Here is a 57,671-nt window from a genome sequence, read left to right as displayed (position 1 = left end):
GGGCCTCCTGGACATCTGGATCGCCGTCGGCCAGACCATCCCGAGCCTCTGTTGGGTGATCGTCGCGTTCATCATGTTCGGGCTCAACGACACCGCCACCGTCGTGGCGATCACGCTGACCTCGTTCCCGATCATCGCGATCAACATGTGGACCGGGGTGAAGGCGATCGATCCCCGGCTCGGTCAGATGGCCCGGACCCTCAAGGCCTCGCGCGGCCTGCGGACCCGGGAGGTGACCCTGCCGCAGGTGCTGCCGGCGGTGATGGCGTCGGCCCGCTTCGGGTTCGGCATCGTCTGGAAGGTCGTGGTGATCGCCGAGTTGCTCGGGCGTACCGACGGCATCGGCTACCGGTTGAACTACTGGTTCCAGCTGTTCCGGATGGAGCAGGTCTTCGCGCTCACGCTGTTCTTCTCGATCCTGATGGTGGTGCTCGAACTGGCCGTGTTCAAGCCGATCGAGGCGAAGCTGTTCCGCTGGCGTCCGGAGGGAGCCCGATGAGCACCGACGACCGGATCGTCATCAAGGACCTGGTGAAGGGCTTCCACACCCGGCACGGCTTCACCACGGTCATCGACGGGATGGACCTCACCATCGCCGACGGGGAGTTCGTCGCACTGGTCGGTCCCTCCGGGTGCGGCAAGTCCACGGTGCTGAACATGCTCAGTGGGCTGGACACGGACTTCACCGGCACCGCCGAGATCCGTACTCGGGCGCCCGGGGTGCACTTCAGCTACGTGTTCCAGGAGCCGAGGCTGCTGCCCTGGAAGACGGTGCGGCAGAACGTCGAGTTCGCCCTCAAGGCCACCGGGGTGGACCGGTCCCAGTGGGCCGACCGGGTGCTGCCGGTGCTGCGCCGGGTGGGGTTGGCCGGGTTCGAGAACCACTACCCGCACCAGATCTCCGGCGGCATGCAGCAGCGCACCGCACTGGCCCGCGCGTTCGTGCTGGACGCGCCGGTGATGCTGATGGACGAGCCGTTCAGCGGGTTGGACGAGTTCACCGCCCGTAGTCTGCGCCAGCTCCTGCTGGAGCTGCGGAGCCAGGAGGAGAGCAAGGCGTTCGTCTTCGTCACGCACAACGTGTTCGAGGCCGCCGTGCTCTCCGACCGGGTGGTGCTGATGTCCAACCGACCGTCGACGATCCGCCGGGTGGTCAAGGTGGAGGTGCCGCTGCCGCGCAGCTACGACGACCCCCGCCTCTTCGACGTCAGCCGTGAGCTGACCCACGAGATCATCTCCTCGATGGTCAGCACCGACGACGGTGGTCTGGTGGTCGGCGAGGAGCACACGCGGCTGGCCGGCCCGCAGGCGGCGCGATGAGCGCGCCCGTGGCCGGTCCGCCGCTGACCCCCCGGCTGCCGACCGCGTTCGCGGCCGGCGCGGTACTGCTGACCCCGGCCCGGACCCTGACCGACGGCGACTTCGCCGCGATCGTCAATGTCTCGTGGGAGAACGGGCCGCTGCACACCGATGTCGAGTACATGCGCCGGACCGGCTTCGGTCGCCCGATCCTCGGCGGTCCGTGCCTGATCGCGATCGCCGCCGGGCTCACCTCCACCACGATGTACGCCGCCTGGAACGCCGCCGGGGTGGACTGTCACGCCGCGCTCGGCATCGACGAGATCCGCTACCTGGCTCCGGTGTACGTCGGGGACACGCTGCGGGTACGGATCGAGGTGTCCCGCTTCGAACCGACCCGGGGCGGCCGTATGTACGTCGGCGCGGTCCACGACGACGTCCGCAACCAGCGCGACGAGACGGTGCTGCGGATGACCCGGTCGTACCTGCTGAGCCCGTTGCCGGCGGCCGACGCGGGCGGACCGGCATGAGCGGACTGCCCCGGACCACCACGCTCGGTCTGGCCCGCCACGACCGGGTGCTGCTGGTCACCCTGGACCGGCCGCACCGGCTCAACGCGTACGACCGGACGATGGTCGACGAGCTGCGTCGGACCTGGCAGGCGTTCGGGGCCGACGACGGGCTGCACGCGGCCGTGGTCACCGGTGCCGGCGAGCGCGGCTTCTGCACCGGCTTCGACGTCGACGACACCCTCGACGCCGAGGTCACCAGCCCGTCGCTGGACCACGCCGGGCGGGTCGCGTTGACCGCCCGCGACATGGGGGTGTTCAAGCCGGTGGTGGCCGCGGTGAACGGGCACTGCTGTGCCGGCGGCTGGCACTTCGTCAACGACGCGGACGTGGTGCTCTGCGCCGCGCACGCCACGTTCTTCGACACCCACCACGACGTCGGTCTGGCGAACCCGGTCGAGGCGGTGGGCGCGTTGAGTCGGTTGCCGCTCGGCGAGGTGATGCGCATGGTGCTCACCGGGCGCAGCTACCGGATCGACGCCCGCCGGGCGCACGAACTCGGTCTGGTCACCGAGGTGACCTCGGCGGAGGAGCTGACCGGGCGGGCGTTGGCGATCGCCGCGGACATCGCCCGGCACCCGCTCGACGTGTTGACCACCACCGTGGAGACGGTCTGGACGGCGGTGCAGGCGCAGCGGGGCGCCGCCGAGGCGTTCGGGCTGGCGATGCTGGCCCGGTCGGACGCCTCGGCGCAGCACCGGGGAGCGACGATGCGGGAGTTCCGGCACGGTGACGGGGGAGGCCGTTGATGGAGTACGGGATCTTCAGCCACATCGAGGAGATCGACGAGATCGAGGAGCTGCTGCACGGTGCGGAGGCCGACGGGATCGCCAGTGTCTGGCTGACCCAGGGGTTCGGGCACGACGCGTTGACCGTCATCGGGGCGGTCGGGCGCGGTCTGTCGCGGCTGCGGATCGGGACCGCCGTGGTGCCGGTGTACCCGCGCCACGCGATGGCGCTGGCCCAGCAGGCGCTCACCACCAACATGCTGATCGGCGGGCGGCTGGTGCTCGGCGTCGGCCCGTCGCATCCGCAGGTGGTAGAGCCCTGCTGGGGCATGTCGTACGCCCGCCCGGCCCGGTACATGCGGGAGTACCTGACGGCGCTCAACGGGGCGTTGACGCAGCGGGTCCGGTTCTCCGGCGAGGTGGTCACCGCCCGGGGTGACCTGACCATCGCCGGGGACCCGCCGGTGCCGACGGTGATGGTCTCCGCGCTCGGTCCGAAGATGCTGGAACTCACCGGCGAACTGGCTTCCGGCACGGTGACCTGGATGGTCGGTCCGCGTACGCTCGCGGAGCTGACCGTGCCGACGATCACCGCGGCGGCGGACGGGGCGGGTCGACCGACGCCCGAGGTGGTGGTGACCGCGGCGGTCTGCGTGACCGACGATCCCGGTCGCGTCCGTGCCGCCATCGACCCGGTGCTCGGCTGGTACGACGACAAGCCGTCGTACCGTGCGATGCTCGACCGGGAGGGTTTCGCGCGGGCCAACCAGATGGCGATTGTCGGCGACGCCGCCGAGGTGCGGGCGGAGATCGGCCGGTACGAGGCGGCCGGGGCGACGACGTTCGCGGCACAGCTCTACGGCACGCCGCAGGAGCGGGCGGCGACTCGTGCCCTGGTCGGCGAGCTGGCCACGGCGTCGGCGTCGGCGGGCGCCACGGGCGCGGACTTTTGAGGTACCGGAGTCGGCCATGGGTGACGCTGCGCCGAGCATCGGATGCCCTACCGTGGTTGTTCGCGACGAAGCCGCCCCTCAGAGTGCGGGGCCGAGGGGATGCGGAGCCGGAGTGACCATGGCCAAGGACGTGACGGGGGCCCAGACTGCCCGGCCGGAGCAGGTGATCCCGGGTGGCCGCAAGGGTCCCGAGGTGCTCGGGGTCACCCGGGTGCGCCCGGCCTACCAGCAGGTGGCCGACCAGCTCCGGGAGCGGATCCTGGACGGTTCGTTGACGGCGGGTGACCGGCTGCCCACCGAGATCGAGCTGTCCGAGATCTTCGGGGTCAGCCGGAGCACGATCCGGGAGGCGCTGCGGGTGCTGGCCTCCAAGGACCTGATCCGGACCACCCGGGGCACCACCGGCGGGACGTTCGTGGCGCGGGTCCAGTTCGACCAGGTCAGCGAGTATCTGGAGATGAGTCTCGGGCTGATGTCCGGGGCGCGCGACATCACGCTGGACAATCTGCTGGAGGCGCGGGAGAGCCTGGAGGTGCCGGCTGCGGGGCTGGCCGCGCTGCGCCACGCCGACGAGCATCTGACGTTGATGCGCCAGGCGGTGGAGCGGGAGAAGCTGACCCGCGCCCGGGGCCGCAAGTTCCGGGAGCACGTGACGTTCCACGGGGTGCTGGTCGAGGCGACCGGCAACCAACTGCTCGGGGTGATGGTCGAGCCGGTGTTCCGGGTGTTGCAGGCGCGGACGGCGGATCGGGACATGCCGGCGGAGTACTGGAGCCAGATCGACGCCGAGCACACCGAGATCTGCGGGTACGTGCAGGCCCGGGACGAGGCCGGTGCGCGCGAGGCGATGCGGGCCCATCTCGGCACGGTGCGGCGGGCGTACGAGCAGCGGTGAAAGGAAAGTCACCCTAAAGTTCTGAGGTTTCATCAAGGCGTCCTGTCGAACGGCGACAGGCGCCTTTTCGTGTGCCTGTATTTGCAGTCCAGATCGCTTACGGAGCCTTGACACGTAAAAAGTCAGACAAATAAACTAGCGGCAGTTCAGGGCTGTCGAAAGGATCGACCGATGACGGTGCGCCAAGGATGGACCGGACGTTTCTTCGAGGACTTCCAGGTCGGTGACGTCTACCAGCACCCGCTCGGGCGCACCGTCACCGAGACCGACAACACCTGGTTCACCCTGCTGACGATGAACACCAGTCAGATGCACTTCAACGCCGAGTACGCCGCCCGGTCCGAGTTCGGCAGACCGCTCGTCGTCTCGACCCTGACGCTGGCCATCGCGGTCGGGCAGAGCGTCACCGACCTCACCCAGAACGCCTTCGCCAACCTGGGCTGGGACGACATCAGCCTGCCGCACCCGGTGTTCGCCGGAGACACGCTCTACAGCGAGTCCCTGGTGCTGGAGAAGCGCGAGTCGGGCTCCCGGCCGCACGCCGGCATCGTCACCGTCCGCACCCGCACGCTCAACCAGGACGGCAAGCAGGTGTGCGCCTTCAAACGCACCTTCTACGTCTACAAGCGAGGCGCCGAACAGGTCGAGGGGATCTTCCCGGTCGCCGCCACGCCACTGTCCCTTCCGGACGGGGCGGGCGCATGACGCTGCGTCTGACGTACCAGCCGTGGGGCGAGACGCTCGCCGAGGTGGCCGACGCCGGCCGGCGGGCCGAGCGGGCCGGCGCCGAGGTGCTCTGGGTCTCCGAGCTGCACCGTAGTGCCACCGGCACGGCCGCGGCGCTGGCCGCCGCCACCGAGACCGCCCGGATCGGCACGTGCATCGCGCTCGCCTTCACCCGCAGCCCGATGATCACCGCTCTGGAGGCGCTCGACCTGGACGAACTCTCCGGTGGACGGTTCGTGCTGGGCCTCGGCTCGGGCGTCAAGCGTCTCAACGAGGACTGGCACAACGTGGTGTTCGGCAAGCCCGTGCCGCACATGCGGGAGAGCGTCCGCAACATCCGGCACTTCTGGCGGCACTGCACCAGTGGCGAGCCGATGCTGCTCGACGGCGAGTACGAGCCGATGCGGATCCGGGGCTACGAGCGCCCCTTCGCGGTGCCGGCCGAGGCGATCCCGGTCTACCTGGCCGCGATGGGACCGCTGATGACCCGCCTGGCCGGTGAGATCGGTGACGGGTGGATCAGCCACGAACTCTGCTCGCCCCGCTACCTCGCCGAGCAGATCCTGCCCGACCTGACGGTCGGCATCGACCGCGCCGACAGCCGGACCCGGGCCGACCTCGACATCGTCGTCTCGGCGTGCTGCTCGATCGCCGACGACCGCCAGGTGGCCCGTCGCCGCGCCGCCGGCCTGGTCGGCTTCTACGCCACCGTCCGCACCTACGCCGACTTCTTCGCCTTCCACGACCTCGCCGACGACCAGCAGCAGGTCGTCGACGCGTTCCGGGCCGGAGCCGGTGCCGACTACCTCGCCGATGCCGTCAGTGACCGGATGGTCGACGCGCTCACCCTGACCGGGACCCGCGCCGACGTCGCCGACCGGATCACCGCGTACGACGGGATCGCCGACTCGGTCAAGCTGAGCCCGCCCACCCACGGGCTGCCGGCCGCCGACACCCGAGCCGCCCAGGACGAGATCATCGCCCTGATCGCCGAGATGACCGGAGCCGCCACATGAGACCCCTGGCCGACATCCGCATCATCGCGATCGAGCAGTACGGCGCCGGACCGTTCGGCACCGTGCACCTTGCCGACCTCGGTGCCGAGGTCATCAAGATCGAGGACCCGCGCGCCGGTGGCGACGTGGGCCGGTACGTCCCGCCGTACGCGCAGGACGAGGACTCGCTCTTCTTCGAGACGTTCAACCGCAACAAGCGCAGTCTCTCGTTGGACCTGAGCACCGACGCCGGCCGGGAGGTGTTCGAGAAACTGGTCGCCGTCTCCGACGTGGTCTACTCCAACCTGCGTGGCGACGTACCGGCGAAGATGCGCATCCGCTACGACGACCTCAAGCACCTCAACCCCCGGATCGTCTGTGTCTCGCTGACCGGCTTCGGGATGACCGGGCCCCGCCACGCCGAGCCCGGCTACGACTACATCCTCCAGGGACTGGCCGGCTGGATGGAGCTGACCGGCGAGCCCGACGGCCCGCCGACCAAGTCCGGGCTGTCGCTGGTCGACTTCTCCGGCGGGTTCGTCGCGGCGATCTCGCTGCTTGCCGGGGTGCACGCCGCACGCCGCGACGGCGTCGGCATGGACTGCGACGTCAGCCTCTACGACACCGCGATCTCGCTGCTCACCTACCCGGCCACCTGGCACCTCAACGCCGGGTTCGCGCCGGTGCGCACCCATCACTCGGCCCACCCGTCCCTGGTGCCCTTCCAGGTCTTCGAGGCCAAGGACGGCTGGATGGTGGTCGGCTGCGCCAAGGAGAAGTTCTGGGCCCGGCTGGCCACGCTCGTCGGCCACCCGGAGTGGGCCGAAGACGGGTCGCCGTACGCGAACTTCGGTGCCCGGCGGGAGAACCGCGAGGAGTTGCTCGCCGCGCTGGCGGACATCTTCCGGCAACGGACCGTCGACGAGTGGCTGCCCGAGCTGTACGCCGCCGCGATCCCGTGCGGCCCGATCAACGACGTGGGCGCCGCGCTGACCGAGGAGCACACCGCGGCCCGCGACCTGATCGTCACCACCGACCATCCCCGCTTCGGCACCGTGCAGCAGCTCGCCAGCCCCGTCCGGGTCGGCGACGAGCCGCCCGCGTACCGGCGGGCTCCGCTGCGCAATGAGGACTTCGCCACCGTCACCGGTGAGCTGCTCGGCCTCGACCCGCAGGCGGTTGCCGTCCTCGCCGAGGCGGGCGCGTTCGGACCGGACGGCGACGGTGGCGCGACCAGCGACGGCCCGCCGCCGCGTACCGCCGATCCCGGCACGGAGGCGGCCAGCCGATGATCGCGTCCGACCTGGCCGAGTGGGCGACCGGCACCGTCGAGCTGCCGGAGCCGGTGCGGCACGCCGCGCGGCGACACCTGCTCGACGGCCTGGGCACCGCACTGGCCGGGCGGCGCGCGGGCGTGGTCGATCCGGTGCTGGTGGTCGCCCGTGACCTCGGCGGCCCGGCGGAGGCCACGCCGCTCGGCGGCCGTGCCCGGATCGGTGCCCCGGCCGCCGCGCTGGCCAGCGGTGCCCTGGTGCACGCGTTGGACTTCGACGACACGCACGCCGCCGGTCTGGTGCACGCCACCGCCGTGGTGCTGCCCGCCGCGTTCGCCGTCGGCGAGCAGGTGGGCGCCACCGGTCGGCAGGTGCTCACCGCCGCCGTGGTCGGCTACGAGACGGTGTGCCGGGTGGCCGCCGCCGCCCCGCACGGCTTCCACTCCCGTGGCCTGCACGCCACCATGGTCGCCGGGGTCTTCTCGTCCGCGCTGGTCACCGCGCGGCTGCTAGGTCTCGATGCGGCCCGGGCCACCGACGCCCTCGGCATCGCCGGCAGCCAGGCCGGTGGCCTGCTCGCCTTCCTGCACACCGGTGCGTCGACCAAGCAACTGCACCCCGGCTTCGCCTCACACGCCGGGGTGCTCGCCGCCCGGCTCGCCGCCGCCGGTGCCTCCGGGCCGGCGAACGTCCTCGACGGCCCGCACGGCGTCTTCGACGCCCTGGCCGCCGGTCCGGTGGAACCCGCGTCGATCGTGGACAGGCTCGGCACCCGCTGGGAGACCACCCGGATCGGCATCAAGCCCTATCCGGCCTGCCAGCTCTCCCACGCCGCGATCGACGCCGCCCGGGACGCCCGTCGGCAACCCGGATTCCCCGCCGACCCGGCCGCCGTCACCCGCGTCGATGTCGACGTGCATCCCGACTCGGCACCCACCGTCTGCGGACCCGGCCGGGACCTGGCCCGACCGGCCACCCCGTACGCGGCGAAGTTCTCGCTGCCGTGGAGTGTCGCCGCGACGCTGCTCGACGGTGACCTGACGACCGCCAGCTACCGACCCGACTCGATCGCCCGCGCCGACGTGGCGGCCCTCGCCGACCGGGTGCGCTGGCGGATCGTCGACACCGGTGGGCACGCCGCTGACGCCCCCGGCGCCGTCGTGCTCACCCTCGCCGACGGCACGACCGTACGCGGCACGGTGCCCCGCAGCGGCGGTGGGCCGGACGCCCCACTCGGCGACGACGAGTTGACCGCCAAGTTCCTCGGCAACGCCGGTGACGTCGGTACGCCCGTCGTCGACCTGGTGCGCCGCCTCGACGACCTCGACAGCCTCGACCCGATCGTGGCGGCTCTGGCCGCCGCCGGTGACTGACCCGGGAGACCCACGTGCCGCTGTCCGCGATCCGCCCCGCCCACTTCCCCTGGTTCCCCTACGACGGGTTCACCTTCTGCCTCGGCCTGGCCGACGGTGACGCGGCCTGGACCTCAGGCCACACCGCCGCCGCGCTCGACCCCGCGTTGGGTCGGATGACCGTCGGCGGTGACATGGCCAGTCAGGCCCGCACCGCGTACCGGAAGGTGCTGGCCATCCTGGAGGCCGCCGGGCACGGTCCGGCCGACGTCACCCGCGTCACCGAGAACATCACCGTCGCCGGCCTCGACGAGTACGCCGTCGCGGCGGCCGTCCGCGCCGAGGTCTTCGGCGACCACCAGCCGGTGGTCCGCACCGTGGTGGTGGAGCGGTTGGTACGCCGGGCCGCGCTGATCGAGGTGGAGCTGCACGCGGTGGCCGGTGGCGGGCAGACGCTCGCGGCCAGCGAACCCCGCGCCGCCGGGACCTGGGTGCCCTCGCCGGTGCGCGACGGCCACGACGGCGCGGTCTACCTGCCGACCATGCTGCCGCTGGACGCCTCCGGTGAGGTGGTCCACCCCGGCGACTTCGTCAGCCAGTACGCGTACTGCCTGGACCGGGCACAGGACCTGCTGACCGCCGTCGGGCTCTCCCTGGACGCCGCCGTCACCACCTACGACTACTCCACTCCGGCGACCCGTGACGTGTACCGCAAGACCCACCGGGTCCGCCGCGAACGCCTCGGCGGCGCCGGTGTCTATCCAGGGGCCGGCGGCATCCTGATGAGTCGGCTGCACCACCCCGACGTGCTGGTGGCCATCGACGTCACCGCCTCGCGGCACCCACTCGAACTGGTCAACCCGGGCTGGTCGCGCTACGACTCGCTGACCTACGCGCCCGGGGTACGCGCCGGCCGGACGTTGTACATGTCCGGGTTCGCCGCCCTGGACATGCAGACCCAGCAGGCGTTGCACCCCGACGACATCGGCGCGCAGGCCGAGGTGACCTACGGCGCGATCCGGCACCTGCTGGAGCACGCCGGGCTGGGCCCGCAGGACCTGGTGGAGACCACCGAGTACTGCGTGGCGTCGGCGATCGGCGACTACCGGGCCGTGGCCGGGGTACGCGAGCGGCTGCTCGGCCCGCCCTGGCCGGCGTCGACCGGGGCGGTCTGCGCCGCGCTGCTGCGCCCGGAGTTCCTGCTGGAGGTCTTCCCGACCGCCGTCTACCCCGAGCCCACCGAGCCTGCCGAGAACGCCGGGGGGAGCCGATGAGCCTGCTGACCGACGAGGTGCGGGCGCTGCTGGGCAGCCGCCGGGTGTACACCGCGCCGGAAGCCCTCGGTGCCGCCGCCTGCCGCTACTTCGCCCAGGCGATCGGCGACGACAACCCGATCTACCGGGACGGCGCGTACGCCCGCGCGCAGGGGCTGCCCGGGGTGACCGCGCCGCCGACGCTGATCTGCGAGACCGGGCAGTACACCGGTCTGCCGATGGACCGGGACGGCTACGCCGGGCACTCCTGGCACCTGAACGTGCCGGGCACCCGGCAGGTTCGCGGCGGCAACGCGTACACCTTCCACCGGAGGGTCCGGCCGTCCGACGTGATCACCGCGACGTGGGAGATCCACGACCTGACCGAGAAGCGCACCCGCGACGGCAAGGACATGTTGATCGTCGGTTCCCGGGCCACCTACACCAACCAGGACGGCGACCTGCTCGCCGTCAACGAGGAGACGATCATCCTGGTCGCGTTGGACGGTGAGGCCGGATGAGCCCCCGGGTCGGCGACACCCTGCCGGAACTGCGCCGCACCATCGACCTGGTCGACATGGTGGCCTACGCCGGTGCCACCTGGGACTGGTACCGCCTGCACTACGACCCGGAGTTCGTGGCCGCCGCCCGGGTGCCCGGCCCGGTGGTCGACGGGCAGGTCTTCGGCGCTCTCTTCGTGGAGCTGATCCAGGACACCTTCGGCCCGGCATGCTTCGTGCGGCAGCTCTCCTTCACCTTCCGCAACCTGATGTTCGCCGGGGAGACGGTGCGGTGCACCGGCACCGTGGTCGGAGTCGCCGACGACCGGATCGAGGTCGAGCTGGCCGCCACCATCCTCGCCAGCGACTACGGCCCCGAGCGTCCGGCGGCCCGGCCGGCCCGGGCGACCGTGCTGCTCGGCACCGCCGACGGGCCGGGCGCGTCGGCTGCCGTACCCGTGCCGGAGGGGACGACGTGACCGGGCGCGACCGTGCGTCGGTGGCCGTCGTCGGCGCCGCCGAGTCCGACCTCGGCGTCACCACCGCCAGCACGCTGACGTTGCAGACGCAGGCGATCACCCGGGCCCTCGCCGACGCCGGACTGGCGCTCGCGGACGTCGACGGGCTCGCCACCACCGGCATCTCCCGCTTCTCCACCACCTCGCTGGCCGAACATCTCGGAGTACGTCCCCGCTGGGTCGACGCCAGCTTCGTCGGCGGCAGCGCGGCGGAGATGATGGTCGCCCGCGCGGTGCAGGCGATCGGCGCCGGTCAGGCCGACGTCGTGGTGGTCAGCTTCGCGTCCAACCAGCGGTCCGCGCGTTCCCGCAGCCTCGCCGGGGTGGTCGAGCAGCACACCCCGGAGGCGCAGTTCGAGACACCGTACGCGCCGCTCTACCCGATCTCGTACTACGCGATGGCGGCGCAGGCGTACCTGCACCGGTACGGCGGCACCCCGGAGCAGCTCGCCGAGATCGCCGTCGCGGCGCGCGAGTGGGCCCGGCTCAACCCGGCCGCGTACCGCCACGACGCGCCCCCGCTGACCGTCGACGAGGTCCGCGCCGCGCCGATGGTCTCCACCCCGTTGACCGTCGCGGACTGCTGCCTCGTCACCGACGGCGGCGGTGCGATCGTGCTGACCAGTGCCGAACGGGCCCGCGACCTGCGGCAGACCCCGGTCGCGGTGCTCGGCTACGGGGAACGCTCCACCACCGCCTCGATGACCGGCGCCGACGACATCCTCGACACCGGGGCCCGGCAGGCCGCCGCCGAGGCGTACGCGCGCGCCGGGATCACCCCGGCCGACGTGGACGTGGTGCAGGTGTACGACTCGTTCACGATCACCGCCGCGCTGAGCGTGGAGGCGCTCGGCTTCTGCGGTGAGGGCGAAGTGCTCGACTTCATCGCCGACGGCCGGATCCGGCCGGGCGGTGCCCTGCCGCTGGACACCTCCGGCGGCGGCCTGTCCTACTGCCACCCGGGCCAGTTCGGGGTGCTGCTGCTGGTGGAGGCGGTACGCCAGCTGCGCGGTGAGGCCGGTGCCCGGCAGGTGCCGGACGCCCGGATCGCGGTCGCGCACGGCACCGGCGCGATCCTGTCCACCCACGCCACCGTCGTGCTGGGGGTGCGCTGATGAACCCGCCACCCGAGGTGCCGCCCGCCGACGACCTCACCGAGGGCTGGTGGCAGGCGACCCGCGAGCATCGTCTGGTGGTGCAGGAATGCACCGGCTGCGGGCACCGCCAGCTTCCGCCCCGCGCGGTCTGCACCCGCTGCGGGGCGACCACCGGTCTGGGCTTCACCGAGACCGGCGGCGACGGGCAGGTCGACACGTACACGCATGTGCACCGTCCGCCCCGGCGGGACCTGGCCGCGCCGTACACCGTCGCCCGGGTCCGGCTCGCCGAGGGCCCGCTGCTGCTCACCCGGCTCGTCGCCGACGGCCCGGACGACCTCGACGGCTGGCGGATCGGCGACCGGGTCCGGGTCGACTGGGTCGACCTGCCCGACGGCCGCGCCCTGCCGATCTTCCGCCGCGCACCCCGCTGACGTCACCCCCAGGAGGCACCGATGGACTTCACCCTCACCGAGGAGCAACGCGAGTTCCAGCAGTTGCTGCGTTCCTTCGTGAACCGGGAGATCATCCCGGTGGCGCGGGAGTGGGAACAGACCGGCCGCTACCCGACGGAGATCGTGCGGGGAATGGCTGACATGGGGCTGTTCGGCATCACCGTCCCCGAGTCGTACGGCGGCCTCGATCTCGACCCGGTGTCGTTCGCCCTGGTTTTCGAGGAGATCTCGCGCGGCTGGATGGGTGTGGCCGGCATCCTCGGCAGCCACTCGCTGGCCTGCCGCATGATCGCCATGCACGGCACCGAGGAGCAGAAGCAGACGTACCTGCCGGGGTTGGCGACCGGTGAGCGCCGCACCGGCATCGGGCTGACCGAGCCGGACGCCGGCACCGACCTCCAGGGCATCCGCACCACCGCCCGCCGCGACGGCGACCACTACGTGGTCAACGGCACCAAGATGTGGATCACCAACGCCCGGTACGCCGACCCGCTGCCGGTGCTGGTGAAGACCGATCCGACGGCCGTGCCGGCGCACCGGGGCATGAGCGTCCTCCTGGTCGACGCCGACCTGCCCGGCTTCACCGTCACCCGGGACATCCCGAAGCTCGGCTACAAGGGCACCGAGTCCTGCGAGGTGCTGCTCGACGACGTACGGGTGCCCGCCGATCGGCTGCTCGGCGGAGTCGAGGGCACCGGACTCAAGCAGGCGCTCTCCGCCCTGGAGTGGGGCCGGGTCAACATCGCCGCCCGGTCGGTCGGCATCGCCCAGCGCGCCCACGAGGAGGCGCTCGGCTACGCCGGCCAGCGCAAGGCGTTCGGTAGGCACATCGCCGACTTCCAGGCCGTCCAGCTCCAGCTCGCCACCATCGCCACCCAGGTCCAGGCAGCCCGGCTGATGGCGTACTGGTCGGCCGATGCGGTCCGCCGGGGACGCGCCGACGCGCAGACCGGCATGGCGAAGATCTTCTGCTCGGAGGTGGCCCTGGAGGCCGCGATCGAGGCGATGAAGATCCACGGCGGGTACGGCTACTCCACCGAGTTCGAGGTCGAGCGGCTCTATCGGGACGCGATCCTGATGAGCATCGGCGAGGGCACCAACGACGTGCTGCGTACCGTCGTCGCCAAGGCCCTGGTGCGGGGCGAGGTGACGATCTGATGGGTGTGCCCCCTCCACCCCGCTCCTACCTGTACGTGCCCGGCAACGCCGCCGACAAGCTGGCCAAGGCGCCGGAGCGGGGAGCCGACGCGCTCATCGTCGACCTGGAGGACGCGGTGCCGATGGCCGGCAAGGCCGCCGCCCGCGACGCCGTGACGGCCTGGCTCGCCGGCCGCCCGACCGACCTGCCGATCTGGGTACGCGTCAACTCCGGTCCCCTCGCCGAGGCGGACCTGCGGGCACTCGCCGGAGCGCCGGCCCTGACCGGAGTGGTGCTGGCCAAGGTGGACACCTCGGCCGACGTGGCCGCCGCGGCCGAACTGCTCGCCGCCGCCGGTGACCACGACACCCTGCTGATGCCGCTGGTGGAGACTGCCGCCGCCCTGCTCGACGTCCCCGCCCTGGCCCGGCAGGCGCGGGTCTACCAGCTCCAGATCGGCGAGGTCGACCTCGCGGGCGAACTCGGCCTCGAACCCGGTGCCGACGACGCCGAACTGGCCCCGATCCGCAGCCAGGTGGTGGTGGCCAGCGCCGCCGCCGGCCTGCATCCGCCGGTCGGGCCGGTGTCCACGATCACCGCCGACCCGGTGGCGTTGGCCGACTCGACGCGTCGGCTGCGCCGGCAGGGCTTCGCCGGCCGTGCCTGCATCCACCCCCGCCAGATCCCGGTGGTGCACGAGGTCCACACCCCGACGGTGGCGGAGGTGCAGGCGGCCCGTGCCGTCATCGCCCTGCTCGACCGGGCCACCGCCGCCGGCAGCGGAGTGGTCCTCGACGAGTCGGGTCGACTCGTCGACGCGGCGGTGCTGCGCTCGGCCCACCGCACGCTGGCCCTGGCCGACCGGGCGGGTGTCGAATGAGCGGCACCGGCCCCGCCGGGGCCGCCGTCGGTCGTGGCCGGGCGCCCCGGCCCGAGCAGGTCGACCTGACCGCCGCCCACCATCCGTGGCGGGAGGTGCCGATGCCCGGCGCGAACCTCGGCTTCCACCTCACCCGACTCGCCTCCCGGTCGGGCGCGTTCGTGGTGCACGGCCACTTCCCGGCCGGGTTCGCCCGCGACGTGCCCGGCGGATACCTGGTCGACGAGGAGTTCGTGGTGCTCGACGGCGAGCTGCTGCTCGGCGACGCCACCTACCGCCGGGGCGACCTGACCTTCATTCCGGCCGGCGCGGTCCGGACCAGGATGAGCGCCCCCGGCGGTGCCACCGTGCTCGCCTGGTTCGGCGGTCCGGCGGAGTTCCACCCCGCCGACCGGCTGCCGGACCCCGCGCTGCCGCTGGCCGACACCGTCCACCTCGGACCGGACGCCTCCTTGCCGGACCTGCCCGGCGGACGCTGGCGGCGGGGCACCTCGGTGCCGCCCGGTGCCACCGGTGACGTGCTGGCCGCCGACCTGTCCGGCTGGCGACGGCTCGGCACGGGCGCGGCACCGGGACCGCAGGACTTCGTCCGGTGGGAGAGGTAGCCGATGGGCTCGCCGGTCTTCGCCCAACGATGGCTCGGGATGCAGGGCATCTTCGGCGGGTTCGTGCTCGGCCGGATCGTGGACGCCGCCGACAGCGTCGACGGCTTCGCCCCGCAGGCCGTGACCATGCACTTCGTGGCGGGGGTACGCCCCGGGCCGGTGCAGGTGACCACCGAGACGCTGCACCGGGGACGGGCCACCGCCAGCCTGCGGATCACGCTCAGCCAGCAGGACCGGGCGCGGGTGCACGCGATGGCCTCGCTGGTGCCGGTCGGTCAGCGGTTCCGTTGGCGTCGCCGCGAGGACCCGGCGGCCTGGGGCGACCCGGAGACGCTGCCCGCGTACGTGCCCCGGCACCGGCCGCTGGCCTACAGCGCCCAGCTCGACGTACGCACCGGCAGCGCGGCGAGCCTGGCCGACGGCACCTCCGCCTGGGTACGGATCGCCCCCGAGGCCGAGCTGGGGGAGGCACTCGGGCCGCACGCCGTCGCCTCGATCTTTCTCGACGCGCTGCCGCCCGGCCTGTTCACCCTCGCCCCGCCACCGCACTTCGTGCCCTCGGTGGACTTCACCGTCCACTTTGCGCCCGACGTCGGCGACGTCGCGGGTGCCTGGCACCACGTGGTCAACCGGACGGTCTGGTCGACGGAGGACTTCTGCGTCGACGAGTCGACGCTGCACGACCGGGCCGGTAACCCGATCGCGCAACTGCGCCAGGGCCGGGCGATCCAGTGGCACGACCAGACCCGCACGCCCGCCACCGCCGGACCCGGGGCCGGGTGAGCGGTCGATGTCGGGTGACAACGGCGTCCTCGCCGCTCTCGACCTGGACCGGACGTTCCTCGCCGAGGAACACCGGTCCCTGCGCGACCTGCTCCGGCTGGTGGTCGCCCGAGACGTGGTACCCGCCGCGCCCGAGTGGGAGCGGCAGCGGCGGGTACCACCGGGCGCGTTCACCCGCCTCGGCGACCTCGGGCTGCTCGGCCTGTCGTTCCCGACCCGCCTCGGCGGCGGCGAGGCGGGCGTCCGGGGCGCGGTCGTGTTCCACGAGGAACTGGCCCGCTCCACCTTCGGCGGGGTGGCCAGCTCGGTCGGCACCCACACCGACTTCTCCGCGCTGCACCTGGCCCGGGCCGGCAGTGCCGCGCAGGTCGACCGGTGGCTGCCGGCGATCCTCGCCGGGCGGACCGTCGCCGCGCTCGCGGTGACCGAACCCGAGGCGAGTTCCGACCTCACCCGGCTCGGCCTGCGGGCCCGCCGTGACGGTGACGCGTACGTCCTGAACGGCACCAAGACCTTCATCACCAACGCCAACCTCGCCGACCTCTTCTTCGTGGTGGCCCGCACCGGCGACACGGGTCGGCACGGGCTGTCGTTGTTCGCCGTCGAGCGGAGCGCGCCCGGCCTGGCCAACGGCCGCACCTTCGACAAGTCCGGCTGGCACTGCGCCGACACCGGGGAACTCGTCCTCACCGACTGCCGGATCCCGGTGGCGCACCGAATCGGTCCGGAAGGTGCGGGGTTCGGGTTGCTGATGCGCGGCCTCGACCACGAGCGGCTCTGCCTGGCGGCGCAGGCGGTCGGGCTGGCCGAGGCGGCGCTGGACGCCACCGTCGGCTGGGCGCGTACCCGGCCCGCGTACGGCGGGGTGCTCTGGGACAAGCAGGCGGTCCGGCACCGGATCGCGGACCTGGTGGGACGGCTCGCCGCCGGCAAGACGCTGCTGTACCACGCCGCCGCGCAGCTCGACCGGGGCGCCGACGGCCGGGTGTTCGCGGCGCTGCTCAAGGCGCAGTTGCCGGAGCTGGCCAACGAGATCGCCTACGCGGCGGTGCAGTTCCACGGCGGGGCCGGGTTCGTCCGGGAGGGCCCGGTGGAACGGATCAGTCGGGACGCCCGCTTCCTCGCCATCGGCGGTGGCGCCACCGAGGTCATGCGCGACGAGGTCGCCCGCCTGATCTGAGTCCGTGACGGACCGGCCATGGCCCCGACGACGATGTTCGCGGAAACTGTTATCTCGTCCCGGGCCTGCCGTCTCCTGTGGGGAGGCATCGGCCGGATGTCCCGTCCGCCCGGAGTGCGGTGGCGGTGCGAACACGTGGAGGAGTGGCGGGTATGCGGGTCGGAGACCGGGGTGGCGCGGACGCGAGTCTGGTGATCGCCGCCCGCGCCGGTGAACCACAGGCGCTCGACGCCCTGCTCGCGGCCTCCCTGCCGCTGGTCTACAACGTGGTCGGCCGGGCGTTGCGCGGGCACGCCGACGTCGACGACGTGGTCCAGGAGACGCTGCTGCGCGTCGTGCGGTACCTGACCGAGTTGCGGGACCCGACCGCCTACCGGTCGTGGCTGATCGCCATCGCGGTCCGGCAGGTCCGTGATCGCGAACAGCGGCGCCGTGCCGCGCAGGAGCACACCTCGGACCTCGACGTCGCGTACGGGGTGCCGGATCCGGCGGCGGACTTCGCCGGCCTGACGATCCTCCGGCTCGGCCTGACCGACCAGCGGCGGGAGGTCGCCGAGGCGACCCGCTGGCTGGATCCCGACGACCAGACGTTGCTGGCGCTCTGGTGGCTGGAGTCGACCGGCGACCTGGACCGCACCGAGCTGGCCGCCGCCCTCGGCCTCACACCCGCCCACGCGGCGGTGCGGGTGCAGCGGATGAAGGAGCAGTTGGAGGTGGCCCGGAGCGTGGTCCACGCGCTGCGGACCGCCGACTGCGCCGGGATGCAGGAGCTGACCCGGGGCTGGGACGGCCGGCCCCACCCGCTGTGGCGCAAGCGCCTGGCCCGCCACGTCCGCGAGTGCGGCCGGTGCGGCGGGTCCGGCGGCGAGCTGTTCCCGGTCGACCGGCTGCTCGCCGGGCTCCCGCTGCTGCCCGTCCCGCCCGGCACCGCCGAGAACGCGCTGGCCCACCTGTCGATGTCACCCACCCTGACCTCGAACGTCGCGTCGGTCACCCCACGGGCCGACGTGGTGAGCCCCCACGCCCCGACCTCGGACCCGACGGTCGAGGCGTTCGGGCGCACCGCCGTCGTGCAGACCGACGGCGGTGCGCCCGGGGGTGCGCACGCGGCCCGCCCGCGTGGGCTGGCCGGCCTCCTGCCGGCCGGAGCGGCAAAGGTCGCCGGGCCGGTCGCCGCCGCCGTCGCGGTGGCGGTCCTCGCGGTCGGGGCGATCGTGGTCGCGCAGCGGACCGGCCCCACGCCCGCACCGGCGGCGCCACCGCCGCCGGTGGCGGCACCGGCGTTCGAGGCGTCCTCGCCGCCACCCTCCCCGGATTCGACGGTCACGCCCTCCGCGACACCGACCACTCCGGGCGCCGGCACGTCACCGTCGGCGAGCCCGTCGTCGCGGCCGACACCCACGGCGGTACGCCCGGCCGCGCCGCCGCCCGCCGCCACCTCGACGAAGAAGGGCGTCGGCGTCTGGACCTTCGACGGGGTCGACCGGGCGCTCGCCGACTCCGGGGCGAGTTGGTACTACACCTGGAACGTCGCGCACCCCGGCGTCACCACCCCGCGCGGCAGCGAGTTCGTGCCGATGATCTGGGGCGCGGACAGCGTCACCGCCGCCAACCTGCGGCAGGCCAGGCAGAACGGGAAGTACCTGCTCGGGTTCAACGAGCCGGACCTGAACGGCCAGGCGAACATGAGCGTGGAGCGGGCGCTGGACCTGTGGCCGCAGTTGGAGGCGACCGGCCTGCCGCTGGGTAGCCCGGCGGTGGCCTGGGGCGGGGACCGGCCGGGGGAGTGGCTCGACCGTTTCATGGCCGGCGTGAAGGAACGCGGGCTGCGGGTCGACTTCATCGCCCTGCACTGGTACGGCGGCGACTTCCGCACCGCCAACGCGGTGGGCCAGCTCCGCTCCTACCTCCAGGCGGTGCACGACCGGTACGGGCTGCCGATCTGGCTCACCGAGTTCGCGCTGATCGACTTCTCGAACGGGGTCCGCTTCCCGACCCAGGCGCAGCAGGCGGCGTTCCTTACGGAGGCGACCCGGATGTTGCGTGGACTGCCCTGGCTGCACCGGTACGCCTGGTTCGGGCTGCCCGCCAGCGACAAGGACCAGACCGGCCTGTTCCGTCCCGGCGGCCAGACCACCGAGGTCGGGCGCGCCTTCCGGGCCGCCCGCTGACCGGGTCGGCCCGAGCCGGGTGTCACCGGGCGGTCAGCGCAGGACGAAGTCGAGTGTGGTGACCGCGCCGGCCGTGACGGTGGCGGTCTGCGGCTCGCTCGTCCGCTCGCCGGTGTCCACGACGATCTCGTACCGGCCGGGCGGGAGCCGCCACTCGTACCGCCCGGTGTCGCCGGTGAGGACGCCGATCTCGGGGATCGCCGGTGCCGGGTCGTCGAGCGACTCGACCAGGACGGCGGCACCCTGCACCGGATCACCGGTGGCGGTGGCGGCGGCGCCGGTCACGATGCCGGTGGTCGCACTGCGGGGTGGAGGTGCTGCCGGGCCGTCGTCCGAAACCGACCGGTCGCCGTGCCACGCCAGCAGGCCGGCCCCGATCAGCAACGGCGCGGCCACCAGCAGTGCGAGCGCCCCGAGCCGCCCCCTGGTCATGCCGGAACCCCGCTTCGCTCGCCCATAACTGCTCCCTCGCTTCTCGTGACGGACAGTTGTTGAGACGTGCCGCAGTGGCCGGCGGTTCCGTGGGGTGGGGGCGGTTCACCCCCACCCCACGTCCGATTCCGGTCAGCCGTTTCGCCAGGTGACCAGGTTGTTGGCGACGGACTCGGTGATCCGGGTCCCGTGGTTGTTGGTCGAGTGCGGTGCGGAGCCGTGCACGCCGTACGCGTGGATGGCCATCACGCACTCGCCGGCGCAGAACGAGCTGCCGGCTGGGCGGGTCTGGTAGACCGGGCTGCCGCTCTGGCAGCCGAAGGTGTCGTTCTGGTAGAAGACCTGCCGGTCGTGGGTGACCTGGATGGTCTGCCCGGCGTGCCGCCACTGCTGCCCGAAGGTCTTGTCGCACGGGTAGCCGCTGACCGTGCTGGCGGTGCCGGTCAACGTGGCGCTCTGCCACCAGAAACCGAACCAGCCGGTGGTGTTGCCGGCGGCGCAGTTGAGCCGGATCGCGCCGTAGTCGTTGGTCTCGCTGCCGTCCTGGGTCCAGCCGGTGACCGAGAGCAGTTGGGTCGCGGTGCAGGTGCCGTACGGCGTCGACGCCCCGTTCCGGCCGGGGATGATCTGGAAGTCGCCGCGCGGGTAGAAGCCGTTGCCGCCGCCGCCGTTGGCACCACCACCCGGGTGGACGCAGTGCCCGGCGGTGGCCACGATGCTGGGCCCGTACAGCCAGCCGGTGCAACCCCAGGTGGAGCCGCCGGTGGTCCGGACGATCTGCACGATGGCCCGGGACGGGAAGACCGTGGTCGGGTCGACGCGGACCCGGTTGTCGGTGCCGATCACGCTGAAGACGCCGGCCGAGGCGCCGCCCGCCTTCAGTGCCTGGCCGCCGGCGTCGAACCGGAGCCCGCCGGGCTGGACCGCGCCGCTGCCGGCGGCGCCGGTGACACCGCCGCCCCGGGAGCCGTCGACGCCGCGCTGCACGCTGGCGGAGAGGGTGGAACTGGGTACGGACCCGGAGTCCGCGACGGCGGCGTGCGCGCCGGACCGGGCGGTGGTGGTAGGTGCCGCGGTGGCCGGCGCGTCGGCGACCGCCGACGCCAGCACGGCGCTCAGACCGACGGCGAGCATGATCCGCAGTCGGGCGGTGATGGGCGGTGTGCGGGTCACGTGGGCCCTCCTCATCGAACGGTGACGCTGTCGATGGGGAAGCTATATCGGCCCGGATGATCCAGGCTCGTCTCTGTCTGTCCGTCGACACCGCTACGTTCGGTTTCGGACAGATCGCACACCGTGTCGGCGTGTCGGGCGACGCGCCGACACGGTGTGTCGTCGAGATCGGGCGCTACCGGGCCGGGGTGCCCGCCGGTTCCAGGTCCGGCGCGTGCGGCGGCGCGGTGTCCCGGCCGCTGGGCATCGGGTAGAGCAGTTGCAGCAGCGGCCCGGCCATCGCGGTCGTCACCAGGGCCATCACCACCATCGAGGAGTAGAGCTGGCCGTCGAGCATGCCGAGCTCCAGACCGACGGCGAGGATGATCAGCTCGGTCAGGCCACGCGTGTTCATCAGGACCGCGAGTGCGCCCGCCGGTCGCGGGGCCACCCCGCTGAGGCGGGCGGCGGCGAAGGCGCCGACGAACTTGCCGCCCACCGCGACCGTCAGGATGAGCCCCAGCTCGATCGCGTCACCGACGTCCATGGTGGACAGGTCGACCTTCAGGCCGGCGACCACGAAGAAGATCGGCAGCAGCAACATGCTGTTCAGGTGCGTGATGCGCTCGCTGACCAGGGCCGTGACGCCCTGTTCGGGCAGGACGGAGCGGGGCATCACCACGCCGAACAGGAAGGCGCCGAAGATGAAGTGCAGCCCGATCCAGTCGGTGAACGCCGCCGACAGCAGCAGCCCGACCAATGTGATCACCAACGCCGCCGGCCGGGGCGGACCGCCCTCGGTGCGTTCGGCCAGCAGCCGGGCCACCAGCGGTCGGACGACCAGGAACATGGCCAGCACGTACGGCACGAAGAGCAGCACCCAGACGGATCCGGCACCGGCCCCGGCAACCGCGACCACGACGGCGAGCAGCGTCCAGGCGAGCACGTCGTCGATGGCGGCACAGGCCAGCGCCACGCTGCCCAGCCAGGTGCGGCTCAGGCCCCGGTCGATGAGGATGCGGGCCAGCACCGGGAACGCGGTCACCGACATGGCCGCCCCCATGAACAGCACGAAGCCCAGCTTGCTGTCGGTGGGGTGCCGGGGGAACAGGTAGACGGCCAGTAGCGCGCCGAGCCCGAACGGCACGGCGATGGAGCCGGCGGCGACCGTGCCGGCCACCATCCGTCGTCCCCGCAGCAGGCCGGCGTTCAGCTCCGTCCCGACGGTGAACATGAACAGCACGACGCCGATCGTGGCCAGGGCGGTCAGGATCGGCCGGATGTCGGTCGGGAAGAGCGTGTCGGAGACGAGGCCGTTGAACAGCGTCGGGCCGAGCAGGATGCCCACCAGCACCTCACCGATCACGGGAGGTTGCCGCAACCGTCGGGCCACCGCGCCCGCCCCGAAGGCGAGCAGCGAGATCAGGGCCAGCGCGAGGAGGAGTGTCGGGACCTGATGCGAAGACATGGGCGTCTGTCTCCTGGTGAGAACGGCGGGTTGTCAGGCGCCGGGAGGAGGCGGTCCGGGCGGGAGCGGCGGGCGGTGCCTAGCGGTCCGAGGTCGGCGTCACGACCGGCTTGGCGGCGGCGGCCAGTACGTCGCCGGCCGGCACGTCGGTGAGCTGCGCGCCGTCGGGCTGCGTGTCGCCGGCCTGCGCGTCGGTGAGCTGCTCGTCGGAATCGGTGGGCTGCGCGGGCCGGGTGACCAGGTAGACGGCGGAGACGGTGACGGCGGCGGCCACGATGCCCAGCAGCAGCCGGTAGTCGAGCAGGGCGATGAGGGCCGCGCCGACGGCGATCGACAGGGTCTGCGGCACGGTCACCGCGAACTCGAAGGCCGCCGACGCGCGGCCGAGCAGGTGCTCCGGCGTACGGCGTTGCAGGGCGGTGGTGGCGCCGACGACGAGCCACGGGATGCAGAGGCCGAGCAGGGCCATCGCGGCGACCACCAGCGGCGTCACCTGGATCATCAGCAGCATGCTGGAGACGGCGACCATCGCCAGGCCGATGATCACGGTCATGCTCTCACTGGTCCGGCGCAGGACCGCACCCGCCGAGACCCCGCCGATGATGGTCCCGACCGCCTGCGCCGCGCCGAGTACGCCGAGGAACGTCGGCTCGCGGTCCAGCCCGGCGGTGACCACGGCCAGCCCGATCGCCTCGAAGAAGCCCAGCACGAGCATGGCCAGTCCACAGGAGACGACGAGCTGGCGCAGCGTCACGGTGCGGCCGATGAAGCGCAGCCCGGCGGTGATCTCGGTGCGCCAGGGTTCGCCGGACGGGACCGGCTTCGCCTCGTCCACCTTGATCGCGAGCAGGGCTCCGGCGGCCAGGACGAACAGTGCGGCGTCGATGAGGATGACCGCCTCCGGGCCGAACCAGGCGAACAGACCCGCGCCGACCACCGGTGCGAAGACCCGGATCAGGCCACGGACCGACTGGATGAGTCCGTTGGCGTCGCCCAGCAGGTCCTTCGACACGAGGGAGGGCAGCAGGGCGAGCTGGGCGGGACCGGTCACGCTGCCCAGCGCGCCGTAGGTGAACATCACCACGTAGACGAGCCAGACGTGGTGGGCGCCGCCGACCAGGAGCAGCAGCAGGACGACGGCGGCGAGGGCGAGGTTCGCGCCGATGAGCAGGGGGCGTCGGCGTACCCGGTCGGAGAGCAGCCCGGCGGCGGGCAGCAGAAGGCTGCCGGCGGCGAAGGAGAACATCACCAGGGCGGCGGCCGAGGTGCTGCCACTTATCGTCTTGACCCAGATCGTCATGGCGAGGAACAGCGCGAAGTCGCCGAGGTTCGACGCCGTGTCCGCCAATACGAAAAGCCGCATCCGTCGCGTGGCAAGAATCCGTGACATGTCCTTCTCCTTGATAAAGGGCGCGCCGACGCGGGTGCGGCCTAAAGGCTGCCCCCCAAGGGTCACACAAAAGACCTGCTGAAGGGGCGGATCCGTTTCCACTTGGCACAGTTCTGCCAGCGTGCCGCCGGCTGCTTCGTTGGCGGGTGCGCTCCGGAACTAGGCAAAAACGGCCCTAAGATGACGAGGTCCTCGGGGTATCTGACCCAATCTTCCATGGCATGTCCGATTGGTTCCCCCGGTCTCTGGCCGTTGACACCCCGATCCGGTCACTCCTAGCGTGCTGCCTCGTAACCCGGCGGGACCTGATCCAATTGCCGGACACGGACAGTAATTCAAGGATCACTCGTCCAGCACGAATGGGGTGGACGGCGGCGCGATGAATTGCTTTTCTCTGCCCCCGCCGGTATTAGGGAGTGCGCGATGACGCGATCGCTGGTGGCTTCGGGAAACGCCGCTGGGGCGAATGCGTCGGTCAATGTCGAGACGGTGGCGGCCAGTCTGCTGGTGCTCGCGCACGCCGGTGCCGCGCCGACCGTCACCGGTGAGCTGACCGACCCGGCGACCGGGCGGTCGGTGACCGTGTCGGCGCCGTGGCGCGCCCGCCGGTCCGTCCTCGAAGCACTCGTCGGAAAGCAGATCGCGCAGATCGGCAGCGACACCGCGATCCGGGTCGACCACGGCGACGGGCCGCACATCCTGGTCACCGGAGCGGACCTCACACCCTCGGCCGACGCGGCGCTGCTGGCCGGGCGCGTCGACCGGGTCCTCGCCACGGCGGACGACGTACCGGTCGGGGCCATCGACCTCTGCGGCGAGGAGGACCTGCGGATCGTCGCCGCCGCCCACCGTCCGGGCCGCGGCCCCGGCGACAGCGTGCCGGCCCTCGTCCGCGCCCAGGCGCTCGCGCACCCGACGGCCATCGCGATCGAGGACGCCGGCCGCAGCGTCACCTACACCGACCTCGTCGCGGCGGCCGACCGGTACGCGGGCGTCCTGCGTACGGCGGGCGTGGCCCCCGGCGACGTGGTCGCGGTCGGGCTGCCCCGCCGGGCCGAGCTGGTGGTCACCCTGCTGGCCGTCTGGTCGCTGAGGGCCGCGTTCCTGCCGGTCGACCCGAAGCATCCGCAGGCTCGGCTGGACACCCTGCTCGACACCGCGGACGCGCGGTTCGCCGTGCTGGCCGATCCGCAGACGACCCGCCCGGACTGCCGGGTCGTGGCGCCACCGGCCGGTGACCCGCTCCCGGCTGCGGCCCCGCTTCCCGCCGGCGACCCGCCGACCGGCGACGACCTCGCGTACGCGATGTCGACCTCCGGCTCGACCGGTCGGCCCAAGGTGGTCGGGGTGTCGCACGCGGCGCTGGCGCACTGCGTCGTCACCTTCGCCGACCTGCTGGCCCCCGGCACCCCGACGGTGGCCGGCACGACGGCGCTGACCTTCGACATCTCGCTGCTCGAACTCTTCCTGCCGCTGGCGACCGGTGGCCGGCTGCTGCTGGTCGACGACGCGACGCGGCGGGACCCGGCCCGACTGGGCGGGTACCTCTCCGCCGCCCGGCCCGACCTGATCCAGGCCACGCCGTCGGGCTGGCGGCTGATCCTGCCGCACCTCTCGGGCGACCTGGCCGGGCGGACGCTCCTCTGCGGCGGCGAGGCGGTCACCGCCGACCTGGCGGCCCGCCTGGTGGACACCGGTGCCACCGTGTGGAACGTCTACGGCCCGACCGAGGCCACCATCTGGTGCACCGCCCACCGGCTCGGCCCTCCGGTGCCCGACCCGGTGCCGATCGGCGCACCGCTGCCGGGCACCGTCGCCGTCGTCCGGGGCCGGGACGGGCGGCCGGTCCCGGTGGGCCAGGTCGGTGAGCTGCACGTCGGCGGTCCGCAGCTCGCCGTCGGGTACCTCGGCGACCCCGAGCGCACCGCCGTGGTGTTCCGGGACGACGAGTACCGCACCGGTGACCTGTGTGCCTGGCGTCCGGACGGCACGTTGTCGTACCACGGGCGCGCCGACAACCAGGTCAAGATCCGGGGACACCGGATCGAGCTCGAAGAGATCGAGACGTACGCCGAGCGCCATCCGGCGGTGATCCAGGCGGCGGCGGTGGTCGTCACCGCGGCCGAGGACGACCAGCGGCTCGTGCTGTACGTGCGGACCGGCGGGGACGGTCCGGCCGTCACCGACGTGGCGCTCCGCGAGCACCTGGCGGCGTCGCTGCCCACCGCGTTGCTGCCGCAACGGATCGTCGCGCTACCGGAGCTGCCCCTCACGCCCAGCCAGAAGGTCGACCGGCGGGCGTTGCGGGAGGCGGCGACGGCACACATCCACCGTCGGGCCGGCTCCGAGGAGACGCCATCATGAAGGTTCTGGGCATCAGCGGGCTGCACAACAGCGTCGACTTCAAACGCCGCGAGCTGCCGGACCTCAGTGCCCGCGAGTACCGGGTGGTGCAGGGCCTGGACTCGGCGGCGGCACTCGTGGTGGACGGTGTGGTGCGGGCCGCGGCGGCCGAGGAGCGGTACACCGCCGAGAAGGCGACTGGCAGCTTCCCGGCGCACGCGATCCGCGACGCGCTCCGGCGTACCGGCGTCACCCCCGACGAGATCGACGTCGTCGCGCACGGTTTCGCCCACCGGTCCGCCGACCTGGACCTGTCCGATCCCTACCTGGCCGCCCGGTACGCCGAGGTCTACGACCCCGACGTGCAGCTGACCTGGCTGCGGCGGGAGTTCCCGAGCGTGGACTGGGCCGCCAAGCTGGTGCCGGTCCCGCACCACCTCGCCCACGCCGCGAGCGCCTACTACCCCAGCGGGTACGACGAGGCGCTGGTCCTGGTCGCGGACGGGATGGGGGAGACGGAGAGCCTGACCGTGGCCGCCGGCACCGGCGGCAAGCTGGAGGTCCTGCACCGCATTCCCGCGCTGCACTCGATCGGCACGCTCTACGGCGTCTTCACCATGTACCTCGGCTTCGACATGATGATGGACGAGTACAAGGTGATGGGCCTGGCCGCCTTCGGGGACCGACGGGTCCACTACGCCGAGATGTCGAAGCTGGTCAAGCTGCTCGACGGCGGCACGTTCACGGTGTCCGCGCTCGCCGCCGACCGGAACCTGCGGGAGCGGGAGACGCACCGGGGCGTGCTGGCCCTGCTCGCCGAGCGCTTCGGCCCGCCCCGCCAGCCGGGTACGCCGATCGAGCAGCGGCACCGGGACGTCGCCGCCGCCCTCCAGGCGGTGGTGGAACTCTGCCTGGTGCACGTGCTGCGGCACTTCCGGCGGGAGACCGGGCTGCGGGACCTGTGCTACGCCGGTGGTGTCGCCCTGAACTGCTCCGCCAACGGGGTGATCGCCCGCAGCCGACTCTTCGAGCGCATCTTCATCCCGCCGGGCGCGGGCGACGACGGCTCGGCTGTCGGCGCGGCCCTCTACGTGCAGGCCCAGCAGGAACCGTCGACGCGGATCCCGGCGATGTCCATGCCGTACTGGGGCACCTCGTACACCGACGAGGAGATCGGCGCGGCCATCGGGAGCCGGACCGACGTGGTGGTGCGGCACGTACCGGAGCGGGCGCGGCTGCTCGCCGAGACCGCCGAGGCGCTGGAGGCCGGCGAGGTCGTCTCGTGGTTCCAGGGCGGGATGGAGTTCGGCCCCCGGGCGCTGGGCAACCGCAGCATCCTCGCCGATCCCCGCGAGGCGCGGATGCGCGACCACATCAACGCGTTGATCAAGCGCCGGGAGGACTTCCGTCCGTTCGCGCCGGTGGTCACCGAAGAGGCGGCGTCCACGTACTTCGAGATCGAGCCGGGGGACGAGGAGCGCTTCCGGCACATGCTGTTCACCACCCGCACCAGGTCGGAACACCGGGACTCGCTGGGCGCGGTCACCCACTTCGACGGCACCGCCCGGGTGCAGGTCGTCACCCGCGAGGGCAACCCGCTGCTCTGGGAGCTGCTCACGGCGTTCGCCGACCGCACCGGCATCCCGGTCCTGCTGAACACCTCCTTCAACCTGCGCGGACAGCCCATCGTGCGGACCCCGGAGATCGCCGTCGACACGCTGCTGCGCGGCGGCCTGTCCCGCCTGGTCATCGGGGCGTACACGGTCACGCCGCCGGATGCCGGCGGGGACCGGCCATGACCGTCGAGGTCAGCCGGGACCCGCTGGTGGCCGCGACGCTGGCCGCCGACGACGAGGTGATGCCCGGCCTGTCGTTCCGTCGTGGTGAGGTCACCCGAGCGCTCGCCGTCGGCGAGGCGGACCTGACCGCCCTCGCCGACGACCTCGGCACCACGACGGCGGCGGTGCTGACCGCCGCGACGCAGGCCCTGGTGGCCGGCGACCGGGGCCGGACGGCCGCGACGACGGCGGTGGTCGGCGTGATCGTCGCCGACGCCACCGACGGCGTCTCCCTGCGCGCGGTGCACTGCGCGGTCGAACCGGAGCTGCCGCTGCGGCGGCTGGCCGAGCGCGCCGCCACGGCGCTGCCGGCGGCGCGTCCGGCGGGCGACGGCGAGGTACGGATCGCCGTGGTCCCGCTCGGCGCGCTCGGCGGCGGACTCGACCCCGGTGACGTGGCCGCCCTCGAACACGAGATCGTCTGGTGCGACGCCGTCCTGGAGGTCACCGCCCGCGACGGCGGGCTGGTGGTGCGCTGCGACCACGACGAGGACCGGTACGGCCCGGTGAGCGTCGCCGCCCACCTGGACCGTCTCGACGGGATCCTGAACGGCCTGGTGGCCGGCACCGGACGGCTGCCCGGCGCGGGTGCGGCGGACGCCGTGGCGGCGGCCGTGGAGAGCCTGCCCGCCGGTGAGCCGATCGAGCCCGCCACCCCGACCGAACGCCTGCTCGCCGCCGTCTGGGCCGACGTCCTGCACCTGGACCGGGTCGGCGCCGACGACAACTTCTTCGCCCTCGGCGGGCACTCCCTGCTGGCCGCCAAGGTCGTCGCCCGGACGGCGGCCGAGCGCGGGGTGGCCCTCACCGTGGACCAGCTCTTCGCCCATCCGGTCCTCACCGACTTCGCCGCGCTGGTCGACGCCGGTGAGCCGGCGCCCGCGCTGCCCGCCCTCACCGCGCACGGTGGCGAGCCGGTGGTGTCGTTCGGGCAGGAGCGGTTGTGGTACCTGGACCGGCTGCGGGACGGCTCGGCCCTCTACAACGTCCCGGTGCTGGTGCGGCTGACCGGCACGGTCGACCCCGGACGGCTCCACGACGCCGTCCGGGCGGTGGTGGCCGCCCATCCGGCGCTCCGGACGGCGCTGGTGACCGTCGACGGTCGTCCGGTCGCCCGCATCGCCGACCGTACGGAGATCGACTGGACCGTGTCGGACGCCCGCGCCGGAGGTGAGCGGGAGGGGCGACGACTGGCCGCCGCCGGTGTCGCCCGCCCCTTCGACCTGTCACAGGCACCGCTGCTGCGGGGCGGAGTGGTCCGGGTCGCCGACGACGAGTGGCTGCTCTGGCTCTCCGTCCACCACGCCGCCTGCGACGGCTGGTCGCTGGACATCCTGCTCGCCGAGATCCTCACCGGCCGGCCCTCGGGTAAGGAAGGGCCCCCTGCTAACGCCTCGTGTCGTACAGGGGACCCCTCCTTGCTCGCGCCGACGTACGCCGACTTCGCCGCCTGGCAGCGCGAGGTCCTCACCCCGCAGGTGATCGCCGACGAGGTCGCCTGGTGGCGGCAGCGGCTGGCCGGGGCACCGCGCCTGCTGGAACTGCCCGCCGACCGCCGTCGCCCGCCGGTCGCGAGTCACGCCGGTGCGACTCTGCGGCATCGCCTGCACCCCTCGACGGTGTCGGCGCTGCGGGCCGCCGCGAGGACCCACTCGGTCACCGTCTTCGACCTGCTGATGACCGCGTACCTGCTGCTGGTCGGCCGCTGGTCGGGCCGGACCGACGTGGTGGTGGCGACTCCGGCCGCCGGGCGTCCGCTGCCCGAACTCGACGACCTGGTCGGGTTCTTCGTCAACACCGTCGTGCTCCGGGCCGACCTGGGTGGCACGCCCACCTTCGTGGAACTGGTCGAGCGGGTACGCGCCGTCTCGGCCGCCGCCCAGGCCCACCAGCAGATCCCGTTCGCGTCCCTGGTGGACGCGCTCGACCCGGACCGTGACCAGAGCCGGGCCCCGCTCGCTCAGGTGGCCTTCGGGATGAACCAGCACGCCCGGGGCCGCTGGGAGTCCGACGGCCTGGTCGCCGAGCTGGACTCGGTGGACACCGGCACCGCGAAGTTCGACCTCACCCTGGCGGTGGTCGACACCGGCGGCCCGGACCTCGGCGTCGAGGTCGAGTACGCGACCGACCTCTTCGACGAGTCGACCGCCGACCGTTTCGCCACCCAGTGGACGGTGCTGCTGGAGCGGCTGCTCGCCGACGTCGACGCCCCGGTCACGTCGGTGTCCGCGCTGCCCGCCGAGGAGGAGCGGCGGCTCCTGGACTGGGCCGGGCAGCCCCGCGACTACCCCGCCGAGTCGACCGTGGACGCGCTGGTGGCCGGGTGGGCCCGGACGTCACCGGACGCGGTGGCGGTGGTGGACGGCGAGATGTCGCTGTCGTACGGGTCGCTGGTGGCCCGGGCCGACGCGGTGGCGGCGCGGTTGACCGGACTGGGGGTGGGTCGGGGTTCCCTGGTGGGTCTCTGTTGTCGGCGGTCGGCCGATCTCGTGGTGGGGATGTTGGGGGTGTTGCGGGCCGGTGGCGCGTACGTGCCGTTGGACCCGGACTATCCGCCGCAGCGGTTGGCTTTCATGCTGGCCGACACGGCCGCGCGGGTGGTGGTCGGGCATCGGGATCTGCTCGACCAACTCCCGCTCGGCGACCGGCACGCCGTCACCCTGCCCGAGGCGACCGGTGCGGTGACCCCGACCGGTGCCGCCCCGGACCGGTCGGCGTGCGGCGGGGACGACGCCGCCTACGTCATCTACACCTCCGGCTCGACCGGCGACCCGAAGGGCGTGGTGGTGCCGCATCGCGGCATCACCCGCCTGGTGGGTGGAGCCGACTACGTCGAGCTGACCCCACGGACCGTCCTCGCCCAGCTCGCCAACGCCAGCTTCGACGCCATCACCTTCGAGGTGTGGGGCGCGCTCGCCAACGGCGGGCAGGTGGTGATCGTGCCCACCGAGACGGTGCTCTCCCCGCCGGGCCTCGCCGCCCTGCTGCGTACCCGGGCGGTGACCACGGTCTTCATCACCACCGCGTTGTTCAACGCCACCGTCAACACGGTGCCCGACGCCTTCGCCGGGGTGGACCAGCTCTACTTCGGCGGCGAGAGCCTCGACCCGGGGACGGTGGGCCGGGTCGTCGAGGGCGGACAGGGTCCGGCGCGGCTGCACAACATCTACGGCCCGACCGAGGTGACCACCTTCGCCACCTACACCCGTTTGACGGCGCGACCCACCAGCACCGGAGGCATCGGTACGGCGATCGCGAACACCTGGGCGTACGTGGTGGACGACGCGGGTCGCCTGGCCGGCGTCGGCATCCCCGGCGAACTGTGGCTGGGCGGCCCGGGAGTGGCCTGGGGGTACTGGGACCGGTCGGGGCTGACCGCCGACCGGTTCGTACCGGACGGCTTCTCCGGCGTGCCGGGTGCCCGGCTGTACCGGACCGGCGACGTGGTGTTCCGCCGGCCGGACGGGTCGCTGGAGTTCGTCGGCCGCGCCGACCACCAGGTGAAGGTCCGGGGTTTCCGGGTCGAGCTGGGCGAGGTCGAGTCGGCGCTGCTGGGGTATCCGGCGGTGGCGTCGGCGGTGGTGGTCGCGGCGCGGTCGGAGGGCGCGCCGGTACGCCTGGTCGGCTACGTGGAGCCGGTGGCGGGTGCCCCGGTCAGCGTGGCGGAGCTGCGGGAGTTCCTGGCCGAACGGCTGCCGGAGCACGCGGTGCCGTCGGCGTTCGTGGTGATGGACACGCTTCCGCTGACTCCGAACGGCAAGATCGACCGGGCGGCGCTGCCCGACCCGGACACCGACCAACGGGCCGACCAGGCCGCCTTCCGGGCGCCGGCCGACCCGCTCGAACAGATCATCGCCGAGGTCTGGGGCGAGGTGCTCGACGTCGCCGGGATCGGTCTCGACGACAACTTCTTCGGCCTCGGCGGGCACTCCCTGCACGCGGTGCAGGTCTGTGGCCGACTGGAACGCACGCTGCGTACCCCGGTCTCCGTGCGCCACCTCGTCGAACAACCCACCGTCGTCGACCTGGCCCGACGCCTGCGCGCCGAGGGACCCGACGCCGGCCGGCTCGACCGGATCGCCGCCGTCGTCATGCAGGTCCGCCGACTCAGCCCCACCGAACGCGCCGCACGACTCGGCACCGCGTCCGCAACGAAGGAGAACACTGGTGACGACCACTGATTCCGCCGGGTCGCTGGGGCCGACCGAGGACGACCTCATCGACCACCTGCTCGCGCAGGCGGGGATCACCGACACCGCCGCCCGTCCGGTCATCGCCGCGACCGGTGCGCCGACGGTGCTGTCGCCGGGCCAGGAACGCCTCTGGTTCCTCGACCGGTGGCGGCCGGGACTGCCGCTCTACAACGTGCCGGTCGCCTTCGCGCTGACCGGCGCGGTGGACCCCGACGCGCTGGGCGCCGCGGTGCAGCTCCTGGTCGACCGGCACGAGTCGCTGCGGACCGCCATCGACACCGAGCAGGGGCGGCCCCGGCTGCTCCGGGCCGAGGCGGGTACGCCGGTGTCGTGGCGCGTCGACGACCTGCGCGCCGCCGGGACGGGAGCCGAGGCGGCGGCGCGGGACGCGGCGCGTGCCGCCGTCGCCGAACCCTTCGACCTGTCGCGGGCACCACTGCTGCGCGCCGGGCTGATCCGGCACGCCGACGACGGGTGGCTGCTCTGGCTGTCGATCCACCACGTCGCCTGCGACGGGCAGTCGCTGGAGATCCTGCTCGGCGAACTCGCCGAGGCGTACCGGGCGCTGGTCGCCGGCACCCGCCCGCCGGCCCGGGACCGGTCCCTCGGCTACGGCGACTTCGCCGCCTGGCAGCGGGACCAGCTCACCGGTGACCGCCTGTCCGACGGCGTCGAGTGGTGGCGGCAGCAGCTCGACGACCTGCCGCCGGTGCTGGAACTGCCCGCCGACCGGGTCCGCCGCCCGGTGCAGAGCTACGCCGGGCACACCCGGCACGCCGAGCTGGCGCCCGACGTGGCCGACGCCGTCCGGGCACTGGCCCGGCAGCGCTCCAGCACCGTCTTCGACGTCCTCTTCGCCAGCTTCGCCCTGCTGCTCGGGCGCTGGTCGCGCCGCACCGACGTGGTGGTGGCCACGCCGGTCGCCGGTCGGCCGGTGCCGGAGGTGGACGACCTGGTCGGGTTCTTCGTCAACACCCTCGCGCTGCGGGTGGACACCTCCGGCGCACCGACCTTCGCCGACCTGGTCGGTCGGGTCCGGGCCGCCTCGGCCGACGCCCAGGACCACCAGGACGTGCCGTTCGCGGCCCTGGTGGAGGCGCTCGCGCCGGAACGGGAGCTGGCCTGGTCGCCGCTGGTGCAGGTGCAGTTCGTGCTGCAACGCCAGGACCCCACCGGGTGGCGGCTCGGCGACGGCGTGAACGCCGCCCCGGTCGGCATCGACACCGGCACCGCCAAGTTCGACGTCACCCTGCTGGTCTACGACACCGGCGCCGACGGCATGCGGGTGGAGCTGGAGTACGCCACCGACCTCTTCGACGCCTCCACCATGGACCGCTTCGCCGCGCAGTGGTTCACGCTGGTGCAGCGGTTGGTCGCCGACGCGGACCGGTCCGTCGCCGAGGTCTGCGGCCTGCCGGAGCAGGAGCGCGACACGATCGAGGGCTGGTCGGGCATCACCCGGACCTTCCCCGTCGACGCGCCCATCGGCGACCTGGTCGCCCGGCATGCGCAGCAGCGCCCCGACCACGTCGCGGTGCTCGACGGCGAGACCCGCACCACGTACGCGGACCTGCTGGCCGCCGCCGACGCGGTGGCCGCCACCCTGCGCCGGGCCGGTGTCGGTCGGGGCGACATGGTGGGGGTGTGCTGCCGCCGCTCGACCGACCTGGTCGTCGGGATGCTCGGTGCGCTGCGGGCGGGGGCGGCCTACGTGCCGCTGGACCCCAACTACCCGGCCGACCGGCTCGACTTCATCGTGCGCGACAGCGGCCTGCGGGTCGTGGTGGCCCAGAGCGACGCGATCCCGGCCGACCTGACGCTGCCCGAGGACGTCCGCACCGTGGCGATCGAGCAGGCGGTACGCGTCGACACCGCCGACGCCCCGGACCTCGTCCCACCGGCGGTCGACGACCCCGCGTACCTCATCTACACCTCCGGATCGACCGGGCTGCCGAAGGCGGTCATGGTCTCGCACCGCAACGTGCTGCGGCTGTTCGCGGCCACCGAGGAGCAGTTCCACTTCGGCCCGCAGGACGTGTTCAGCCTCTTCCACTCCGCCTCGTTCGACGTCTCCGTCTTCGAGGCGTGGGGGGCGCTGACCCACGGCGCCACGCTGGCGGTGGTGCGTTACTGGGAGAGCCGCGACCCGGAGGCGTTCTACGAGTTGGTGGAGCGCGCCGGAGTCACCGTGCTCAGCCAGACGCCGGGGGCGTTCCGGCAGTTCGAGGCCGTCGACGAGCGGCGTCGGGCGGACCTGGCCGTCCGGGTGGTCATCTTCGCGGGCGAGGCGCTGGACCCCGACGCGGTGCGTCGCTGGTGGACCCGGCACCCGGAGACCGGCCCCGAGATGGTCAACATGTACGGCATCACCGAGACCACGGTGCACACCACGTACTGCCTGCTCACCGCCGATCTGCTGGCCGAGCGGCACAGCCCGATCGGGCGGCAGGTGGCCGACCTGAGCCTGCACGTGCTGGACGAGTACGGCCGTCCCGCCCCGATCGGCGTACCCGGTGAGCTCTATGTCGGCGGTGACGGCGTGGCACACGGCTACTGGCGTCGGCCGGAGCTGACCGCGCAGCGTTTCGTCGCCGACCCGGTGGTCCCGGGCGGCCGGCGCTACCGCAGCGGCGACCTGGCGACCTGGCGTCCCGACGGCACGCTGGAGTACCTGGGCCGCCTCGACCACCAGGTCAAGATCCGGGGCTTCCGGATCGAACCGGCCGAGGTCGAGGCCGCGCTGCTGGCCCACCCCGCGGTGAGCGCCTGCCTGGTGATCGCGCACGGCGAGGCGGGCACCGAACGTCGGCTCGTCGCCTACCTGGTCGCCGACGGGGACCTGACCGTTCCCGAGGTGCACGAGTTCCTCGAACCGACGCTGCCCAGCCACATGATCCCGTCGGTGGTGACGGTGCTCGACGCCTTCCCGCTGACCGCCAACGGCAAGATCGACCGGCGACGGCTGCCGGAGCCCGGCGTCGACCGCCCGGCGCTGGCCCGGGCGTACGTGGCGCCCCGCAACGAGACCGAGCAGGCTCTCGCCGAGATCTGGGCGACCGTGCTGGAACTCGACCAGGTCAGCGTCGAGGACAACTTCTTCCACCTCGGCGGCGACTCGATCCGCAGCGTCCAGGTGATCGGCCTGGCCCGCGCCAAGGGGCTCGACTTCTCGTTGCAGCAACTGTTCCAGCGCACCACCATCGCCGCGCTGGCCGGTGAGGTCACCACCGCGCAGGCGCCCGCCGCCGAGCGGCGGCCCTTCGCGCTGATCTCCGAGGCGGACCGGGAGCGGCTGCCCGAGGACGCGGTGGACGCGTACCCGATGGCGGTGCTCCAGGCCGGGATGATCTTCCACATGGAGGCCGACGAGGGACGTCGGCTGTACCAGAACGTCGACAGCTTCCACGTCCGCGCGCCGTTCGACGAGGCGTTGATCCGGCGGGCCATCGGGCAGATCGTCGACCGGCACGACATCCTGCGGACCTCGTTCCACCTCAGCGAGTACAGCGAGATGCTCCAGGTGGTGCACCGCGAGGCGGACCTGCCGATCGAGGTGTACGACGTCCGCGAGCTGGACGAGCAGGAGCAGGACCGCCGCATCGTCGAGGTGATCGAGGGGCTGCGCGAGGTCCCGTTCGACCTGGCCCGGCCGCCGCTGTGGCGCTTCGTCTTCCACTGGCGCAGCGCGGAGTCCTTCGAGTGGACCCTGGTCGAGCACCACGCCATCCTCGACGGCTGGAGCCTGCACTCCTCGATCACCGAGATTCTGCAGCGCTACATGGAACTGATGCGCGACCCGTCGAGCAGCGCCGATCCGAAGCCCGCCTCGACCTACCGCGAGTTCGTCGAGGCCGAGCGGGAGGCGCTCGCCTCGACGGAGGAGCGGGAGTTCTGGTCGGCGCGGGTCCGGCAGGCCAACCGCCTCCGGCTGCCGCGCTGGCCGCAGGGCGCCGAGGTGGAGCCGCTGCCGGAGCCGGAGTCCGCCGCGGACGAGCAGCCGCTGCTGGAGTGGGAACTGCCGCCGGGACACTCCGACTTCTACCGCTGGCTGGAGACGAAGATCCCGGACGACCTCTGTGCCGGGTTGGAGCGGGTGGCCGCCGGTGTCGGCGTACCGCTGAAGAGCGTGCTGCTCGCCGCGCACATGCGGGTGCTGGCCCACCTGACCGGCAGCCGTGAGGTGTCCACCGGGATGGCCTTCAACGGCCGCCTGGAGGTGCTCGACGGCACCGAGTCGCGGGGCCTGTTCCTCAACTCGTTGCCGGTCACCGCGACCGTGGCCGGTGGCACCTGGGCGGACCTGATCCGGGCGATGCTCGACGAGGAGAACGAGCTGCTGCCGCACCGCCGCTTCCCGATGGCGGAGATCCAGCGCCTGGCCGGCGGGGAGTCGCTCTACGAGTCGCACTTCGTCTACAACCACTTCCACGTCATGCGGGGCCTGGCCGACCGGGACGTCCGGATCGTCGATCCGAAGATCAACTCCTTCACCACCATGCGGGTCGAGCCGACCAACTACCCGTTCGTCTGCGGCTTCCTACGTGACCCGGGCGCCAGCGGGCTGCTGATGGGGCTCGACTACCACACCACCGAGTTCTCGCCGGAGCAGATCCGGCGTGTACGCGGCTACTACCTGGCCGCGCTGCGCTCCATCGCGGCCGACCCGGACCGCTCGCTGGTCGAGGTGGACCTCACCTCGCCCGCCGAACGCGCCCAGGTCGACGGCTGGAACCGGACCGGGCGGGAGCAGTCCCCGGAGCTGACCGTGGACGCGCTGGTGGCCGGCTGGGCGCAGGCGACGCCGGATGCCGTCGCGGTGGTCGACGGCGAGGTGTCGGTGTCGTACGCGTCGCTGCTGGCCCGCGCGGACGCGCTGGCGGCGCGCTTGACGGAGTCCGGCGTGGGCCGGGGTTCGTTGGTCGGCCTGTGCTGCCGGCGCTCCGCCGACCTCGTGGTGGGGATGCTCGGCGTGCTGCGGGCCGGTGGCGCGTACGTGCCGCTGGACCCGGACTACCCGGCGCAGCGGTTGGAGTTCATGCTGACCGACACCGACGTGCGGGTGGTGGTGGGGCACCGGGACCTGCTCGACCAGCTCCCGCTGACCGGCCGCGAGACCGTCGACATCACCGACGTGCCGCCGCTGCCCGACGGCCGGGGGACGCCGACCGTGGCCGGCACCGTCACCGAGGACGCCGCGTCTCTGATCTACACCTCCGGCTCCACCGGCCGGCCCAAGGGCGCGGTCGTGCCGCACCGTGGCATCGTCCGCCTGGTCCGCGACACCGACCTGATCCGGCCCGAGGAACTGCGCGCCGTCGGCCAGGTCTCCAACGCCTCCTTCGACCCGCTGCTGTTCGAGGTCTGGGGGCCGCTGCTCAACGGCGGCCGGGTGGTGGTGGTCCCCACCGACGTGGCGCTCTCGCCGCCGCGCTTCGTCGAACTGCTGCGCCGGGAGAACGTCAGCGCCGTCGCGATCGTCACCGCGTTGTTCAACTCCACGGTCAACGAGATCCCGGACGCCTTCACCACGCTCCAGCAGGTCTACATCGGCGGTGAGCGGATCAACCTCGGCGCGATCGACGCCGCGGTGCGGGCGGGCGGTGCCCGGATGAACAACATCTACGGCCCGACCGAGGTCACCAGCATCTCGACCTGCAACCCGCTGCCCGAGGTCCCGGCCAGCTCCGGCGCGATCGGTGCGGCGATCACCAACACCAGCACGTACGTGGTGGACGAGTGGGGCCGTCCGGTCGGCGTGGGGGTTCCCGGCGAGCTGTGGCTGGGCGGCCCCGGTGTCGCCTGGTGCTACTGGAACCGGCCGGGGCTGACCGCCGACCGGTTCGTGCCGGACGCCTTCTCCGGTGTGCCCGGTGCCCGGCTCTACCGGACCGGGGACGTGGTCTCCTGGCGTGCCGACGGGACGTTGGAGTTCGTCGGCCGCGCCGACCACCAGGTCAAGGTCCGGGGTTTCCGGGTCGAGCTGGGCGAGGTCGAGGCGGTGCTGGTGGCGCACCCGACGGTGGCCTCCGGGGTGGTGCTGGCGCTGCGGTCCGGCACCGGCCCGGTGCGCCTGGTCGGCTACGTCGAGCCGGCGGCCGGCACGTCCGTGGACGTGGCCGGGCTGCGCGCGTTCATGGCCGAGCGCCTGCCGGAGTACGAGGTGCCGTCCGCGTTCGTGGTGATGGGCACGCTGCCGCTCACCCCGAACGGGAAGATCGACCGGGCGGTGCTGCCGGAGCCCGACCCCGAGCGGCCGGAGGCCGCGGGTGCGCACGTGGCCCCGCGCGACGCCCTGGAACGGGAGGTCGCCGCCGTCTGGGCCGACATCCTCGGCGTCGAGCGGGTCGGCATCGGCGACAACTTCTTCGCCCTCGGCGGGCACTCGCTCCAGGCCGTGCAGGTGGCGTTCCGCATCCGCACCACGTTCGGGGTGGACCTGGAACTGCGCCGGATCCTCGAAGCGCCGTACGTCGAGGACCTGGCCAAGGCCATCAACGAGGCGCTCGGCGAACAGGACGACCTCCTCGCCGAGGCGCTGGAGAGCGTCGAGTCGATGTCCGACGAGGACGTCCGGGCGCTCCTGGCGAACTCCTAGCCGGCCACCGACGGCCCAGTTCCGAAGGGACCTCCATGTCTGACACCCTCGCCGAGCGGCTCGCCCAGCTCTCCCCGGAGCGACGCCGGCTGCTGCTGGAGCGGCTCGGCCGCGGCGACGCCCGTCCCACCGGGATTCCGCGTGCCCCGCGCGACGAGGCCCTGCCGCTGTCGTTCGCCCAGGAACGGCTCTACTTCCTGTGGCGGCTGGCGCCGGCCTCGGCGGCGTACCACGCGCCGGTGGCGGTGCGGCTGACGGGGCGGGTGGACGTGGCGGCGCTGGGCACCGCGCTGTCGGCGGTGGTGGCTCGGCACGAGGTGCTGCGGACCAGGTACGTCGACGGGGCGCAGGGCCCGGAGCAGGTGGTCGAGGCGGCGGCCCCGGTGCCGCTGCCGCTGGTGGACGTACCGGCCGGGGCCGGGGCGCAGGCGGCGCTGCGGGAGCTGATCGACGCCGAGACGCTGCGGCCGTTCGACCTGGCCGAGGGGCCGGTGCTGCGGGCCACGCTGTTCCGGCGGTCACCCGAGGAACACGTACTGCTGCTGGTGATGCACCACATCGCCTGCGACGGGTGGTCCCTGCCGATCATGTGGCGGGAGCTGTCCACGGTCTACCGGGACGGCGCGGCGGCGGCGGAGCGGCTGCCCGCGCTACCGGTGCAGGTCGCCGACGTCGCCTGGTGGCAGCGACGCCGCCAGGCCGACGGCGGGTACGAGCCCGGCCTGCGGCACTGGCAGGAGCAACTGACCGATGTTCCGGTGCTGGACCTGCCGGTCGCCCGGCCCCGCCCGGCCACCCCCACCTTCGCCGGTGACCGGGTGCCGGTCCGGCTGCCCGTTGCGGTCGCCGACGGGCTGCGGGAACTCGGCCGGTCCACCGGCTGCACCCCGTTCGTCGTGCTGCTCGCCGCCTTCCAGGTGCTGCTGTCCCGGCTCTCCGGCCAGCCGGACATCGCCGTCGGCACGCCGGTCGCCGGCCGGGACTCCGACGCCGTCGCCGGGCTGGTCGGCTTCTTCGCCAACACCGTCGTGCTCCGCGGTGACCTCTCCGGCAACCCCACCTTCACCGAGCTGCTCGGCCGCGTCCGGAGCGTCGTGCTCGACGGCCTGGCCCACCAGGACGTGCCGTTCGACCAGGTCGTCGAGCGGATCAACCCGGCCCGGGACGCCAGCGCCACCCCGCTGTTCCAGGTCATGTTCACCACCGACGGCGACGCGGCCGGCGCCAACGACGCCTGGGACCTGGGCGACGTCGACGTCGAGCCGTACTCGGGGGCGGCCCAGGGCGCGCAGGTCGACCTCACTCTCGGCCTGCGGGACGGTCCCGAGGGGCTGACCGGTGAACTCGAGTACAGCGTGGACCTCTTCGACGCCGACGCCGCCGAGCGGATCGTGGAGCACCTGGAACAGTTGCTCACCGGCATCGCCGAGGCACCGGACCGCCCGATCGGCGACTACCGCCTCTCCACCAGCCACGAGCGCCGTCTGGTGCGGGACTGGAACAGCACCCGGCTCAGCTACTCGCCGTCGATCTCCGTGGAGCAGCACTTCGAGGCGTACGCGGACGCCGCCCCGGACGCACCCGCGCTGGTCTGGGACGGGCGGACGCTCGACTACGGCACCGTCGAGGACCGCGCGAACCGGATCGCGAACCTGCTGCGCGGGCTCGGTGTCGGCATCGACGACCGGGTGGCGATCTGTGTCGGACGCGGCCACGACACCGTGGTCGCGCCGCTGGCCGTGCTCAAGGCCGACGCCGCGTTCATGCCGGTGGACCCGGAGCAGCCGGCGGCCCGCATCGCCGTGCTGCTCGACGACGCCGCGCCGACGGTGGTGCTCTGTGACGCCAGCACCGCAGCCGACCTGCCCACCGGTCCGTGGCGGCAGGTCCGGCTCGACGACCCGGCCACGCTCGCCGACGTGTCGGCCGCCCGTCCGCCGCGTACCGCCCCGCCGTCCGCCCTCGCGTACGTGATCTACACCTCCGGTTCGACCGGTACGCCGAAGGGCGTGATGGTCACCCGGGGCGGCACGGCGAACCTGCGCGCGGCCTGGACCACCTGGGACCCGGGACCGCTGCGCCGCTGGATGACGATCGCCAGCTCCGCCTTTGACGTCTTCGTCGGTGACGTCGTCCGTAGCCTGGCCTTCGGTAGCTGTCTGGTGCTCGGCCCCCGCTCCCTGGCCCGTGACCCGCAGGCGCTGGTGGGCGAGTTGGCGGCGGAGCGCGTCGACGCCTTCGACACGGTGCCCGCCGTGCTGACCGCCGTCACCGCGCACCTGACCGAGAGCGGCCGGCGGCTGCCCGACCTCAAGCTGCTGATGGTCGGCGCGGACAGCTTCGCGATCAGCGACTACGCCGCCGCGCTGGAGGTGCTGCCGCCGGGGGTGCGGATCGTCAACGCCTGGGGTGCCACCGAGACGTCGATCGACAGCACCATGTTCGCGGCCCGGCCCGGGGTGAGCACCGCCTCCGGCATCGTGCCGGTGGGTTCCCCGGTGGCCAACACCGCCGTGTACGTGCTCGACGAGCGGCTGCGTCCGGTCCCGATCGGAGTGGTCGGTGACCTGTACGTCGGCGGCCACGGGGTGACCCGGGGCTACCTCAACCGGCCCGGCCTCACCGCCGACCGGTTCCTGCCCGACCCGTACGGCAGCGACAGCGGCAGTCGGCTCTACCGCACCGGTGACCGGGGCCGGTGGCTCGCCGACGGGTCCGTCGAGTTCATCGGCCGCAGCGACGACCAGGTGCAGATCCGGGGTCACCGGGTCGAGCCGGGCGAGATCGAGGCGGTGCTGCGCGGGCACCACGCGGTCAGCGAGGCGTGCGTGGTGGCGGTCCGGGACGGGGTCTCCCACCACCGGCTGGTGGCGTACGTGGTGGCCGCGACCGGCACCGCGCCCACCGGCGGCGACCTCCGCGCGTACCTGGACGAGCGCCTGCCGGCGCAGTTGCGGGTCTCGGCGTTCGTGCCGATCGACCGGCTGCCCCGCACGCTCAGCGGCAAGGTGGACAAGTCCCGGCTGCCGGCGGTCACGCCCGAGGACGGCACGGTGGACCGGGTCGCCCCGCGCGACGAGACCGAACGGGCCGTGGCGCAGGTGTGGCAGCAGGTGCTGGGCCGGACCGACCCGATCGGCGTGCACGACGACTTCTTCGAGATCGGCGGGCACTCGCTGCTGGCCACCCGGGTCGTCTTCGGCCTGCGTCAGGCGCTCGGGATCGAGCTGCCGGTGCAGGCGGTGTTCGACGCCCCCACGGTCGCCTCGATGGCCGCCCGGCTCGCCACCACCGTGCACATCGCCGGCCCGGCCCCGATACCGGTGCCCCGCCTCTCCGACGGGATGCCGCTGTCGTACGCGCAGGAGCGGCTCTACTTCCTCTGGCAGTACGCGCCGGAGTCACCGGCGTACAACATGCCGGTCGCGGTGCGGCTGCACGGCGCGCTCGACGTGGACGCCCTGGCCGGCGCGCTCGGTGACGTGGTCGCCCGGCACGAGATCCTGCGGACCCACTACGTCGCCACCGACGACGGCCCGGTGCAGGTGGTCGACGCGCCGTACCGGGTCGAGCTGCCCGTGGTCACGGTCACCGGCCTCGCCGACGACCTGATCACCCGGGTCCTGCACGACGAGTGGGCCCGCCCGTTCGACCTGGGCAGCGGCCCGGTGCTGCGCGGCTTCCTGCTGCGGGTCGGCGAGCACGACCACGTGCTGCTGGTGGTGCTGCACCACATCGCCTACGACGGCTGGTCCCACCAGGTCGTGTGGCGCGAGGTGACCGAGTGCTACCGGGCCCGGCGGGCCGGCTGTGCGCCCGACCTCGACCCGGTGACCCTGCACTACGCCGACTTCGCCTGGTGGCAGCGGGAGCGGCGGGACAGCGGCCGGTACGAGGAGGCGCTCGACTACTGGCAGGGGCAACTCGCCGACCTGCCGGTGCTGCGTCTGCCGCTGGACCGGCCGCGCCCGGCGACGCCCAGCTTCGCCGCCGACCGGGTCCGGCTGGAGGTGCCGGCCGAGACCGTCCGGCGGCTACGGGACCTCTCCGCGGCACGCGGCGTCACGCCGTTCATGGTGCTGCTGGCCGCCTTCCAGGTGCTCCTGGCGCGGGTGAGCGGCCAGCGCGACATCGCCGTCGGCACCCCGGTCACCGGCCGTGACCACCCCGAACTCGCCGACGTGGTCGGCTTCCTGGTCAACAGCGTCGTGGTCCGCACCGAGCTGGGCGACAGCCCGCACGGCCCGACCTTCGCCGAGCTGCTGGAGCGGGTACGCGGCACGGTGCTCGGCGCGCTCAGCCACGCCGAGGTGCCCTTCGACCAGGTGGTGGAGCGGCTCAACCCGGTCCGGGACCAGAGCATGTCGCCGCTGTTCCAGGTGATGTTCACGCTGGCCGGGGCCGAGGACGAGCCCACCGGCCTGGCCGACGTCGAGGTGCGGACGCAGGATCTCGCGCTCTCGTCGCTCCAGTTCGACCTGGCGCTGATGATGCACCTGGTCGACGACCGGCTCACCGGTGAGGTCTACTTCGCCACCGACCTGTTCGACCACACCACCGTGGAGCTGCTGGCCGACCGACTGGTCCGGCTGGTGGGCAACCTGGTGGCGGAGCCGACGGCACCGGTCTGCGCGGTGGAGATCCTGGCCGAGCGGGAACGGCGGGAACTGCTCACCACCTGGGCGGGCAGTGCCGGTGCGGTGTCCGCCCTGACCCTGCCGGAACTGTTCGAGGCGCAGGTCGCGGCCACCCCGTCGGCCCCCGCCGTCGAGGCGGACGGGCGCACGCTGCGCTACACCGAACTCAACGAGCGGGCCAACCGCCTGGCCCGTACCCTCGTCGCCCGGGGCGTCGGCCCGGAGCGGACGGTCGCGCTCGCGTTGCCCCGCTCGATCGACCTGATCGTCGCCATCGTCGCGGTCGCCAAGACCGGTGCGGCCTACCTGGCGGTGGACCTCACGTATCCCGCCGAGCGGCTCGCCTTCCTGCTCGACGACAGCGCGCCCACGGTGGTGCTCACCACCCGGGCGGGGCTGGCCGTGCCACCGGTGGCGGCGGCGTCCACCGCGGTGGTGCTGGAGGAGATCGACCTGGCGGCGGCCTCTCCGGCGAACCTCTCCGACACCGACCGGCTCGGCCCGCTGCGGGTCGCCGACCCGGCGTACCTCATCTACACCTCGGGCTCCACCGGCGTGCCCAAGGGCGTCGAGGTGACCCACGCCGGTCTGGCCGGGCTGCTGGCCAACCAGATCGTCCGGCACGACGCCCGGCCCGGCGCGCGGGTGTCGCAGCTGGTGTCGCCGAGCTTCGACGTGATGGTGGCAGAGGTGTCGATGGCGCTGCTGGCCGGCGGCTGCCTCGTGGTGTCGCCGACCACCGTGGCCGGCGAGGAACTCCACGCCTACCTGGCCGAGCACCGGATCAGCCACGCGCACATCCCGCCGTCGGTGCTGGCCACCGTCCCGCAACGGGAGCTGCCGCACCTGAGAGCGATCATCACCGGTGGCGAGGGCTGCCCGCCCGACGTGGCCGCGTACTGGTCGACGGGCCGTCGCATGGTCGTCGCGTACGGGCCGACCGAGGCGACCATCGACGTCAGCTCCCGGGTGTACGAGGCCGACGGCCCGCCCGACCCGCAGTCGGTCCGCTCCGACATCGGTCGCCCCATCTCGGGTGCCCGGGTCTACGTGCTGGACGAGGGGCTGCGGCTGGTGGCGCCCGGGGCGGCCGGCGAACTGTACGTGGCCGGTCCCGGGCTGGCCCGTGGCTACCGGGGACGGCCCGGCCTGACCGCCTCGCGGTTCGTCGCCGACCCGTACGGACCGGCCGGATCGCGTATGTACCGCACCGGTGACCTGGTGCGGTGGCGGCCCGACGGCGGGTTGAGCTTCCTCGGCCGCGCCGACGAGCAGGTCAAGGTCCGCGGGTTCCGGGTCGAGCTGGGTGAGATCGAGGCGGTGCTGGCGGCGGGCCCCGGAGTGGGCCAGGTCGCGGTGGTGGTCCGCGAGGACCGCCCCGGCGACCAGCGGCTGGTGGGTTACGTCTGTGCGGCGGACGGTGCCCGGGTCGACGTGGAGGAGCTGCGGGCCTCGGCGGCCGAGCGGCTGCCCGGTTTCATGGTGCCGTCGGCGATCGTGAAGCTGTCGGCGCTGCCGCTGACGCCGAACGGCAAGCTGGACCGGGCCGCGTTGCCGGCACCGACCCGTGGCGCCGGTGGCGGACGCCGGCCGGTCGGTCCCCGCGAGTCGGTGCTGTGCGGGCTCTTCGCCGAGGTGCTCGGCGTCGACCGGGTCGGCGTCGACGACGGCTTCTTCGACCTGGGCGGGCACTCGCTGCTGGCCACCCGCCTGGTCTCCCGGGTGCGGTCGGTGCTGGGGGTGGAGCTGACCATCCGGGCGTTGTTCGAGAACCCGACCGTGGCCGCGCTCGCCAAGGCGATCGACCCCACGGTGACGGCCCGACCGGCGGTCCGCCCGGTGCCGCGCGGCGAGCGGATCCCGCTCTCCTTCGGCCAGCAGCGTCTCTGGTTCCTGGACCGGATGGACGGCACCGACACCGGCGCCCGCAACACGCCGATCGCGTTGCGGCTGGCCGGTTCGCTCGACGCCGACGCGCTCGCCGCCGCCGTCGCCGACCTGGTGGCGCGGCACGAGCCGCTGCGCACCGTGTTCGGCGAGGAGGGCGGGGTGCCGTTCCAGACGGTCCTGCCGCCGACCCGGCCGCCGATGCCGGTGCGGGACATCACCGAGGCGGACCTCGCCGACGCGCTGGCCTCGGCCACCGCGCAGGGCTTCGACCTCGCCGCGCAGATCCCGCTGCGGGCGCAGCTGTTCCGGATCGACCCGGAACTGCACGTGCTGCTGCTGGTCATGCACCACATCGCGGTCGACGGGGCGTCGCTCGCCCCGCTGAGCCGGGATCTGGCCGACGCCTACTCGCTGCGCCGGCAGGGCAGGGCCCCGCAGTGGTCGCCGCTGCCGGTGCAGTACGCCGACTACGCGGTCTGGCAGCGGGAGATCCTCGGCGACGACGGCGACCGGGACAGCGAGGTCAACCGGCAACTCGACTACTGGCGGGCCAACCTGGCCGGTGCGCCGGAGGAACTGTCGCTGCCCACCGACCGGGCCCGCCCGCCGGTGGCCAGCTACGCGGGGGACACCGTCGCCCTGCGGCTCGACTCCGACCAGCACGACGGGCTGCTGCGCCTGGCCCGCGACCGGCGACTGAGCCTGTTCATGGTGGTGCAGGCCGGGCTCGCCGCGCTGCTGTCCCGGATGGGCGCGGGCACCGACATCCCGATCGGCACCCCGTCGGCGGGCCGGGGTGACCCGGCGCTGGAGGCGATGGTCGGCTACTTCGTCAACACGCTGGTGCTGCGCACCGACGTCGGCGGCGACCCGAGCTTCGCCGAGCTGCTCGACCGGGTACGCGACACCGACCTGGCCGCCTACGACCACCAGGACGTGCCCTTCGAGCGTGTCGTGGAGGCGGTCAGCCCGACCCGTTCGCTGGCCCGGTTCCCGCTGTTCCAGGTGCTGCTGGCCTTCCAGAACAACGCCTCGGCCGCGTTCGACTTCGCCGGGTTGCAGGTCAGCCACGAGGCGGTCCGGCACGGGGTGTCCGAGTACGACCTGACGCTCGACGTGTTCGAGGACTACGGTCCGGACGGCTCTCCGGCGGGCCTGCGCGGCTACCTGGAGTACTCGACCGACCTGTTCGACGAGCCGTCGGTGGCGGCCCTGGCCGAGCGCCTGGTGCGGCTGCTCTCCGCTGCGGCGACCGACCCGCACCTGCCGGTCAGCGAGCTGGAGGTGATGTCGGCGCAGGAACGTCAGGCGCTCACCGTGGACTGGATGGGCCCGAGTCGGCCCGCGCCGCCGGTGCGGCTGATCGACCTGCTCGCCGAGCAGGTGGCCGCCACCGGTGAAGAGGTGGCGGTGGTCCACGACGACACCCGGATGACCTTCGCCGAGCTGGACGGGCGGGCCAACCGGCTGGCCCGGTTGCTGGTCGACCGGGGGGTCGGCCCGGAGCGGGTGGTCGCGCTGGCCGTACCGAGGTCGGCGGAGATGGTCGTGGCGCTGTTCGCGGTGCTCAAGGCCGGTGGCGCGTACCTGCCGCTGGACCTGGAGCATCCGGCGGACCGGCTGGCGTTCATGCTGGCCGACGCCGCGCCGGTGGTGGTGCTCGGCACCGCCGCCGGGCTCGCGGCGCTGCCCCCGCTGACCACCCCCGTGGTCCGGCTCGACGACGAGGCGGTCCGCACCGAGCTGGCCGCGCTCTCCGACGCGGAGCTGGCCGACCCGGAACGTCTCCAGCCGCTGCGGCCGGAGAACCCCGCGTACGTCATCTACACCTCCGGGTCGACGGGTCGGCCGAAGGCCGTCGTGATCGAACACCGGGGCATGGTCAACCTGTACTGGAGCCACCGCACCACGTTCTTCCGGCCCGAGGTGGCAGCGGCCGGCGGCGGCCGGTTGCGGATCGGCTTCACCGCGCCGCTGACGTTCGACACCTCGTGGGACTCGCTGCTCTGGATGCTCGACGGGCACGAGCTGCACGTCATCAACGACTTCGTGCGCCGCGACGCGGAGGCCTTCGTCGACTACATCGACCGGCAGCGCATAGGGTTCGTGGACCTGACGCCGTCGTTCATGCAGCAGCTCGTCGCGGCCGGCATGTTCGCCGACGGCCGGCACCACCCGACCGTGCTGATGGTCGGCGGCGAGGCCGTCACCGAGACGCTGTGGAACGCGATGCGGGCCACCCCGGACACCGCCAGCTACAACTTCTACGGCCAGACCGAGTGCTCGAACGACACCGCGTCGTACCGGGTCTCCGACGGGGACGTGCCGCTGATCGGCAAGCCGATCCTCAACTCCCGGCTGTACGTGCTGGACGAGGCGCTGCGGATGGTGGCACCCGGCGCCGCCGGTGAGCTGTACGTGGCCGGTGCCGGCCTGGGCCGGGGCTACTGGGGACGCGCCGGACTCACCGCGACCCGGTTCGTCGCCGACCCCTTCGGCCCGCCCGGATCGCGCATGTACCGCACCGGCGACGTGGTGCGCTGGGGGCTGGACGGCAACCTGAGCTTCGTCGGCCGCGCCGACGACCAGGTGAAGGTCCGCGGGTTCCGGGTGGAGCTCGGCGAGATCGAGGCCGTCCTGGCCGCCGACCCCGCCGTCGGCCAGGTCGCCGTGGTGGTACGCGAGGACCGCCCCGGCGACCAGCGACTGGTCGGGTACGTCTGCCCGGTCGCCGGTGGCCAGGTCGACCTGGCCGCCCTGCGGGCGCTGGCCGGCGAACAACTCCCCGGCTTCATGGTGCCCTCGGCGCTGGTGCCGATGGACTCGCTGCCGCTGACTCCCAACGGCAAGCTGGACCGCACGGCGCTGCCCGTCCCGGAGTCGACCGGCGGCGCCGGTGGTCGGGGACCGGTGGGCCCCCGCGAGACGGTGCTCTGCGGCCTGTTCGCCGAGGTGCTGGGCCTGGACGCGGTCGGTGTCGACGACGGCTTCTTCGACCTGGGCGGCCACTCGCTGCTGGCGACCCGCCTGGTCTCCCGGGTGCGGGCCGCGCTGGGCGTGGAGCTGACCATCCGGGCGCTGTTCGAGAACCCGACCGTGGCCAGCCTCGCGTCGGCCGTCGAGTCCGGGGTGGCCGCCGACCCGTTCGACGTGCTGATGCCGATGCGCGTGCACGGCGACGGCGCGCCGCTGTTCTGCGTACACCCGGTCGGTGGTCTGAGCTGGTGCTACTCGGGGCTGCTCCGGCAGTCGGGCATCGACCGGCCGATCTACGGGTTGCAGGCGCGCGGCGCGGACGGCGGTGAGGTGCTGGCCGGCAGCGTCGAGGAGATGGCCGCCGACTACCTCGCCGAGATCCGGCGGATCCAGCCGCACGGCCCCTACCACCTGCTCGGCTGGTCCTTCGGTGGTCTGGTCGCGCACGCCATGGCCACCCGCCTGCAGGCCGACGGGGAGCAGGTCGCGGTGCTCACGCTGATCGACAGCTACCCGGCGATGGACGTGGAGGACGTCCGGGTGGAGACCGCGGCCGAGGCCCGGGCGCTGCTCTTCGACGCCCTCGGCCGGCCGGGTGCGGCCACCGACCGGGACGCGACGACCGGGGACCCGGAGGACGAGGAGCGGCCCGATCCGGGCGACGAACTGCTCGACGCGAAGACCGTGGAGGCGCTGACCGGGGTGGTGCTCAACAACGCCCGCCTGATGGACGCGTTCACGCCCGAACGCTTCCACGGCGACGTGCAGTTGTTCGTGGCCACCCGGACCTGGGACGACCGCCTCGACCCGGCCACGGTCTGGCAGGCGTACGTCGACGGCCGCGTCGACGTGCTGCCGGTCGACGACGAGCACGACCGGATGACGCAGGCTCCGGCACTGGACACCATCGGCCCGGCGTTGGCCGACCGGTTGCGGCACGCCCGTGACCACGAGATCCCCACGGCATGAGAGGAACCACCGATGACGCAGCCGGATGACGTCCGTTTCAAGGTCGTGGTCAACCACGAGGAGCAGTACTCGGTGTGGTGGTCGGACCGGCCCAACCCGCCGGGCTGGCAGGACGAGGGCACCGACGGCACCCGTCAGGAGTGCCTCGACCACATCGACCGGGTGTGGAAGGACATGCGGCCGCGCAGCGTGCGGACCGTTCGGGAAGCGATCCAGGGAGCGCAGGCATGATGATCCGCGACGTTGTCATCGTCGGTGGCGGGACCGCCGGCTGGATGACCGCCACCTACCTCAAGACCGCCTTCCAGGACCGGATCTCGGTCACCCTCGTGGAGTCGGCGGCGGTCGGCACGATCGGCGTCGGCGAGGCGACGTTCAGCACCATCCGGCACTTCTTCGACTACCTGGGGCTGGACGAGCGGGAGTGGATGCCGCAGTGCAGCGGCTCCTACAAGCTGGCCATCAAGTACGACAACTGGCGCGGCGACGGCAGCCACTTCTTCCACCCGTTCGAGCGGCTGCGGACCTCCGACGGGTTCACCGCGGCGGAGTGGAACCTGGCCCTCGGCGACCCGACCGAGAGCTTCGACCGGGGCTCGTTCATCACGCCGTACCTCTGCGAGGCGCAGCGCTCCCCGCGCATGCTCGACGGCAGCCTGTTCACCGCGAGCCTCGACGGTGAGCTGGGCCGCTCCACCCTGGACGAGCAGCGGGCGCAGTTCCCGTACGCCTACCACTTCGACGCCGCGCTGATGGCCCGCTACCTGACCAAGCTCGGTGTCGCGCAGGGCGTCCGGCACGTCGTCGACGACGTGGTGGGTGTCGGGCAGGACGAGCGCGGCTGGATCACCCACGTCTCCACCCGCGACCAGGGCGACGTCACCGGTGACCTCTTCATCGACTGCACCGGCTTCCGGGGCCTGCTGATCAACCAGACGTTGAAGGAGAAGTTCGTCTCCTTCACCGACGTGCTGCCGAACAACCGCGCGGTGGCGCTGCGGGTGCCCCGCGACATGGCGGAGCACGGGATCGCCCCCTACACCAGGGCCACCGCCCAGGACGCCGGCTGGATCTGGACCATCCCGCTGTACGGCCGGATCGGCACCGGCTACGTCTACTCCGACGAGTTCTGCGAGCCGGAGGAGGCGGAGCGCACGCTGCGCGAGTTCGCCGCGCCCGGTCAGGACGACCTGCAGGCCAACCACATCCGGATGCGGATCGGTCGCAACGAGCGGTCCTGGGTGAACAACTGCGTCGCGGTCGGCCTCTCCAGCGGTTTCGTCGAGCCGCTGGAGTCCACCGGCATCTTCTTCATCCAGCACGCCATCGAGCAGTTGGTGAAGCACTTCCCGGACAACACCTGGGACGAGACGCTCATCCGTGGCTACAACGACAAGGTCGCGCGGGTGATCGACGGGGTCAAGGAGTTCCTGGTCCTGCACTACGTCGCCTCGCCCCGGCAGGACACCGACTACTGGCGGGAGACCAAGGTCCGGGCGATCCCGGACGGGCTGGCCGAGCGCCTGGAGACCGCGGCCGTGCGGCTGCTCGACGAGAGCACGATCTACCCGTACTACCACGGGTTCGAGGTCTACTCGTGGATCACGATCTGCCTCGGGATGGGTCTCGCCCCGAAGAGTCCCCGGCCGGCGCTGGCGCACATCGACCCCACCCGCGCGTCGGCCGAGCTGGCCGCGATCCGGGCCGACGCGGAGCGGCTGGTGAGCACCCTGCCGAGCGCGTACGAGTACCTGAGCACCATCCAACCGGCGGCGGAGGGGTGATGACGGTCGTACCGATGCGTCCCGGATCCGAGCCGTCGCTGGCCGACGGCTGCCGGACCTTCATGAGCGGTTTCCCGACCGGCGTGGCGGTGGTGACCAGTGTGGACGGCGAGGGGGCGCCGTGGGGGCTGACCTGCTCGTCGCTGATGAGCGTCACGCTGGAGCCGCCGACGCTGCTGGTCAGCCTCAAGGTGGGTAGCCGCACGCTGGCCGCCATCGAGGACCGGGGGAGGTTCGGGGTCAACCTGCTGCACGCCGGGGGCCAGCGGGCCGCCGAGGTCTTCGCCACCGGTCAGGCGGACCGCTTCCACCAGGTGAGGTGGCAGCCCCGAGGCGACGACCGGTTGCCGTGGCTGATGGAGGACGCCTGCGGGTTCGCCGCCTGCGCCCTCTCCGACGTCCGGGTCGTCGGTGACCACGCGCTGGTGGTGGGCCAGGTCTCCGACGTCCAGTACACCGCCGACACCCCGCTGCTGTACGGGTTGCGCCAGTACTCGCGCTGGCAGCCCTCGATCGTGGAAGGGTCCACGTGCGCCAGCTAGTCCTCGTCAACATGCCCTTCGCCGACCGGCGTCGACCGTCGTTCGCGCTCAGTCAGCTCTCCGCGTTGGTCCGCCGGGACTTCCCGGACGACTTCGACGTGCGGGTCTGCTACCTCAACCACGACTTCGTCCGCTACTTCGGCGCGCAGGAGTACGACGCCATCGCCGGGGACATGGACTTCCACGTCGCCGGGGTGGGGGACTGGATGTTCCGGCAGCTCGCCTTCCCGGAGCTGCCGGACAACGTGGACGAGTACTTCAGCCGCTACTTCACCGGCCCGGCAAAGGCCGACCTGCGGCGTACCGTGCTGCGCCGCCGCGAGGGTCTCAAGGACTTCCTGCGCGGCATGGTGGAGAAGTACCGCCTCGACGAGGCGGACCTGCTCGGCTTCAGCTCGATGTTCACGCAGAACCTGCCCAGTCTCGCGGCGGCCCGGATGGTCAAGGACCGCAACCCGGCGGTGACCACGCTGATCGGCGGCGCCAACTGCGAGGCGCCGATGGGCGCGGCGTTGGCGCAGAACTGCCCGCAGCTCGACTTCGTCTTCTCCGGCCCGGCGCTGGTCACGTTCCCCGAGTTCCTGCGCAGCGTGCTCGACGACGACCTGGAGCGGGCGCACCGGATCCGTGGGGTCGTCACCCGGCGGAACCAGATGGAGAGCCGCTACCGCAAGGGGATCGGCCCCAACGCCGACATCGACGACTACTTCGACCCCGACTACACCGAGTTCCGCGAGTCGTTCGACCAGATGGTGCAGCTACCGGCCGCCGCGGCGGAGCCGATGCTGTTCTTCGAGACCTCGCGGGGCTGCTGGTGGGGGGAGCGGGCACACTGCACGTTCTGCGGTCTCAACGGTCAGACCATGGCCTACCGGGCGATGCGACCGGAGAACGCGCTCAAGCAGTTCGACTGGCTCTTCTCGCACGCGCCGTGGGCGAAGAAGTACTGCTGCACGGACAACATCATGCCGATGGACTACCTCACCGACGTGTTCCCGAAGCTCGATCCGCCCGAGGGCATCTCGATCTTCTACGAGGTGAAGGTCGGCCTGGACATCGAGGACATGACGGTGCTGGAACGCGCCGGGGTGAACGAGATCCAGCCGGGCATCGAGGCGATGGCGACGCCGACGCTCAAGCTGATGCGCAAGGGCACGTCGTCGTTCCAGAACATCCAGTTCCTGAAGAACTGCCTGCGGCTCGGGATCAGCCCGGTGTGGAACCTGCTGATCGGGTTCCCCGGCGAGGCCGAGGAGACCTACCGGCGCTACGTCGAGGACCTGCCGCTGCTGGCCCACCTGCCGCCGCCGCAGGGCTGCTTCCCGGTGCGGTTCGACCGGTTCAGCCCGTACTTCAACAACGCCGCCGAGTACGGGCTGGACCTGGAACCGGTGGACCACTACCGGCTGACGTACCCGTTCGACCGTGACGGCCTGCGCGACGTGGCCTACTACTTCGCCGACCAGAACGTCTCCGACTACATGATCTCGTCGGCGACCTGGCTGCGTCCGCTGCGCGAGCGGGTCGGGCAGTGGAACTCGGCGTGGGCGGCGGGCAGCGGCCCGGCGCTGACCCTGACCCGGACGGCCGGTGGCACCACGATCCGGGACACCCGCGCGGGTGCGGAGCTGGTCTACCCGATCGACGAGGTCGACACCGAGCTGCTGCTGCACCTCGACAAGCCGGTACGGGTGGACAAGCTGGGCGCCGAGCTGCCGCATCTGGCCGAGGTGCTGGAGGCGCGGCTGGCCGGACTGCGGGAACGCGGGCTGCTCTTCTTCGAGGGACACCGGGTGATGAGCGTCTGCGTCTCCGACAGCGACGTCGACCCGATGCCCCGCCCCCGCCGCACCGTGGTCGGCGGGACGCGGTCGCTGCCGCTGTCGCCGACCCGGCCGCCCCGGGACGTCCGGAACCTGTCCCTTCCGGTGGCCTGACCCAGGAGCGAGGGAGCCAGTCATGCCACTCGTCGTGGCCAACGGCACGAAGATCAGCTATGCCGAGCGCGGCACCGGGGAACCCGTCGTCCTGGTGATGGGGACCGGTAGCCCGGGCAGCGTGTGGCAGCTGCACCAGGTGCCGGCGCTGGTGGCGGCCGGGTACCGGGTCGTCACCTTCGACAACCGTGGCGTCGCGCCGGTGCCGCCGGGCGCGGCGAAGCCGACCGTGGAAGACCTCGTCGGCGACGTCGTCGCCCTGGTCGAGCGAATCTGCGGCGGCCGGGCCCGGCTGGTCGGCACGTCGATGGGCGCGCACGTGGTGCAGGAGGTGATGGTCACCCGGCCGGACCTGGTGCAGCAGGCGGTGCTGATGGCGACGCGGGGCCGGACCGACACGTTCCGGGGCGCGCTCGCCACGGCGGAGGCGGCCATCGCGCTGGGGGAGGCGACGCTGCCGCCGCAGGCGTACGCCGTGTGGCGGCTGATCCAGAGCCTGTCCCCGCACACGCTCAACGACGAGAAGCAGGCCCGCTCCTGGCTGGACCTGATGGAGTTCTTCCCGCCCTCTCTGGAGGTGGCCGAGGCCCAGACCGAACTGGAACGGATGGCGGACCGGCTCGACGCGTACCGGGCCGTCACACCGCCGACGGACGGCACTCTGGTGGTCGGCTTCGCCGACGACCTGGTGACTCCGCCGCATCTCGGTCGGGAGGTCGCCGAGGCGATCCCCGGCGCCCGGTTCACCGAGGTCGCCCGGTGCGGGCACTTCGGTTATCTGGAACGGCCGGACGCCGTCAACGCCCTGCTCGTCGAGTTCTTCCGGTCAACCGTGGCGTGACCGTGTTCCTTCCGCATGTTCGACGCGATGAAAGTGCGTTGTCCGCGCCGCGACCGGTGGCTCGGGTATGGGCGAAAACGGCGTAAGAGAAGCGAATAGGAGGTAACTGTGGAAGCTTCTGTGGTGGATCCCCTCGCGAAACTCGCGGCGCACGAGGTCAGCTCGGAACAGCTGACCGAGGCACGTGAGCACCTCGCGAAGTTCGGTTTCACAAAAGTGTCCTTCGTCGTTCCGGAGGAGTTGAAGGAGACCGTCGCGACCGAGGTGCTGAACCTGGTCGGCGAGGCCGGTGTCCGACGCGACCTGCGGTTCGCCGCGACCGGCAACACCCTGCGCCGGATGCGCAACGTGCGACGGGACGAGGTGGCCGAGCGCAGCACGGTCATCCCGGCGGTGTACCAGTCCGAGGCCCTGCTCGCGCTGCTCTCGAAGGTGGCCGGCGAAGCCGTGCTGCCCTGCCCGTACGAGCCGGAGCAGTACGTGATCACCCGGCTCGAGGAGAGCGGGGACACGCACGGCTGGCACTGGGACGACTACGCCTTCGCGCTGGTCTGGATCATCGAGTGCCCGGCGGTCGAGCACGGCGGCTTCGTGCAGTGCGTGCCGGGGACGACGTGGAACAAGGAGAACCCGGAGATCCACCGGGCATTCCTGGCCGGCCCGACCTATTCGGCCTCCTTCGTGCCCGGTGACCTCTATCTGATGCGCACCGACACCACCTTGCACAGGGTCTATCCGATCACCGGGGGAGTACGGACGATCATCAATATGGGTTACGCCGCCACCACCGATCTGGAACGGCACATCTCACACGAGACGATGGACGCGTTGTGGGCTGAGTCGTCTCCGGCGGCGCCACAAATCCGCTAAGGAGGAAACAATGACCGACACCATCGTCGAGACATATTCTGCGGACGCTCCCTCGTACACGGTCGGAGCAGCCGCGAGCCTCTTCTCGTCCTATGTGGTCACCTCGGCGATCTCCGCCAGCCACCAGATCGGCCTGCTCGACCTGTTGCACGCCGAGGGCGGCACGGACGTGGCCACGGCCGCCGGCAACCGCCTCGACCACGGCGTGGTCCGGGGGCTGCTGGACACGCTGGTCTGGGCGAAGGTGGTCGAGGCCGACGGGGACCGGTACCGGACCGGACCGGGCTTCGCCGACGTCTACGCCGCCCGGGGCTACTTCTACTGGGTGGTCAAGGGGTGCGGCGAACTGTTCTCCATCGCCCCGGACGTCGCCGCACCCGAACAGCGGACGGGCGACTTCTACCACCGCGACATGCGGGCCGTGGCGATCGGCTCCCGGCTGATCGGCGACAGCGAGGTGGAGCCGCTCTTCGACGAGATCGTCACCGGGCTCGACTTCGCCGTGATCGCCGACCTCGGCTGCGGCTCCGGGCAGCGCCTGATCCGGATCGCCCAGCGCGACCCGTCGGTGAGCGCGGTCGGCGTCGACATCGCCCGGGGCTCGGTGGAACTGGCCGAGAAGTCGGTGGCCGACGCGGGCCTGGAGGGTCGCGTCCACATCGTCCAGGGTGACGTGCTGGCCCTGGAGCCCACCGAGGTCTTCGCCGACGTGGAGGTGGTGACCTGCGTCTTCATGGGCCACGACTTCTGGCCGATGCAGCGGTGCGTCGACGGGCTGGCCAACCTGCGCCGGGCGTTCCCGAACGTCAAGCGACTGATGCTCTGCGACGTGGTCCGTACCCCGGGTCCGGCCAGCCCGGAGACGACCACCATCTTCACCCTCGGCTTCGAGCTGATCCACGCCCTGATGGGCGTCTACATCCCCAGTCGGGAGGAGTGGTTGGAGGCGTTCGAGGCAGCCGGGTGGGACCTGGTCCGCGAGCGTCACGTCGCCGCGCCTCCGTCCGGGATCCTCTTCGAGCTGGTCCCGTCGGCCCCCAGGAGCGCCTGAGATGTCCAACCCGTTCGACCGGCCTGACGGCACATACCTGGTGCTGGTCAACGCCGAAGCGCAGTACTCCCTGTGGCCCGAGTCGAACCCGGTGCCCGACGGCTGGTCGGTGGCGCACGGCCCGGCCGGGCGCGACGACTGCCTCGCCTTCGTCGAGATCACCTGGGCGGACATGCGGCCGGCGAGCCTCGCCCGGGCGATGGCGGCGGACTCCGGAGCGTCCCGGTGACCACCGACTGGCCCCGATACCAGCTCAGCGACGCCGATCTGACGGCGTTGCGTGCGATCAGCGAGACCGTACGCTCGACGCCCGACGTGGACCCCCGGCAGCCGGACTTCTACGACCGCCACCGGTACGCGGTGCGGCACCTGCCGGCCGGTCTCTGGGAGTTCCTGGACGAGTTCCGGCACGGCGAGCCGGCCGCGGCCTGCTCGGTGCTCGGCTTCCCGGTCGACGACGGGCAGGTCGGGCCGACGCCGACGCACTGGGACGCCGAGCGGCGCGGCAGCCACGTCACCGAGGTCGAGGTGTTCATGGCGCTGTGCGGCATGGCGCTGGGGGATCCGTTCACCTGGACCACCCTCCAGGGCGGGCGGCTCATCCAGAACATCGTGCCGATCGCCGGTGACGAGGTGCGGCAGAACGGTCACGGCAGCGAGGCGTTGCTGGAGTTCCACACCGAGGACGCCTTCCACCCGAGCCGCTGCGACTACCTGCTGCTGTTCGGCGTCCGCAACGAGGACAAGGTGGCCACCACGGTGGCGTCGGTCCGGGAACTGGACCTGGACCCGGCCGACGTCGAGGTGCTGCGGCAGCCGCGCTATCACATCCTTCCCGACGACGAGCACATCCGTCAGCTCACCCTGAGCCAGCCGGACCATCCGGCCCTCAAGCTGGTCGAGCGGATGCGGGACGACCCGGATCCGGTCGCCGTGCTGTTCGGCGATCCGTCCCGGCCGTACCTGCGGATCGACCTGCCGTTCATGCGGTGCGTGGGGGGTGACGACGACGCAGCCGCCCGGCGGGCGCTGGACGCGCTGCACTCGCAGTTGCTCGCCCACCAGCACGACGTGGTGGTGGAGCGCGGCACGCTGCTCATCGTCGACAACTACCAGGCGGTGCACGGCCGCAAGTCGTTCCGGGCCCGGTACGACGGGACCGATCGGTGGCTTAAGAAGTTGACGGTCAGCCGCAACCTGCGGTCGGGCAGCGGGTCGCCGGCGGGCGGCCGGGTGCTGGTCTGACCGGGAACACCGGTGGTGGGGGGGGGGGGCGCGCCCCCCCCCCCCCCCCCCCCCCCCCGGCCGGGGGATGGGGAACGGAAATAATAAGCCTGGGCGCACCCGCCCGCGCGGGGGGGCCGGCCCCCCGGGGGGCGCGGGGGCGGGGCG

General features: G+C 72.6%; 39 protein-coding genes (1 of these 39 running past the window's edge). 35 read left to right on the top strand and 4 right to left on the bottom strand.

Going from position 1 to position 57,671, the window contains the following annotated elements; translation table 11 throughout:
• The 21 genes from ABZ738_RS23915 to ABZ738_RS23815 form a co-directional block, all read left to right on the top strand.
• On the top strand, positions 1–499 hold the 3' portion of the coding sequence (locus ABZ738_RS23915) for an ABC transporter permease (RefSeq protein ID WP_131053536.1). Its footprint begins 362 nt before the window's first position; 499 of the gene's 861 nt are visible here — the last part of the coding sequence; the start codon falls outside the window, past its left edge; it ends in the stop codon at positions 497–499.
• Positions 496–1,320, top strand: a complete 825-nt coding sequence (locus ABZ738_RS23910) for an ABC transporter ATP-binding protein (protein ID WP_357216516.1) — start codon at positions 496–498, stop codon at positions 1,318–1,320. Before ABZ738_RS23915 ends, ABZ738_RS23910 begins: the two co-directional genes overlap by 4 nt.
• Positions 1,317–1,829 (top strand): MaoC/PaaZ C-terminal domain-containing protein, encoded by a 513-nt coding sequence (locus ABZ738_RS23905; protein ID WP_357216513.1) that lies wholly within the window; start codon positions 1,317–1,319, stop codon positions 1,827–1,829. The genes ABZ738_RS23910 and ABZ738_RS23905 overlap by 4 nt, the downstream gene beginning before the upstream one ends.
• A complete protein-coding gene (locus tag ABZ738_RS23900) occupies positions 1,826–2,617 on the top strand; it encodes an enoyl-CoA hydratase/isomerase family protein (protein WP_357216510.1) in 792 nt (263 codons plus the stop codon). Before ABZ738_RS23905 ends, ABZ738_RS23900 begins: the two co-directional genes overlap by 4 nt.
• On the top strand, positions 2,617–3,549 hold the full coding sequence (locus ABZ738_RS23895; protein ID WP_357216508.1) for a TIGR03564 family F420-dependent LLM class oxidoreductase: 933 nt from the start codon (positions 2,617–2,619) through the stop codon (positions 3,547–3,549). Before ABZ738_RS23900 ends, ABZ738_RS23895 begins: the two co-directional genes overlap by 1 nt.
• 118 nt (positions 3,550–3,667) lie before the next feature.
• Positions 3,668–4,444, top strand: coding sequence for an FCD domain-containing protein (locus ABZ738_RS23890; RefSeq protein ID WP_161594953.1), 777 nt, complete (start codon positions 3,668–3,670; stop codon positions 4,442–4,444).
• 171 nt (positions 4,445–4,615) lie between these two features.
• Positions 4,616–5,149, top strand: a complete 534-nt coding sequence (locus ABZ738_RS23885; protein WP_131053043.1) for a MaoC family dehydratase — start codon at positions 4,616–4,618, stop codon at positions 5,147–5,149.
• Positions 5,146–6,186: an LLM class flavin-dependent oxidoreductase gene (locus ABZ738_RS23880; RefSeq protein WP_357216504.1), complete on the top strand. Its 1,041-nt coding sequence runs from the start codon at positions 5,146–5,148 to the stop codon at positions 6,184–6,186. Before ABZ738_RS23885 ends, ABZ738_RS23880 begins: the two co-directional genes overlap by 4 nt.
• Entirely contained in the window at positions 6,183–7,457 is a 1,275-nt protein-coding gene (locus tag ABZ738_RS23875; RefSeq protein ID WP_176092767.1) for a CoA transferase, read from the top strand. The genes ABZ738_RS23880 and ABZ738_RS23875 overlap by 4 nt, the downstream gene beginning before the upstream one ends.
• Positions 7,454–8,812 (top strand): MmgE/PrpD family protein, encoded by a 1,359-nt coding sequence (locus tag ABZ738_RS23870; protein ID WP_131053041.1) that lies wholly within the window; start codon positions 7,454–7,456, stop codon positions 8,810–8,812. Before ABZ738_RS23875 ends, ABZ738_RS23870 begins: the two co-directional genes overlap by 4 nt.
• A gap of 14 nt (positions 8,813–8,826) precedes the next feature.
• Positions 8,827–10,065, top strand: coding sequence for a RidA family protein (locus ABZ738_RS23865; protein ID WP_176092769.1), 1,239 nt, complete (start codon positions 8,827–8,829; stop codon positions 10,063–10,065).
• Positions 10,062–10,565 (top strand): MaoC family dehydratase N-terminal domain-containing protein, encoded by a 504-nt coding sequence (locus tag ABZ738_RS23860; protein ID WP_131053039.1) that lies wholly within the window; start codon positions 10,062–10,064, stop codon positions 10,563–10,565. The genes ABZ738_RS23865 and ABZ738_RS23860 overlap by 4 nt, the downstream gene beginning before the upstream one ends.
• Complete coding sequence (locus ABZ738_RS23855) at positions 10,562–11,023, top strand: MaoC/PaaZ C-terminal domain-containing protein (protein WP_357216497.1); 462 nt, start codon at positions 10,562–10,564, stop codon at positions 11,021–11,023. The genes ABZ738_RS23860 and ABZ738_RS23855 overlap by 4 nt, the downstream gene beginning before the upstream one ends.
• Positions 11,020–12,177, top strand: coding sequence for an acetyl-CoA acetyltransferase (locus ABZ738_RS23850; RefSeq protein ID WP_131053037.1), 1,158 nt, complete (start codon positions 11,020–11,022; stop codon positions 12,175–12,177). Before ABZ738_RS23855 ends, ABZ738_RS23850 begins: the two co-directional genes overlap by 4 nt.
• Positions 12,177–12,593 (top strand): OB-fold domain-containing protein, encoded by a 417-nt coding sequence (locus tag ABZ738_RS23845; protein ID WP_176092772.1) that lies wholly within the window; start codon positions 12,177–12,179, stop codon positions 12,591–12,593. The genes ABZ738_RS23850 and ABZ738_RS23845 overlap by 1 nt, the downstream gene beginning before the upstream one ends.
• Before the next feature lie 21 nt (positions 12,594–12,614).
• The gene (locus ABZ738_RS23840) at positions 12,615–13,772 is read left to right on the top strand and encodes an acyl-CoA dehydrogenase family protein (protein ID WP_131053035.1); all 1,158 of its coding nucleotides are present in this window, start codon (positions 12,615–12,617) and stop codon (positions 13,770–13,772) included.
• Entirely contained in the window at positions 13,772–14,632 is an 861-nt protein-coding gene (locus tag ABZ738_RS23835; protein ID WP_357216491.1) for a CoA ester lyase, read from the top strand. The genes ABZ738_RS23840 and ABZ738_RS23835 overlap by 1 nt, the downstream gene beginning before the upstream one ends.
• Positions 14,629–15,237, top strand: a complete 609-nt coding sequence (locus ABZ738_RS23830) for a hypothetical protein (protein WP_131053033.1) — start codon at positions 14,629–14,631, stop codon at positions 15,235–15,237. Before ABZ738_RS23835 ends, ABZ738_RS23830 begins: the two co-directional genes overlap by 4 nt.
• A 3-nt stretch (positions 15,238–15,240) precedes the next feature.
• Positions 15,241–16,020: a thioesterase family protein gene (locus ABZ738_RS23825; protein WP_357216487.1), complete on the top strand. Its 780-nt coding sequence runs from the start codon at positions 15,241–15,243 to the stop codon at positions 16,018–16,020.
• Between the two features lie 7 nt (positions 16,021–16,027).
• Entirely contained in the window at positions 16,028–17,200 is a 1,173-nt protein-coding gene (locus tag ABZ738_RS23820; protein ID WP_131053031.1) for an acyl-CoA dehydrogenase family protein, read from the top strand.
• A gap of 152 nt (positions 17,201–17,352) precedes the next feature.
• A complete protein-coding gene (locus ABZ738_RS23815; RefSeq protein ID WP_357216483.1) occupies positions 17,353–19,371 on the top strand; it encodes a sigma-70 family RNA polymerase sigma factor in 2,019 nt (672 codons plus the stop codon).
• A 33-nt stretch (positions 19,372–19,404) separates the two neighbouring features.
• On the opposite strand, the gene ABZ738_RS23810 is transcribed toward ABZ738_RS23815, so the two are convergent.
• The 4 genes from ABZ738_RS23810 to ABZ738_RS23795 all read right to left on the bottom strand — a co-directional run bounded on the left by ABZ738_RS23810 (position 19,405) and on the right by ABZ738_RS23795 (position 23,813).
• Entirely contained in the window at positions 19,405–19,803 is a 399-nt protein-coding gene (locus ABZ738_RS23810) for a carboxypeptidase-like regulatory domain-containing protein (protein WP_357216480.1), read from the bottom strand.
• A 132-nt stretch (positions 19,804–19,935) separates the two neighbouring features.
• Positions 19,936–20,976 carry a trypsin-like serine protease gene (locus ABZ738_RS23805; protein WP_357216477.1) on the bottom strand — a complete coding sequence of 347 codons (1,041 nt, stop codon included), beginning with the start codon at positions 20,974–20,976 and terminating at the stop codon, positions 19,936–19,938.
• A gap of 175 nt (positions 20,977–21,151) precedes the next feature.
• On the bottom strand, positions 21,152–22,423 hold the full coding sequence (locus ABZ738_RS23800) for a cation:proton antiporter (protein WP_131056926.1): 1,272 nt from the start codon (positions 22,421–22,423) through the stop codon (positions 21,152–21,154).
• A 79-nt stretch (positions 22,424–22,502) separates the two neighbouring features.
• Positions 22,503–23,813, bottom strand: a complete 1,311-nt coding sequence (locus ABZ738_RS23795) for an MFS transporter (RefSeq protein WP_131056924.1) — start codon at positions 23,811–23,813, stop codon at positions 22,503–22,505.
• A gap of 489 nt (positions 23,814–24,302) precedes the next feature.
• Here ABZ738_RS23795 and ABZ738_RS23790 point away from each other — a divergent pair, with 489 nt between their 5' ends.
• The 14 genes from ABZ738_RS23790 to gntD all read left to right on the top strand — a co-directional run bounded on the left by ABZ738_RS23790 (position 24,303) and on the right by gntD (position 57,524).
• Entirely contained in the window at positions 24,303–26,177 is a 1,875-nt protein-coding gene (locus ABZ738_RS23790) for an amino acid adenylation domain-containing protein (RefSeq protein ID WP_357216472.1), read from the top strand.
• Complete coding sequence (locus tag ABZ738_RS23785) at positions 26,174–27,955, top strand: carbamoyltransferase C-terminal domain-containing protein (RefSeq protein WP_131057226.1); 1,782 nt, start codon at positions 26,174–26,176, stop codon at positions 27,953–27,955. The genes ABZ738_RS23790 and ABZ738_RS23785 overlap by 4 nt, the downstream gene beginning before the upstream one ends.
• Positions 27,952–32,175, top strand: a complete 4,224-nt coding sequence (locus ABZ738_RS23780; protein ID WP_357216468.1) for an amino acid adenylation domain-containing protein — start codon at positions 27,952–27,954, stop codon at positions 32,173–32,175. The genes ABZ738_RS23785 and ABZ738_RS23780 overlap by 4 nt, the downstream gene beginning before the upstream one ends.
• Entirely contained in the window at positions 32,162–38,782 is a 6,621-nt protein-coding gene (locus ABZ738_RS23775; protein ID WP_357216465.1) for an amino acid adenylation domain-containing protein, read from the top strand. Before ABZ738_RS23780 ends, ABZ738_RS23775 begins: the two co-directional genes overlap by 14 nt.
• Before the next feature lie 35 nt (positions 38,783–38,817).
• A complete protein-coding gene (locus ABZ738_RS23770) occupies positions 38,818–49,254 on the top strand; it encodes an amino acid adenylation domain-containing protein (RefSeq protein WP_357216462.1) in 10,437 nt (3,478 codons plus the stop codon).
• 12 nt (positions 49,255–49,266) lie between these two features.
• Positions 49,267–49,485, top strand: a complete 219-nt coding sequence (locus tag ABZ738_RS23765; protein ID WP_131051449.1) for an MbtH family protein — start codon at positions 49,267–49,269, stop codon at positions 49,483–49,485.
• Positions 49,482–51,038: a tryptophan halogenase family protein gene (locus ABZ738_RS23760; protein ID WP_357216459.1), complete on the top strand. Its 1,557-nt coding sequence runs from the start codon at positions 49,482–49,484 to the stop codon at positions 51,036–51,038. The genes ABZ738_RS23765 and ABZ738_RS23760 overlap by 4 nt, the downstream gene beginning before the upstream one ends.
• Entirely contained in the window at positions 51,038–51,580 is a 543-nt protein-coding gene (locus tag ABZ738_RS23755) for a flavin reductase family protein (protein ID WP_357216456.1), read from the top strand. Before ABZ738_RS23760 ends, ABZ738_RS23755 begins: the two co-directional genes overlap by 1 nt.
• On the top strand, positions 51,568–53,517 hold the full coding sequence (locus ABZ738_RS23750; protein WP_176092786.1) for a RiPP maturation radical SAM C-methyltransferase: 1,950 nt from the start codon (positions 51,568–51,570) through the stop codon (positions 53,515–53,517). The genes ABZ738_RS23755 and ABZ738_RS23750 overlap by 13 nt, the downstream gene beginning before the upstream one ends.
• A 22-nt stretch (positions 53,518–53,539) precedes the next feature.
• Positions 53,540–54,358, top strand: coding sequence for an alpha/beta fold hydrolase (locus ABZ738_RS23745; protein ID WP_131051452.1), 819 nt, complete (start codon positions 53,540–53,542; stop codon positions 54,356–54,358).
• Positions 54,359–54,481: 123 nt separating this feature from the next.
• Positions 54,482–55,228, top strand: a complete 747-nt coding sequence (locus ABZ738_RS23740; RefSeq protein WP_131051453.1) for a hypothetical protein — start codon at positions 54,482–54,484, stop codon at positions 55,226–55,228.
• Between the two features lie 10 nt (positions 55,229–55,238).
• On the top strand, positions 55,239–56,279 hold the full coding sequence (locus ABZ738_RS23735) for a class I SAM-dependent methyltransferase (protein ID WP_131051454.1): 1,041 nt from the start codon (positions 55,239–55,241) through the stop codon (positions 56,277–56,279).
• 1 nt (position 56,280) lies between these two features.
• Positions 56,281–56,508: an MbtH family protein gene (locus ABZ738_RS23730; protein WP_131051455.1), complete on the top strand. Its 228-nt coding sequence runs from the start codon at positions 56,281–56,283 to the stop codon at positions 56,506–56,508.
• Positions 56,505–57,524 (top strand): guanitoxin biosynthesis L-enduracididine beta-hydroxylase GntD, encoded by a 1,020-nt coding sequence (gene gntD / locus ABZ738_RS23725; protein ID WP_131051456.1) that lies wholly within the window; start codon positions 56,505–56,507, stop codon positions 57,522–57,524. Before ABZ738_RS23730 ends, gntD begins: the two co-directional genes overlap by 4 nt.
• The last annotated feature ends 147 nt before the right edge of the window (positions 57,525–57,671 follow it).

The sequence above is a fragment of the Micromonospora sp. NPDC047793 genome, from assembly GCF_040642635.1.
In the GTDB taxonomy this organism is placed as follows: domain Bacteria; phylum Actinomycetota; class Actinomycetes; order Mycobacteriales; family Micromonosporaceae; genus Micromonospora.
This window is presented reverse-complemented; position numbering and strand designations above follow the sequence as displayed.

What these genes read in the sequence shown, in the direction of transcription:
- ABZ738_RS23795 (WP_131056924.1), bottom strand. Translation starts at nt 23,813, where the DNA reads ATGTCACGGATTCTTGCCACGCGACGGATGCGGCTTTTCGTATTGGCG.
- ABZ738_RS23825 (WP_357216487.1), top strand. Translation starts at nt 15,241, where the DNA reads ATGGGCTCGCCGGTCTTCGCCCAACGATGGCTCGGGATGCAGGGCATC.
- ABZ738_RS23910 (WP_357216516.1), top strand. Translation starts at nt 496, where the DNA reads ATGAGCACCGACGACCGGATCGTCATCAAGGACCTGGTGAAGGGCTTC.
- ABZ738_RS23735 (WP_131051454.1), top strand. Translation starts at nt 55,239, where the DNA reads ATGACCGACACCATCGTCGAGACATATTCTGCGGACGCTCCCTCGTAC.
- ABZ738_RS23810 (WP_357216480.1), bottom strand. Translation starts at nt 19,803, where the DNA reads ATGACCAGGGGGCGGCTCGGGGCGCTCGCACTGCTGGTGGCCGCGCCG.
- ABZ738_RS23870 (WP_131053041.1), top strand. Translation starts at nt 7,454, where the DNA reads ATGATCGCGTCCGACCTGGCCGAGTGGGCGACCGGCACCGTCGAGCTG.
- ABZ738_RS23800 (WP_131056926.1), bottom strand. Translation starts at nt 22,423, where the DNA reads ATGTCTTCGCATCAGGTCCCGACACTCCTCCTCGCGCTGGCCCTGATC.
- ABZ738_RS23780 (WP_357216468.1), top strand. Translation starts at nt 27,952, where the DNA reads ATGACCGTCGAGGTCAGCCGGGACCCGCTGGTGGCCGCGACGCTGGCC.
- ABZ738_RS23745 (WP_131051452.1), top strand. Translation starts at nt 53,540, where the DNA reads ATGCCACTCGTCGTGGCCAACGGCACGAAGATCAGCTATGCCGAGCGC.
- ABZ738_RS23895 (WP_357216508.1), top strand. Translation starts at nt 2,617, where the DNA reads ATGGAGTACGGGATCTTCAGCCACATCGAGGAGATCGACGAGATCGAG.
- ABZ738_RS23880 (WP_357216504.1), top strand. Translation starts at nt 5,146, where the DNA reads ATGACGCTGCGTCTGACGTACCAGCCGTGGGGCGAGACGCTCGCCGAG.
- ABZ738_RS23855 (WP_357216497.1), top strand. Translation starts at nt 10,562, where the DNA reads ATGAGCCCCCGGGTCGGCGACACCCTGCCGGAACTGCGCCGCACCATC.
- ABZ738_RS23730 (WP_131051455.1), top strand. Translation starts at nt 56,281, where the DNA reads ATGTCCAACCCGTTCGACCGGCCTGACGGCACATACCTGGTGCTGGTC.
- ABZ738_RS23830 (WP_131053033.1), top strand. Translation starts at nt 14,629, where the DNA reads ATGAGCGGCACCGGCCCCGCCGGGGCCGCCGTCGGTCGTGGCCGGGCG.
- ABZ738_RS23835 (WP_357216491.1), top strand. Translation starts at nt 13,772, where the DNA reads ATGGGTGTGCCCCCTCCACCCCGCTCCTACCTGTACGTGCCCGGCAAC.
- ABZ738_RS23875 (WP_176092767.1), top strand. Translation starts at nt 6,183, where the DNA reads ATGAGACCCCTGGCCGACATCCGCATCATCGCGATCGAGCAGTACGGC.
- ABZ738_RS23820 (WP_131053031.1), top strand. Translation starts at nt 16,028, where the DNA reads ATGTCGGGTGACAACGGCGTCCTCGCCGCTCTCGACCTGGACCGGACG.
- ABZ738_RS23815 (WP_357216483.1), top strand. Translation starts at nt 17,353, where the DNA reads ATGCGGGTCGGAGACCGGGGTGGCGCGGACGCGAGTCTGGTGATCGCC.
- ABZ738_RS23860 (WP_131053039.1), top strand. Translation starts at nt 10,062, where the DNA reads ATGAGCCTGCTGACCGACGAGGTGCGGGCGCTGCTGGGCAGCCGCCGG.
- ABZ738_RS23770 (WP_357216462.1), top strand. Translation starts at nt 38,818, where the DNA reads ATGTCTGACACCCTCGCCGAGCGGCTCGCCCAGCTCTCCCCGGAGCGA.
- ABZ738_RS23845 (WP_176092772.1), top strand. Translation starts at nt 12,177, where the DNA reads ATGAACCCGCCACCCGAGGTGCCGCCCGCCGACGACCTCACCGAGGGC.
- ABZ738_RS23755 (WP_357216456.1), top strand. Translation starts at nt 51,038, where the DNA reads ATGACGGTCGTACCGATGCGTCCCGGATCCGAGCCGTCGCTGGCCGAC.
- ABZ738_RS23890 (WP_161594953.1), top strand. Translation starts at nt 3,668, where the DNA reads ATGGCCAAGGACGTGACGGGGGCCCAGACTGCCCGGCCGGAGCAGGTG.
- ABZ738_RS23905 (WP_357216513.1), top strand. Translation starts at nt 1,317, where the DNA reads ATGAGCGCGCCCGTGGCCGGTCCGCCGCTGACCCCCCGGCTGCCGACC.
- ABZ738_RS23765 (WP_131051449.1), top strand. Translation starts at nt 49,267, where the DNA reads ATGACGCAGCCGGATGACGTCCGTTTCAAGGTCGTGGTCAACCACGAG.
- ABZ738_RS23785 (WP_131057226.1), top strand. Translation starts at nt 26,174, where the DNA reads ATGAAGGTTCTGGGCATCAGCGGGCTGCACAACAGCGTCGACTTCAAA.
- ABZ738_RS23900 (WP_357216510.1), top strand. Translation starts at nt 1,826, where the DNA reads ATGAGCGGACTGCCCCGGACCACCACGCTCGGTCTGGCCCGCCACGAC.
- ABZ738_RS23760 (WP_357216459.1), top strand. Translation starts at nt 49,482, where the DNA reads ATGATGATCCGCGACGTTGTCATCGTCGGTGGCGGGACCGCCGGCTGG.
- ABZ738_RS23840 (WP_131053035.1), top strand. Translation starts at nt 12,615, where the DNA reads ATGGACTTCACCCTCACCGAGGAGCAACGCGAGTTCCAGCAGTTGCTG.
- ABZ738_RS23885 (WP_131053043.1), top strand. Translation starts at nt 4,616, where the DNA reads ATGACGGTGCGCCAAGGATGGACCGGACGTTTCTTCGAGGACTTCCAG.